Origin of the sequence: Allobacillus salarius, from assembly GCF_007559425.1 — a bacterium.
Taxonomy (GTDB): domain Bacteria; phylum Bacillota; class Bacilli; order Bacillales; family Alkalibacillaceae; genus Allobacillus; species Allobacillus salarius.
This window is the reverse complement of record NZ_VMHE01000011.1, coordinates 1-56,773: the sequence shown is the minus strand read 5'-3', so window position 1 is coordinate 56,773 and position 56,773 is coordinate 1. Positions and strand designations below refer to the sequence as shown.

The window sequence follows — 56,773 nt, the reverse complement described above, 5'->3', positions numbered from 1 at the left end:
CCAAAGTCGTTTTATCCATAGGTCCATTAGGCGAATACCATGTAACAACCCAGTTCATTGCCCCAAGAATAATATTCCTGACTATTTTTTCATCAACCTCGGTAAAAACCCCCTCCTTTACACCTTCTGCAATTAATTGCTTAATATAATTACCATACCTATCTCGTAACATAAGTATGGTTTCTAACTGTTTACCAGAGAAAAATTGTTCAGGATTTGTTCCCATAACAAAACCTGATTGTTCTGTGATCAGATACTCAATATGTACAACCATTACCTTTTTAAGTTTCTCATCATAAGGTAAATCTTCGCTTAATACTTCCTCGATATTTTCATTGCTTTGCTCCAACAATATTTTTTGGCTTTGGTAAACTAAATCTTGTTTATCCTTAAAATAATAGTATATTGAACCTTTAGTCATGAGCAGTTTGGAAGCAATCTCCTCCATCGTTGTCGAATGGTATCCTTTCTCACCAATAATCGCGATTGCTGACATAAGCAAATCTTTTTTTCGTTTCGCAACTTTCTTCTCACGTAATGACAAGATGATCACTTCCTTTTATTCGCATTTCTTTCTGGCAACTGTTGGAATCATATAAACGTCTCTGCTTTTTTTATGAGATAGCATTCAATGACAGTACAAATCGTCGACAATTTTGCTTTCCAACTCATATCTATTGATAAAATTCTTCTGAAGCATAAGCACTCGTTTTAACTTTATGGTTTATTTTTGAATATATGTTCAAAAAATTGATATAAAAAAACTTCTTGCTGATTATATTTTTTTATCGCGACATGAAAGCGATTACAATTTCTTATTAGAGATAATAACATTCACAAAAATTAATGTCAATGTTAAATTCTGAAAAATTATACTTTTCTGTTTTTGTCAGCTTATCTAAAAGTATTCTAATCCAAAAGATTACAAATTAAATTATATTTTTTTATAGAAGAACCTTCATTGTTTATTTCTTTTATAGGATATAGCTAAACTGAGCACCCACGCAAGCTTGTTATTTGAATCTGGAACTCTCCCTAAAGATGTACAAGATAGACTCGGACTGAGGATATTCAAACAACGTTTAACATTTATACTCATGTTTTTAAAAAAGATGAAGTCGCTAAAAACTTTGCCAAATATATGTCTAATTAACGACTAAATTATTTTTGTGAGTCAATGTGCGTCATTTGTGAGTCATTTTCACAAATACAGAAAAAACCTCTCTTCCATTTGAGAAGAAGAGAGGCTCTGATTCCTTGTATGACAAGGGTTTTAACGTTTTGAGAACTGCGGTGCACGACGAGCTTTCTTAAGACCGTATTTCTTACGTTCTTTCTCACGTGCGTCACGCGTTAGAAGTCCTTCTTTTTTCAAGACTTTACGGTATTCAGGATCTGCTTCAAGCAATGCACGAGCGATTCCGTGACGGATTGCTCCCGCTTGACCTGTGAATCCACCACCATTGACGTTTACTAATACATCGTAGTTACCTACGTTTTCAGTTGCTTCAAGTGGTTGGTTAATGATTAGACGTAATGTTTCATATGGGAAATATTCTTTAGAGTCGACATTGTTGACCGTTACTGTTCCGTTACCTGGAACAAGGCGAACACGAGCGACTGATCTTTTACGACGGCCAGTTCCGTAGTATTGTACTTGTGCCACGATTGATTAACCTCCTTTTTTTCAATTACCCGCGAAGTTCGTAAACTTCTGGCTGCTGTGCTTGATGCTTATGCTCTGCACCGCGATAAACGTTTAATTTTTTGATCATTTTACGTCCTAGCTTGTTTTTAGGAAGCATTCCTTTAACAGCTATTTCTAACATTTGTTCAGGGTATTTCGTACGCATTTCGTTTGCTGTACGTGATTTCAAACCACCTGGGTGATTTGAGTGACGGTAATAGATTTTATCGTCTAGTTTGTTACCAGTTAAATGAATCTTTTCAGCGTTAATGATAATGACGTGATCGCCAGTATCGACATGTGGCGTGTATGTTGGTTTGTGTTTTCCGCGAAGCAGGCTAGCTACTTCTGTAGAAAGACGACCTAATGTTTGTCCTTCTGCGTCTACCACATACCACTTACGCTCAACATTGTTTTCATTTGCCATGAAAGTTGTGCGCATGTGCTTTCCCTCCTATATTTCAATCCGTTTATTTTGCGTTTTTTTCATTTATCTCACACGAATAGTTTTCCGGGGCTATTGCGTGGTTATGATAAAATGCCATAGAACATATTATAATACTTTCACCAATATTGTCAAGCTTTTACCTTGTTTTTTGTGATTAATTAAGCCCGACTCGTTCAAAGATCATATCGACACTTTTCAAATGATAAGTTAGGTCAAAACAACTGGCTAATTCTTCTTGCGTTAAGGTTGATTGAATCTCTTCATTTGCTTTAACGAGTTCAGGGAATGACCGCTTCTCTTCCCATGCTTGCATTGCCAATGGCTGTACAAGATCGTACGCTTTTTCTCTGGAAAAACCTTGTTCGATCAACGTCAATAAGACACGTTGTGAGAAGATTAAACCATAAGTTCGTTGGATATTATCAATCATTTGGTCTTCATAAACGACTAGATTGTCCAAGATATTGGTGAACCGGTTAAGCATATAATCAAGCGCAATCGTCGTGTCTGGTAAAATAATGCGTTCTGCTGAAGAATGGGAAATATCCCGCTCATGCCATAGTGGAACGTTCTCAAACGCTGTAATGACATGACCACGGATGACTCGCGCCATTCCAGTCATATTTTCTGAACCTATTGGATTTCGTTTGTGCGGCATAGCTGAAGAACCTTTTTGCCCTTTAGAGAAAAATTCTTCCGCTTCACGCGTTTCACTCTTTTGAAGATGGCGGATTTCTACCGCCATTTTCTCAATCGACGTCGCAATTAATGCGATAGTTGATACATAATGCGCATGCCGGTCACGTTGTAGCGTCTGTGTAGATATCGGCGCCGGCGAAAGTCCAAGCTTTTCACAGACGTAGTGTTCCACATACGGATCGATATTGGCATATGTCCCGACAGCACCAGATAGCTTTCCAAATTCAATGCCTCTTGCCGCTTCTTCAAAACGTTCTAAGTTCCGCTTCATCTCTTCATACCAAAGTGCTAATTTCAATCCGAATGTCGTAGGTTCTGCATGAACACCGTGCGTTCTTCCCATCATGACGGTATGCTTGTGTTCAATCGCACGCTTTGCTAGCACGTCGATAATCCGATTTAAATCGTTACGCAAAATCTCGTTTGCTTGGCGGATGACATAAGACAACGCCGTATCGACGACATCCGTTGAAGTCAGCCCATAATGAACCCATTTTTTCTCGTCACCCAAAGATTCAGAAACGGCACGCGTAAACGCGACGACATCATGCTTCGTCTCGGCTTCAATTTCCTTAATCCGGTCTGTTTGAAAAGAAGCACGTTCGCGTATTTTTTTAGCATCTGATTCAGGAATGATACCAAGCTCAGCCCATGCCTCACAAGCTAAAATTTCCACCTCGAGCCAAGCTTGAAAACGATTCTCTTCTGTCCAAATACGGCCCATTTCTTCTCTTGTATAGCGTTCGATCATTGATGAAAACCTCCAATTTTCCTTAAAACTCATTTTGAGTAAAAATTACCGATTGTTTTTCTGTTTATGTTGTTTAAATGCAGCTTGTTTTGCATCTTAATTAAATTTCATCAAACTTGTATTTCGAAGCCAACCTGATAAAATTAATGTACACATAATGCAAACATAAGTAAAGGAGGGAACCTAGTATGTCAGAAAGTCAATTACAATTTATCGTTCAAGCCGTTAAAGAACTTTCCGAAGGGCAAAAAACGATACTAAACCGGTTCGATGAACTTGAAAAAAGCCATTACAATCTGGCCAACCGGTTTGACAAGCTCGAAAAAAGTCATTACAACCTTGCTAACCGATTTGAGCAGCTCGAAAAAAGTCATTACAACCTTGCTAACCGATTTGAGCAGCTCGAAAAAAGTCATTATAACCTTGCTAACCGGTTTGACAAGCTCGAAAAAAGTCATTATAACCTTGCTAACCGATTTGAGCAGCTCGAACAGAATCAGACTGAAACCAACGAACGTTTATCGCGAATTGAGGATCAAATGCGATTCGTGAAGTACAAAACGCTCAACCACGAAGAAGAGATTTTTTTCTTAAAGGAAAAGCATAATTAAACTCTAATAATTAACCTTCCACAAAAACAACCCTTGAGGCGGTGCAGTTTGGCCAAGCACACGACGATCGTTTGTTTCAAATGCTTCCTGAATGCACTGAAGGTTCTTCCGCTTGCTGCCAATATCGACTAATGTACCGACTATAATTCTCACCATATGAGTCAAAAAACCATCACCAGTCACTTCAACCACTACATGTTCATCCGATTCATGTAGTTCAATGTTATGGATTGTCCGTGTTTTGTCTCCTTTTACGTTCGTCTTGGAAGCTGAAAATGCTGTAAAGTCATGCGTACCTTGTATTTGTGATGCCGCTTCTCTCATCTCTTTAATGTCCAATCTCTGACGAACATGCCATTCATAATTTCTGTTGAACACATCGTAATCATCCGAAAAACGAATGATATAACGATACGTTTTGTCCAATGCATCTTTTCGAGCATGAAAATCTTGAGGCACTTTCTCAACTTTTTCAATTGATATGTCGTTTGGCAGTGTCGTTTGAAGTGCTCTTTGCCAGTTCGATTCGGTAAGGTCTAATGGGCTATCAAAGTGCATAACTTGTGCTCTCGCATGCACACCTGAATCCGTCCGACCCGATGCATAAATTCGAATGGCTTGTTGATGAATTTTCATTAAGCTTTTTTCAATTTCTTCCTGAACAGTTCGCGCATTTACTTGGACTTGGAATCCCGAAAACAAGGTTCCATCATAAGCTAATTGTACTTTCAATCGTTGCATAGTCTGACTCCTAACCATTGAAATAAAAGAATCCAATAACAATGATGATAAATAATAGAAAAACGATTAAATCAAGCGACGTAAATTTCAATTCCCGGAATTTCGTTCTTCCATAATCGCCTCTGTATCCTCTTGCTTCCATAGCCATCGCTAAATCTTCCGCTCGTTTAAAGGCACTAATAAAGAGCGGAATTAATAATGCAAAGATCGCTTTCAACCGATCGCGCCATCTCCCTGTTTGAAAATCAATACCTCTCGATGCCTGTGCTTTTGAAATTTTATCTGTTTCCTCAATTAATGTAGGAATGAACCGCAAAGAGATGGACATCATCAAGGCTAATTCATGAATGGGTAGCTTAAGGGATTTCAACGGCTTTAATAATGTTTCAACGGCATCGGTAATTGAAATCGGTGTCGTTGTTAACGTTAGCAGTGTCGTCATTAATATAAGCAAAAATAACCGAGATGAAATAATTGCCGCTTGGATAACGGCTTGGTCGTAAATTGCGTATCCGAAAACCGTGAATAATACCTCTCCCTGTCTTTGTATAAACAAGTGCAATATAAACGTCAATATGATGATAAACCAGATCGGACGCAAGCCTTTCACAATAAATAACGGGTGTACGCGTGACACGATTGCACCACATGCAGCAAATAGAAATAAGATCAAGTAGCTACTCAATGTCTCTGCAGAAAAAGTCACGAGGACATAAAAAAATACGATTATTAATTTGGTACGTGCATCTAATGCATGGACAGGTGATTCCTTTGGTACGTATTGACCAATGATAAAGGATTGATTCATCGGTTGCCTCCTGCGTGTAATGCTTGTGCTATATCCTTCCCTAATTCGCTAGGACTTTGATGATGATAGGTTATTGGTAAACCTAATGCTTGTTGTAATTGATTGATTAGCTGTAATTCTTCGGGTATGCCGAGTCCGATGTCTTGGAGACGTTCTTCTTCTTGGAAGACTTCTACCGGTTCGCCTTGCATCACTAGTTCTCCTTCACTTAACACAAACGCTTGATTCGCGTGACGGAGAACATCTTCCATGTGATGGGTCACTAGAATGATTGTCATTCTTTTTTTCTTATGTAGCGAGTCGATTAAACTCATGATTTGCTTTCTACCTCGTGGGTCGAGGCCGGCCGTCGGTTCATCCAAAATTAAGACGTTTGGATCCGTAATGAGTACTCCTGCGATGGCTACCCGACGCATTTGACCACCACTTAATTCAAATGGCGAGCGCTGGAGAACGTCTGTCGGTAATCCGACTTCTTCTAAAATAACTGGCAGCTTATGTTTCGCTTCCTCCATATCCATACCAAAGTTTTTAGGACCAAATAAAATATCTCTCTCAACTGTTTCCTCGAATAACTGATGCTCTGGGTATTGAAAAACTACACCGACTTTTCGACGTAACGATTTAATCGCATTGTTCTTCTTTGTTGTCAGCTCAAAATCGCCAATACGAACTGTCCCTGAAGTTGGGCGTAAAATTCCATTTAAGTGTTGCAACAATGTTGATTTGCCTGATCCTGTATGTCCGATGAAAGCAGCATAATCTCCATGTTTTATCCTCAAACTGATATTTTTTAACGCTTGGTGAGAAAATGGACTATTCGGTTGATAAGTAAAATCTACATTTTCGAAGACAATTTCCATAGCTGGTCCACCAATTCTTTCATATGTAATGGTTCTTTCTCCAGTTTAACTCCGTGCTTGTTCATACCTGAGTAAATGCTTGATATGAGCGGTATTTCCAATCCAATCTCAGAGAGTTCATCTCGGTATTGGAATACTTCTCTCGGTTTACCACTCATCCACTGCTTTCCTTCGTTCATGACAATGATTCGATCTGCATAGGCTGCTTCACTCAAGTCATGTGTTATATATACAATCGTCATCTTTTTTATTTTTCGAAGCCCTTTAATCGTTTCCAATAACTCTTTCTTTCCATTCGGGTCCAACATTGTCGATGCCTCATCAAAAATGATGACTTCTGGCATGATTGCTAGAATACCAGCGATGGCGACACGCTGCTTTTGCCCGCCAGATAGACGGTTCGGCGCTTGATCTTTGAAAGCATACATATCGACTTCTTTTAATGCGGAAGCGACTCGTTTGACCATCTCTTCACGGGGAAAACCTAAATTCTCCAAACCAAAAGCAACATCATCCATGACAGTCGTCCCAACAAATTGGTTCTCTGGATTCTGAAAGACCATACCGACTTTTTTACGGATATCCCAGTAAGTATCTTCAGACAATGGGAGTCCACTCACAGAAACGTTTCCTTCTGTAGGAAGAAGTAAGCCATTCATAAGCTTTGCCACTGTAGACTTCCCTGAACCATTATGACCAATCAATGCAATCCATTCATTTTGTTCAATAAACAAACTTAATTCATCTACTGCATTACCTCTATTTTTGTCATATGAATAGCTCACTTTGTTAAATTCAATCATCACTGTTGCTCCCTTGGAACCGTACTCTTTCACTAATGTTAGTTTATCATACCGACAAGTCGATTTGGTAATAGATCATGTACTAGCTATTCATTTAAAGGGAACTCTATCGTTTGGTAAACGTTTCGTATTGAGCGTTATTTCGTAATTGATGATAGAGTTAAATTTTGATGTCCTATCTTAGAATAGAACGTTCCTAATCGATGATAGAGTTGAAATTTGATGCGCTACCCTCGAATAGAGTGTTCATAATTAAAGTCAGGTTCAATTTTGTACAAAATAAAAAAGGGCTCAGTCCAAAGTTTCTGGTAACTGACCACCCTTTTTCCTTTAATCATTCAATTAGTCAACTAATTCAATAATCACCGTTTTCGCACCGTCACCTTTACGTTCACCTAGTTTTAGGATACGTGTGTAACCGCCTTGGCGGTCTTCAAATCGAGGTGCGATATCTGAAAACAATTTTTGTAAAGCAGATTGTGACTCTTCTTCGTCCGCTTTTGCATTGCGGATAACAGAAGCTGCTTGTCGACGAGCATGTAAGTCACCGCGTTTACCGAGTGTGATTAGTTTTTCGACAACAGAACGTAATGCTTTCGCTTTTGATTCTGTTGTTTCAATGCGTTCGTGCACAATTAGATCAGTAGCAAGGTTACGTAGCATTGCTTGACGTTGATCTGTTGGACGGCCTAATTTCGCTTTCGCCATTCTCAAAACCTCCTTTACCAGAAAGATTTATCGCTGTCTTGATTAATCGTCGTTACGTAGGCCTAGGTTTAAATCATTCAATTTGAATTTAACTTCATCCAATGATTTTCTTCCCAAGTTACGGACTTTCATCATATCTTCTTCGGATTTTTGTGTCAGTTCTTGAACCGTATTGATTCCTGCACGTTTCAGACAGTTGTATGAACGCACAGAGAGATCTAACTCTTCAATGGTCATTTCTAACACTTTTTCTTTTTGGTCTTCTTCTTTTTCTACCATGATTTCTGCTTTTTGAGCTTCATCAGTCATATTTACAAATACATTTAAGTGCTCTGTAAAGACTTTAGCTCCTAAGGAAATTGCTTCCTCAGGTCGAATACTACCATCAGTGCTTACATCCAGTGTTAGCTTATCGTAGTTTGCTACTTGACCAACTCGCGTGTTCTCTACTTGGTAGGTTACACCCTTAACTGGAGTAAAGATTGAATCTACTGGAATAACGCCGATCGGTTGATCATCACGTTTATTCGCATCAGCTTTACGGTAGCCACGGCCTTGCTCAGCAAAAATCTTCATGGATAAACTTCCGTTTCCTGTGATTGTTGCAATTTTAAGGTCTGGGTTCAGTATTTCTACGTCACTATCATGCTGAATATCACGAGCGAAGACTTCACCCTCGCCTTGAACATCAATTTCAAAAGTTTTCTCTTCTTCAGAGTAAATCTTTAACGATAACTCTTTCAAATTTAAAAGAATAGTCGTTACGTCTTCATAGACGTTTTCAATAGTTGAAAATTCATGAAGGACGTTTTCAATTTGGACAGACGTCACTGCAGCGCCAGGTAGTGAGGATAATAGAATACGACGAAGGGAGTTCCCTACCGTAGTTCCATAACCACGCTCTAACGGTTCAATGACGAACTTTCCGAATGTAGCATCATCACTAATTTCAATCGTTTCAACTTGCGGTTTTTCAATTTCGATCATTTACCCAAAACCCTCCTTCAAAACGTCGAAACACTTATGCGGAGTTCCCCACATTCTCTTTCATGATCAGGTATACTGCTTTATAAAAACAGCCTGATGTTCCGTGCCTGCTTATTTAAGCTATCATAACCCATTATAGACGGGCTGACAAAACTATATACGAATAAATTAAACACGACGACGTTTTGGTGGGCGGCAACCATTGTGTGGAACTGGTGTTACGTCCACAATTGCAGTGATTTCAAGACCAGCTGCTTGTAAAGAGCGGATTGCTGCTTCACGACCAGCACCAGGGCCTTTTACTGCAACTTCAATCGTTTTCATGCCGTTTTCTTGTGCTGATTTCGCCGCTACTTCTGCTGCCATTTGCGCTGCAAATGGCGTGGATTTACGGGAACCTTTGAAGCCTAGCGCTCCCGCACTGCTCCAAGCTACAGCATTTCCGGCTGAGTCTGTAATTGTCACAATAGTGTTATTGAATGTAGAGCGGATGTGCGCTGCGCCAGACTCTATATTCTTTTTCACGCGACGTTTTCTACGAGTTGTTTGCTGCTTTTTCGCCATAATGCTTCAAACCTCCTTCGATTACTTATTTTTTCTTGTTAGCAATTGTACGACGTGGGCCTTTTCGAGTACGAGCGTTGTTCTTAGTCTTTTGACCATGAACAGGCAATCCTCTACGATGGCGAATTCCACGGTAAGAACCGATCTCGATCAATCGCTTAATGTTAAGGGATGTTTCACGACGAAGATCCCCTTCAACTGTATAGTTCTCTACACCTTTACGGATGCTAGCTAATTCGTCTTCTGTTAGATCACGAACACGTGTATCTTCAGAAACACCAACATCTTTTAACACTTGTTGAGCTGTAGATTTACCTACACCATAAATATACGTTAGCGCGACAACGATACGTTTGTCACGAGGGACGTCAACTCCTGCAATACGAGCCATTAGTGGATGGCACCTCCTTTTCGATTATCCTTGTTTTTGTTTGTGTTTTGGATTATCACAAATCACCATAACTTTTCCTTTACGGCGGATAACTTTACACTTTTCACAAATAGGTTTAACAGATGCTCTTACTTTCATGTTCTTACCTCCTCTTAGATCGGAGTCTTCATTTATTTATAACGATAAGTGATTCGTCCTCTTGATAAATCATACGGTGACATTTCCACCGTTACTTTATCACCTGGCAAAATTCGAATATAGTGCATGCGAATCTTACCGGAGACATGGGCAAGGATTTCGTGTCCATTTTCCAACTCTACCTTAAACATAGCGTTAGGTAAAGTTTCCTGAACCGTTCCTTCCATTTCAATTACATCATCTTTAGCCATTGAGAGAATCTCCCTTCTTCCAATCTGCCAATAATTCATTAACAAATTTCGATATTGCGAAACGGAGCTTACCATTTGTCACCCGGTTAGTCTCTTTCAAGCTCTTTTCAACCTCTGGGGAGACATAATCAATCAGCTCCACATGGTGAAGATTTTTCTTTTTCGGTCGGTCAAATTTCCTTTTCTCGCCATCCGCCAATAATACGAATTTTTCATCTAATATGTCGATGATAATCGCATACTGGCTTAGTTCACGACCACGTTTAACCTGAACCAACTGGCCTATTCTAGGACTTCCCGATTCTCCATCGTTCAATCACAATCACCTTCACTTGATTTAAGCTTTTGTTAAGATTTCATAGCCATCCTCTGTCACTGCAATCGTATGCTCAAAATGTGCGCAGTTCTTCGAATCTTCCGTAACGACTGTCCAACCATCTTCCAGCGTGCGAACATAACGTTCTCCGAGGTTTACCATTGGTTCGATGGCCAGCACCATACCTTTTCTCAATCGTGGTCCTTTGTTTGGTGGACCGAAATTCGAAATATGTGGGTCTTCATGAAGGTCTTGGCCGATTCCATGGCCTCCATACTCCCGCACTATGGTGTAGCCGTACGGTTCGACATAGGATTGAATGGCATGTGAAATATCGGTCAGACGTTTTCCGGGAGCAATCACGCTTAATCCTTCAAACAAAGATGCTTCAGTGACCTCGAGGAGCTTTTGCGTTTCTTCGTCAATTTCTCCGACAGCATATGTCCAAGCCGAATCTCCATGATAACCTTTATATTCCGCGCCGATGTCCAATGTGACGATGTCACCATTTTTCAACTCGCGACCACTCGGAATACCATGTACGAGTTCTTCATTGACAGAAACACAGACACTCCCTTTAAAGCCATTATATCCTTTAAAAGATGGTAGTGCATCCATACTGCGTATAAACTTTTCAGCAATGTCATCTAGTTTTTTTGTTGTTACGCCAGGTTTAATACGTTTCTGAAGTTCCTGGTGTGTTAACCCAACAATTTTACCTGCTTGGCGCATCAATTCAATTTCACGTGGTGTCTTTAAAATGATCATTTAGGCCAAGCCTCCGATAGTTTCATCAATTTTATTGAATACTTCATCAATATCTTGATCACCATCTATAGCAACTAGATAACCTTTATCTTCATAGAAGTCCAACAAAGGCTGTGTTTGTTCAATGTTTACGTCTAAACGGTTTTTCACTGTTTCCGGTTGATCATCCTCGCGCTGAATGAGCTCAGTACCGTCATTATCACAAATGCCTTCCTGTTTAGGTGGATTGAATTCAACATGATATGTCGCTCCACAAGTCGGGCAAATACGACGTCCTGTCAATCGTTCAATTAACTTTTCAGTTGGAACTTGAACGTGCAATACATAGTCGAGCCTTGTATTTAACTCATTTAACAAGGTTTCGAGCGCTTCAGCTTGAGCTACTGTGCGAGGAAATCCATCTAATAGAAATCCTTTTTCACAGTCCGGTTTTGATAGACGTTCTTTGACAATTCCAATGGTTACTTCGTCAGGAACCAATCCACCTTTGTCCATGTACGTTTTTGCTTCATTTCCTAATGCTGTTCCTTCTTTGATCGCAGAACGGAACATATCTCCAGTTGAGATATGAGGGATTGCATACTTTTCTACGATTTTTTCTGCTTGAGTACCTTTTCCAGCACCTGGCAAGCCCATCAAAATTAGATTCATACCTTTCCCCTCGCTCTCACAATCTAACGAAACTTATTTTATAAAGCCTCGGTAGTGTCGTTTTACCAACTGGCTCTCCAGCTGCTTCATCGTGTTCAGTGCAACACCGACGACGATTAGTAAGCTTGTTCCGCCGATTTGTACGGCTGCTGGAAGGTTAGCAACACTGCCTAGAATGATCGGGAAGATAGAAACGACTGCCAAGAACAGTGCTCCAACAAAAGTTAAACGGTAAATGACTCGAGTCAAATACGTTTCGGTGTTTTTACCAGGTCGAATACCAGGTACATAACCACCTTGCTTTTGTAAGTTTTCAGCCATTTGCTCAGGGTTAACTTGAACAAATGTATAGAAATACGTAAAGGCAATGATCAATCCGACGTATATAACCATACCAATTGGTTGTGTGTAATCAAATATATATTGTACCGTTGAGGCAAATTCATTTCCTTCAAAAAATCCTGCTACGGTCTGAGGTGCAATGACAAATGAAATTGCAAAGATAATTGGAATAACGCCTGCTGCGTTTACTTTTAATGGTAAATGTGCAGAGTGTCCTCCAACAGGTGAACGATTAACCGTGCGTTTTGCATACTGTATTGGTATTTTACGCAACGCTTGTTGGATGAATATGACACCAACAATAATCGCAACGACAACTAGTAATATAATAGCCAAGATGGCAAGATTAATGAATAACTGGTCGCCTGCACCTGAAATAAATTGTTCATATAGCTGGTTAATTGCATTCGGGAATCCGGCAATAATACCAGCAAAAATGAGGATGGAAATTCCATTTCCTACCCCATACTCAGTGATCTGCTCTCCTAACCACATTAAGAAAGTCGTACCGCCAGTCAATACAATGGCTATGACAAAGTAAGTCATAATGCTTGGATCCTGAATAAGTGATCCGTTAGTCATCGCGTTGAAACCGACAGACATCCCTATTGCTTGAAGGAAAGCTAAACCGACTGTTCCGTAACGCGTAACTTGAGTCAGTTTCTTTCTGCCTTGCTCTCCCTGTTTACGCCATTCCGTAAATTTCGGTACGACGTCCATTTGAAGCAACTGCATAATAATCATCGCTGTAATGTAAGGGAAAACTCCCATTGCGAAGATTGAGAACTGACTTAACGCTCCCCCACCAAAGGTATCGATAAATCCAAAGGAGTTAACCTCATCCATCATCGTTAATGCATTTTTATCCGTAAAAGGAACAGGAATAAAAGTTCCTAAACGGAAAATAATGAGCACACCTAAGGTGAAAAGGATTTTGCTGCGAATGTCAGCTACGCGAAACATATTGATAAATGTGCTGAACATTAGATCACCTCAGTTTGACCGCCTGCAGCTTCGATTGCCTCTTTCGCCGAAGCAGAGAATTTATGCGCTTTAACAGTCAATTTTTTATCTAAGCTACCGTTGCCTAGAACTTTCACGCCTGCTTTCAACTTACTGACAATACCTTCTTCAAGTAGAAGTTCTGGAGTTACCTCTACACCTTCATCAAATCTATTTAATGTCTCTAAATTTACAATGACATATTCTTTACGGTGAATATTTGTAAAACCACGTTTTGGAAGACGTTGGAATAATGGTAGCTGTCCACCTTCAAATCCTGGACGAGTACCGCCTCCGGAACGAGCATTCTGACCTTTATGTCCACGGCCTGAAGTTTTTCCGTTTCCTGTTGCCATACCGCGACCTACACGGTTTCTTTTCTTACGGGATCCTTCAGTACTTTTTAGTTCATGAAGTTTCATTCGAGCACCTCCTCTTTGAAAAAATCTTGTTATTTTTCGTTCACTTGAACAAGATGGGATACTTTATTGATCATACCGCGAACAACTGGTGTATCCTCACGAACGACTGTTTGATGTCTTTTTCTCAGCCCAAGTGCTTCAACTGTTCTACGTTGGTCTTGTTTGCTTCCAATGACACTCCGTGTGAGGGTAATTTCTAATTGTTTAGCCATGTAAATCCCTCCTTATCCTTTCAGTTCTTCGGCTGACTTACCACGTAATTTACTTACTTGTTCTGCCGTTTTTAGTTCACTCAATCCTTGGATTGTTGCACGAACCATGTTAATAGGTGTATTTGAACCTAATGATTTAGAAAGGATATCTCCTACACCAGCAAGTTCCAATACAGCACGAACAGGTCCACCAGCAATAACCCCTGTACCTTCAGCGGCTGGTTTCAAAAGGACGTTTCCAGCGCCGAGCTGACCATGAATTTGGTGAGGAATAGTTGTGCCGATGATTGGTACACGTACCAAGTTCTTTTTACCATCCTCAATCGCTTTTTTAATCGCGTCAGGTACTTCTTGTGCTTTCCCTGTACCGAAGCCAACATGGCCATTTTTATCTCCAACGACAACGAGTGCTGTGAAACGGAAACGACGACCACCTTTCACAACTTTCGCTACACGGTTGATTGTTACTACACGTTCTTCAATATCAAGCTTGCTTGCGTCGATTTGTTTACTCAATTCATTTCCCTCCTTTTACGATCACGTTTAAAATTCCAACCCATTTTCACGAGCTGCATCCGCTAAAGCTTTTACGCGTCCGTGATAAAGGTAACCTCCACGGTCAAATACGACAGATTTTAGATTTGCATCAGTCGCACGTTTCGCGAGAAGTTCACCAACTTTTTGAGCTGCTTCAACATTACCTGTTGCATCCAATTTCAATTCCGGGTCGACAGTAGAGGCACTTGCTAAGGTTTTGCCTGCTGTATCATCGATCAATTGAGCATAAATGTGTTTATTTGAACGGTATACGTTTAAACGCGGACGCTCGGCAGTGCCGGTAAGGTCGCGGCGTAAACGATAATGACGTTTTTTACGAGTTGCATTCTTATCCTGCTTCGTAATCATTTAAGTCACTCCTTTCTGTCTCTTAACGGAAGTTATTTCGCAGTTTTACCTTCTTTTTGGCGTACATACTCGCCTTCATAACGAATACCTTTTCCTTTATAAGGTTCAGGTGTTCTGATTGCACGAATATTTGCTGCGGTTGCGCCGACTTTCTCTTTATTGATCCCTTTAACAACGATTTTCGTGTTCGTTGGGCATTCGATTTCAATGCCTTCCATTGGATCTACTTCAACTGGATGGGAATATCCAGCGTTAACGATTAGTTTGTTACCTTGCATTTGTGCACGGTAACCAACACCATTGATCTCAAGCGCTTTTTCAAAGCCTTTTGTTACACCTTCTACCATGTTCGCAATGATCGTACGTGTCGTACCATGCAATGAACGGTGTAGTTTACTTTCACTTGGACGCTCAACAACGAGTTGATTGTCTTCAATGTTGATTTTCATATCTTCATGAATTGTACGTGACAATTCACCTTTAGGTCCTTTTACATTAACTGTAAGTCCATCCACTTTAACTTCAACGCCTTCTGGCAAATCAAGTGGTTTTAAACCGATACGTGACATATATTCCACCTCCTGACTACACTTTCTATTACCAAACGTATGCTAGTACTTCGCCGCCGATAGCTTGCTGACGAGCTTCTTTATCTGTCAATACACCTTTTGAAGTTGAAACAACAGCGATGCCAAGTCCGTTTAATACGCGAGGCAGTTCGTCTGCTTTCACATAAACACGAAGTCCTGGTTTACTGATTTTCTTAATACCAGTGATTACACGCTCGTTGTCTTGGCCATATTTCAAGAATAGGCGCAATACACCTTGTTTACTGTCTTCAATATATTCATAATCACGAATGAAACCTTCTCGCTTCAAGATATCTACGATTTCTTTCTTCAAGTTGGAAGCTGGAACTTCCAGTTGATCATGGCGAGCCACGTTTGCATTTCGGATTCTAGTTAAAAGATCTGCAATTGGATCTGTCATTGCCATTAGATTTTACCTCCTTCCCTACAATGGGGTTTACCAGCTAGCTTTTTTGACGCCTGGGATTTGTCCTGCGTGAGCTAAGTCACGGAAACAAATTCGGCATAGCTTAAATTTACGGATTACTGAATGTGGACGTCCACAACGTTGGCAACGTGAATATTCACGAACGGAATATTTCTGTTTGCGTTTTTGTTTAGCAATCATTGATTTTTTCGCCACGATTTATCCTCCTTTTTACGTTCATGTTATTGTTTGAACGGCATTCCGAATTGCGTAAGAAGTTCACGGGCTTCTTCATCTGTCTCAGCAGTTGTCACAATTACGATATCCATTCCACGAACTTTATTTACTTTATCGTAATCAATTTCTGGGAAGATCAATTGCTCTTTGACACCAAGCGTATAGTTTCCACGTCCATCAAATGCTTTGTTGGAGATTCCGCGGAAGTCACGCACACGTGGCAAGGAAACAGCGATTAGCTTTTCGAGGAAATCGTACATGCGCTCTCCACGAAGTGTTACCTTGGCACCAATTGGCATTCCTTCACGTAGACGAAAACCTGCAATCGATTTTTTGGCACGTGTAACTACTGGTTTTTGACCTGATAGTGTTGCTAGTTCTTCAACTGCGTTATCAAGTGCTTTTGAATTTTGAACTGCATCACCGACACCCATGTTGATCACGATTTTCTCAACTTTCGGTGCTTGCATTACTGAACTGTAATTGAATTTTTCAACTAAGTTAGAAACGACTTCATCTTTGTATTTTCTTTTTAATTCATTCATTCTGTAGCCCTCCTTTCACTGCTAGACTATTTATCTAAAGCTTCGCCCGATTTCTTTGCGATTCGAACTTTTTTACCGTCTTTCACTTCATAACCGACACGTGTTGGTTGGCCACTTTTCGGATCGACTGGCATAACGTTCGAAACATGAATTGGTGCTTCGATTGTCAAAATTCCACCTTGTGGATTATCTTGAGAAGGCTGTGCGTGTTTTTTAACATAATTGACGCCCTCAACCAAAACACGTTCTTTCTTAGGAAACGCTTCTAAAATCGTTCCTTCTTTACCTTTATCTTTACCGGAAATAACGACTACTTTATCGCCTTTCTTTACATGCATGAATCGTGCACCTCCCTTGAAGGGTCTAATTTCTATTTTTTATAAAACTTCTGGAGCTAATGAAACGATCTTCATGAATTTGTTGTCACGAAGTTCACGAGCTACCGGTCCAAAAATACGTGTACCACGAGGACTCTTATCATCACGAACGATTACTGCTGCGTTTTCATCGAAACGGATATAAGAACCATCCTTACGGCGAACACCGCTTTTCGAACGAACGATTACTGCTCTTACTACTTCACCTTTTTTGACAACGCCCCCTGGTGTAGCGTTCTTAACGGAACATACGATGACGTCACCGATATTCGCTGTCTTACGCCCTGAACCACCAAGAACCTTGATCGCTTGAACTTCACGAGCTCCGGAGTTGTCAGCAACTTTTAAACGGCTTTCCTGTTGAATCATATCAATGAAACCTCCCTTCGGATTCAATCCGAGCGAACTATTATATAATTACAGCTTCTTCTGTAACTTCAATTAAGCGGAAACGTTTCGTTTTTGATAACGGACGAGTTTCCATAATACGCACAACGTCACCAGTTTTCGCTTGGTTGTTTTCGTCGTGAGTTTTGAATTTCTTTGAATACTTAACACGTTTTCCATATAGCGGATGGAATTTGTACGTTTCTACCAACACAGTGATTGTTTTATCTGTTTTGTCAGATACTACACGGCCAGTGTAAACTTTACGGTTATTGCGTTCACTCATTTGAGGTTGACCTCCTCTCAATTGTCAATTAATTAACGCCGATTTCTCTTTCACGAATTACTGTTTTCAAACGAGCAATGGATTTTTTGACTTCACGGATACGTACCGTGTTTTCAAGCTGTCCTGTCGCTAATTGAAAACGTAGGTTAAAGAGTTCTTCTTTTAAAGATTTTACTTTTTGTTCAATTTCGGCAGTGGTTAGTTCTCTGATTTCATTAGCTTTCATTGCTTTCACCACCAATTTCTTCACGTTTTACAAACTTAGTACGGATTGGAAGTTTGTGAGACGCAAGACGAAGTGCTTCACGAGCAACCTCTTCATCAACTCCGGCAATCTCAAATAAAATTCTTCCGGGCTTTACAACTGCTACCCAAGATTCAGGGGACCCTTTACCGGAACCCATACGTACTTCAAGGGGTTTTGCTGTTTTTGGTCTGTCCGGAAAGATTTTAATCCAAACTTTACCGCCACGTTTCATGTAACGAGTCATTGCAATACGGGCAGCCTCAATTTGTCGACTTGTGATCCATTCACCTTCAAGAGCTTGAAGGCCATATTCTCCAAATGCTACTTCAGTTCCACCTTTCGCACGACCTTTTAAGCTCACGCGATGTGGTTTACGGTATTTTACACGCTTTGGCATTAACATATTGCTAATCCCCCTTCCTTATTTTTCGTTTTTTGTTGGAAGGATCTCACCACGGTAAATCCACACTTTAACACCAAGTTTTCCATAAGTGGTATCAGCTTCTGCAGTTCCATAATCGATATCTGCACGAAGTGTGTGTAGTGGTACTGTTCCTTCACTGTAGTATTCAGCACGAGCAATGTCTGCTCCGCCTAGACGTCCGGAAACCATAGTTTTAATTCCTTTAGCGCCAGCACGCATTGCGCGTTGAATGGACTGCTTTTGAACACGACGGAATGAAACACGGTTTTCCAATTGACGTGCGATATTTTGAGCAACTAATGTTGCGTCTAAGTCAGGTTTCTTAACTTCTACAATGTTGATATGAACTTTCTTGTCTGTCATGTTGCTTAGCTTTGTACGTAAAGCATCAACTTCAGATCCACCTTTACCGATCACCATTCCTGGTTTAGATGTGTGGATTGAGATATTCACTCGATTTGCTGCTCTTTCGATTTCAACGTTTGATACGGATGAATCAGCTAAGCGTTCTTCAATATAATCACGGATCATGATATCTTCATGCAATAGGTCAGCGTAATCTTTCTCTGCGAACCATTTAGAGTCCCAATCACGGATGATTCCTACACGAAGACCATGAGGATTGATTTTGTTACCCACGAACTATCCCTCCTTCTGTTCTGTTACCACTACTGTAATGTGGCTGGTACGTTTATTAATTGCTGTAGCACGACCTTGTGCGCGCGGACGAAATCTCTTCAATGTAACACCTTCATTGACATATACTTCTGATACGATCAATGAATCAGTATCCATTTCATAGTTATGCTCTGCGTTTGCGACAGCAGAGTAAATAAGTTTTTCTACAATCGGTGAAGCAGCACGGTTCGTGTGCTTAAGAATTGCGATAGCTTCGCCTACTTGTTTTCCTCGAATTAAATCAACGACTAAACGAGCTTTACGAGGAGCAATACGGACTGTTTTAGCTACGGCTTTAGCTTGTTGCATCATGCAAACCTCCTCTCAACTAGCGTTTTGTTTTCTTATCGTCACCAGCATGACCTCTGTACGTACGTGTCGGTGCAAACTCACCTAGTTTGTGACCGACCATATCTTCCGTGACATATACTGGTACATGTTTGCGTCCATCATACACAGCAAAAGTGTGACCTACGAAATGTGGGAAAATGGTAGAACGACGAGACCATGTCTTGATCACTTGTTTTTTATCATTTTTATCTAGCTCTTCGACTTTTTTCATCAGATGATCATCTGCAAAAGGTCCTTTTTTCAAACTACGACCCATAAATAAACCTCCCTTCGTGACTAAGCAACTTGTTGCTTTTCATCGTTATTTCTTACGACGACGCACGATATATTTGTCTGAAGCTTTGTTACGTTTACGTGTTTTAAGTCCAAGTGTCGGTTTACCCCAAGGTGTAACTGGAGATGGCATACCGATAGGTGCACGACCTTCACCACCACCGTGTGGGTGATCGCTAGGGTTCATAACAGAACCACGTACAGTTGGTCGGATACCTTTCCAACGACTACGTCCAGCTTTACCAACACGAGTTAACTCATGTTCAATGTTTCCGACTTGGCCAACAGTAGCTCGGCAAGTACCTAAGATCATTCTTGTTTCTCCAGAAGATAAACGTACAAGTACGTACTTATCGTCTTCACGTCCAAGAATTTGAGCTTGTGCACCTGCAGAACGAACAAGCTGTCCGCCGCGGCCTGGTTTTAACTCAACGTTGTGAATTGTTGTACCTACTGGCATTTTGTTAAGTGGTAATGCATTACCTATTTTAATGTCAGCTGTTTCACCAGACATAATTTCTTGACCTACTTTAAGTCCTTTCGGTGCAAGAATATATCGTTTTTCACCATCTGCATAATGGATTAAAGCTATATTTGCTGAGCGGTTTGGATCATATTCGATCGTAGCAACGCGTCCTGGTATACCGTCTTTGTTACGACGGAAATCAATTACGCGGTACTGACGCTTATGTCCACCACCCTGATGACGAACCGTCATTCTCCCTTGGTTGTTACGTCCAGCTCTTTTCTTGAGTGGAGACAAGAGACTTTTTTCAGGTGTAGAAGTCGTAATTTCATCATTTGTTAATGTACTCATGTTACGACGACCGTTACTTGTCGGTTTATATCTTTTAATCGCCATCATATTTCCCTCCTTTTGAATTCGATTTAAGGTTTAGGCACCTTCAAAGAAATCTAGATCTTTACTGTCCTCAGACAATGTAACGACGGCTTTTTTCGTATTCGGACGATAACCACCGTGACGACCCATTCTTCTGAATTTACCTTTTTTATTCGCTGTGTTTACTTTTACAACATCGACATCAAAGATTAATTCTACGGCATCTTTAATTTCTGTTTTGTTCGCTTTTGTAGAAACTTCAAAAGTGTACTTTTTATCAGCCATTAAATCCGCAGAGTGCTCTGTAATTATCGGGCGCTTAATAATATCTCGTGGGTCTTTCATTATGCAAGCACCTCCCCTGCTTTTTCAGCTGCTTCTTTCGTAATAAGAAGCGTGTCATGCTTCAATACATCAAGAACGTTCAATTGAGTTACTGTTAGAACTTCTACGCCTTGAAGATTGTTAGCTGAACGCACAACGTTTTCATCTTGCTCTGTTGTAACGATCAACGCTTTCCCATTGATATTTAAATTACCTAAAAGATTAATAACGTCTTTTGTTTTTGGTGTTTCTAGCTTTAAATCTTCCAATACGTAAATGCTTTCTTCATTTACTTTTGTAGCTAAAGCTGAACGAATTGCCAAACGACGTACTTTCTTCGGTAATTTTGTACTATAGCTTCTTGGAGTCGGACCAAATACAGTTCCGCCGCCAACCCATTGTGGGGAACGAATGGAACCTTGACGTGCACGGCCAGTTCCTTTTTGGCGCCACGGTTTGCGGCCTCCTCCTCTTACTTCTGAACGGTTCTTAACTTTATGCGTGCCCTGACGCATAGAAGCTCTCTGCATAATAACAGCATCGTGAAGAACAGTTTTGTTCGGCTCAATACCAAATACGTTTTCAGCAAGTTCTACGCTTCCTACTTCTGATCCCGCTTGGTTATATAGTGCTACTTTAGGCATGACATTTCCTCCCTTCATTCGTTATTTGTTACGCCTGATCTGCACCAGTAATTTGTACGTAAGATTTTTTAGGACCTGGAACATTTCCTTTAACAAGGATTAAGTTGTTTTCAGCGTCCACTTTCACAATCTCCAAGTTTTGAATAGTTACTGTTTCTTTACCCATTTGACCTGGAAGCTTTTTGCCTTTGAATACACGCATTGGGTCAATAACACCCATCGCACCTGGTCCACGGTGATAGTGAGAACCGTGTGTCATAGGTCCACGTGATTGATTGTGACGTTTGATAGAACCCTGGAAACCTTTACCTTTGGAAGTACCAGTTACGTTCACTTTTTCTCCTGCTTCGAATACATCCACACTTAGATCTTGACCTACTTCATACTCGTCAAGATTTACGTTACGGATTTCGCGAACGAAGCGCTTAGGGTTCGTGCTCGCTTTCTCAGCATGACCTTTTTCAGCTTTGTTCGAACGACTTTCCTTTTTGTCTGTGAAACCGACTTGGATCGCATTGTAGCCATCATTTTCTTCGGTTTTCTTTTGAAGTACGACATTACCTTCAGCTTGAATGACAGTAACAGGGATTAATTCGCCGTTATCTGCGAAAAGCTGTGTCATGCCGACTTTACGTCCTAAGATTCCTTTCGCCATCCGTTACACCTCCTAAAAATTTATAATTTAATTTCGATATCAACGCCAGATGGTAAATCTAAACGCATTAATGAATCCACTGTTTGTGGTGTTGGGCTCAAAATGTCGATTAACCGTTTATGTGTGCGCATCTCAAATTGCTCACGAGAATCTTTGTACTTGTGTACAGCACGCAAAACAGTGTAAACAGCACGCTCTGTTGGTAGTGGTACTGGACCTGATACGTTAGCACCTGAACGTTTTGCTGTCTCAACGATTTTCTCAGCTGATTGATCTAAAACTCTGTGATCATAAGCCTTTAAACGAATACGTATTTTTTCATTTGCCATTACTTTCCCTCCTTTTTCGCCTATATTAAAACAGACATACTCTGCGAAAATTTCCTCAACACCCGCCATGGCAAAGGGGCCGGGTGTTTCAGCAACCTTTCGCTTCATCGCCTTGGTTTTCTGCAACATTACTAATTATAAAGAATTTCAGCTTTCAATGCAAGGAAAAACTAGAATTCTTTCTGTTGCAAATACCTTTGCTATTATACAGAGATATTTCGCTGATTTCAAGGGGTTTGTGGATGATTTTTTTGGTAGTGGAATTAAGAGATTACTGATAGGTTTTCGATTATATATATTGGATTTTTTAGGTTTGGAAAATACGCATTTCATTCTAAAGAAATTTCTTTGTTTATTATGTTGTTGCTTGGCGACTTTCGTGATCACTTTTTGTTTCGTTCGGAGATTTTGGAGGTTTCTATAAGACTTTTTAACTTATTTTCCGGATCGTTTGGGTGGATAAAGTACTCCTATTCGACTTTTTGGCTCTTTTTCTTGTGCGCTCGGGGGTATAGAACGCCTCTATTCGACTCTTTGGCTCTTTCTCTTGATCGTTCGGGGGTATAGAACGCTTCTATTCGACTCTTTAGCTCTTTTTCTTGTGCGTTCAGGGGTATAGAACGCCTCTATTCGACTCTTTGGCTCTTTCTCTTGATCGTTCGGGGGAATAGAGCGCCACATGAAAACACTGTATCAAAAAACACCGCCTACCCATAAACTGGATAAGCGGTGTTTGTAATTTTGTACAATAATTATTTTTGGATAGACGCTACAACGCCTGCGCCTACTGTACGTCCACCTTCACGGATTGAAAATTTAGTACCTTCTTCAATCGCGATTGGGGAGATTAGTTCAACGTCCATTTCAACGTTGTCACCAGGCATTACCATTTCAACGCCTTCTGGCAATTGGATAACACCAGTCACGTCAGTTGTACGGAAGTAGAACTGTGGACGGTAGTTAGTGAAGAATGGTGTATGACGACCACCTTCATCTTTTGATAGTACATAAACTTCAGCTTTGAAGTTTGTGTGTGGAGTGATTGAACCAGGCTTAGCTAGTACTTGACCACGGTTGATTTCTTCACGGGATACACCACGTAGAAGAGCACCGATGTTGTCTCCAGCTTCAGCATAGTCTAGAAGCTTACGGAACATTTCAACTCCAGTGATTGTTGTTTTAGAAGCTTCTTCGGCAAGACCGATAATTTCAACTTCGTCACCAACAGAGATTTGTCCACGCTCAACACGGCCAGTTGCAACTGTACCACGGCCTGTGATTGAGAATACGTCCTCAACAGGCATCATGAATGGCTTGTCAGTGTCACGCTCTGGGTTTGGAATGTAGTCATCTACTTTTTCCATAAGGTCAAGGATTGCTTTTTCGTGCTCTTCGTCACCTTCTAGTGCTTTAAGAGCAGAACCTTGTGCAACTGGAATGTCGTCGCCAGGGAAGTCGTAGTCGCTTAGTAGGTCACGAACTTCCATTTCAACTAGTTCTAGTAGCTCTTCGTCGTCAACTTGGTCAGTTTTGTTCAAGAATACAACGAATGCTGGCACGCCAACTTGGCGAGAAAGCAAGATGTGCTCACGAGTTTGTGGCATTGGGCCATCAGCTGCAGAAACAACTAGGATCGCACCATCCATTTGAGCAGCACCAGTGATCATGTTTTTAACGTAGTCTGCGTGTCCTGGGCAGTCAACGTGTGCATAGTGACGGTTTGCAGTTTCATACTCAACGTGAGAAGTAGCGATTGTGATTCCACGCTCTTTCTCCTCTGGAGCACCATCGATTTGATCATAAGCCATTGCAGAACCTTCACCGTAATGCTTGTGAAGTACAGTAGTGATTGCTGCAGTTAAAGTAGTTTTTCCGTGGTCAACGTGTCCAAGAGTACCAATGTTAACATGGGGCTTGGAGCGGTCGAATTTTTCTTTAGCCATTTATATTTCCTCCTTAAATGAAATAAAAGTTTTTTTATATTGTCATGTTGTCTTTTGGCATTATACCAAAAGACAACAACTTACAATACTTTTATAAGTGATTTATTGATAAAAATCAATTATTGTCCACTATTTTTCTTAATGATCTCTTCAGAAATCGATTTTGGAACTTCTTCATAGTGATCGAAGTACATAGTGAACGTTCCACGTCCTTGCGTGTTAGAACGAAGTGACGTTGCGTAACCGAACATTTCAGCAAGTGGGACGAATGCGTTAACGACAGATGCGTTTCCGCGGCTACCCATTCCTTCAACACGGCCACGACGAGAAGTAATATCACCCATGATGTCTCCCATGTATTCTTCAGGAACAACGATTTCTACTTTCATCATTGGTTCCAATAGAACTGGGTTACATTTGTTTTTAGCTTCTTTAAGAGCCATTGATGCTGCTACTTTAAAGGCAGTCTCGTTAGAGTCAACATCGTGGTAAGAACCGTCATATAGTGTCGCCTTGATATCGATTAATGGGTATCCGGCAAGAACACCATTTTCCAATGACTCTTTAATTCCTGCTTCAACAGCTGGGATGTATTCACGTGGAACAACCCCACCAACAATATTGTTAACGAATTCGAAGCCAGCTCCTTCTTCGTTTGGTTCGAATTTAATCCAAACGTGACCGAACTGTCCACGACCACCCGACTGACGTACGAATTTACCTTCAGCGTTTGCAGAGGCACGGAACGTTTCACGGTAAGCAACTTGTGGAGCTCCCACTTGTGCATCTACTTTGAATTCACGTTTCAAACGATCAACGATGATATCAAGGTGAAGTTCACCCATACCGTGAATGATTGTTTGACCCGTTTCTTCGTTTGTTTCCGTTTTGAACGTTGGATCTTCTTCAGCAAGTTTCGCTAAAGCAGTACCCATTTTATCTTGGTCAGCTTTTGATTTTGGTTCAATCGCGACACCGATAACTGGGTCAGGGAAGTCCATTGATTCTAGAATAACTTGACTCTTCTCGGCACATAGTGTTTCACCTGTACCAGTGTCTTTCAGTCCAACACCCGCAGCAATGTCTCCTGCATAAACAGTGTCTACTTCTTCTCTGTGGTTTGCGTGCATCTGTAGGATACGTCCAACACGTTCACGTTTATCTTTGATTGTGTTTTGGACATATGAACCACTAGATAACGTACCTGAGTAGACACGGAAGAATGTCAACTTACCAACATAAGGGTCAGTCATAACTTTAAATGCCAATGCTGAGAATGGCTCGTTATCATCAGATTTACGCTCAACTGTTTCCTCAGTTTTCTTATCGAAACCTTGGATTGGAGGTACATCTAATGGTGATGGCAAGTAGTCTACTACACCATCTAGTAGAAGCTGAACACCTTTGTTTTTAAATGCTGAACCACAGAATACTGGGTAGAAATCAACATCTACAGTTGCTTGACGAATTCCTGCTTTCAATTCTTCTTTGGAAATTTCTTCACCTTCCAAATACTTATCCATTAGGTTTTCATCAAGTTCTGACACAGCTTCAACTAAGCGATCACGATATTCTTGTGCTTGCTCTTTGTACTCGTCAGGAATTTCTGTATCTGATGCTTTCGTTCCTAGGTCATCTTCATAGATGTAAGCTTTCATTTCAACCAAATCGATAATTCCTTCGAATTGGTCTTCAGCACCGATTGGTAGCTGGACTGGGTGAGCATTTGCCCCCAATCTTTCTTTCAATGTGCCTACGGAATAAAGGAAGTCAGCCCCCACTTTATCCATTTTGTTAATAAATACAATACGCGGTACGCCGTATGTTGTTGCTTGGCGCCACACTGTCTCTGTTTGCGGCTCAACTCCAGACTGTGCGTCTAACAATGCTACAGCACCGTCAAGAACACGTAGGGAACGTTCAACTTCTACTGTAAAGTCAACGTGTCCTGGAGTATCAATGATATTGATACGATGGTCATTCCACTGAGCTGTTGTCGCAGCAGAGGTAATCGTGATTCCACGCTCCTGCTCCTGATCCATCCAGTCCATTTGAGATGCACCTTCGTGAGTTTCTCCGAGTTTATGAATTCTACCAGTATAGAAAAGAATCCTTTCAGTACAAGTAGTTTTACCGGCATCAATGTGAGCCATGATTCCGATATTACGATATTTGTCTAAGGAGAACTCTCTTGGCATAATCATTTCTCCTTTCTGCATAACTGCTATGTTTTTTTATTAAATGATTTTTACCAGCGATAGTGTGCGAAAGCTTTGTTGGCTTCAGCCATTTTATGCATTTCTTCACGACGTTTCACTGCTGCACCTGTATTGTTGGCTGCATCCATGATTTCATTCGCAAGACGCTCTTCCATCGTTTTCTCCCCGCGGAGTCTTGAATAGTTTACGATGAAACGTAAACCTAGCGCTTGACGACGTTCTGGACGAACCTCCATTGGTACTTGGTAGTTAGACCCACCAACACGTCTAGCACGAACTTCAAGAACAGGCATAACGTTTTTCATTGCTTCTTCAAATACGTCCATTGGGTTTTGACCAGTACGTTCACCAACAAGATCAAACGCATTATAAAGAATTTTTTGGGCAACACCTTTTTTACCGTCAACCATAATTTGGTTGATTAGACGTGTTACTAGTTTTGATTCGTGAATCGGATCTGGCAACACATCTCTTTTTGGTACGGCTCCTTTACGTGGCATAGCTACTCCTCCTTTCCTCATCGTTTATAGTTGTTACTTATTTTTTAGCTTTTTTCGCACCGTATTTAGAACGGCTCTGTTTACGTCCTTCAACACCGGCAGTGTCTAATGCACCACGTACGATGTGGTAACGTACCCCTGGCAAGTCTTTTACACGGCCACCGCGAATTAATACGACACTGTGCTCTTGCAAGTTGTGCCCAATTCCAGGAATGTAAGCTGTAACTTCAATCTGGTTAGACAAACGAACACGTGCATATTTACGAAGTGCTGAGTTTGGCTTTTTAGGAGTCATAGTAGCAACACGTGTACAAACTCCGCGTTTTTGTGGAGCATTGTTATTCGTAAATTTTTTCTTGAACGAGTTGAAACCTTTATTAAGTGCTGGAGAGTCAGAACCTTTTGTTTTGGATTGACGTCCTTTACGCACCAATTGGTTAATAGTTGGCATGTTGTTTCCTCCCTTCTTGTCTCGTTTTGTAATCCCACACATCCAGGTGGTTCATCTTTAAGCAAAAAACAAAACTTAACACGAACAGGTCGTGCAAAGTTTATTTTTTGATTGCCACTGTAGCTGCGCCTACTTCAATACCACTTGCTTTCCCCAATTGTTTCATCGATTCGACAAATACAACGGGTACGTTCATTTGGTCAGCAGTAAGCAGTATGTGATCCGTCACACGTCGTTCAGCATTTTCTGCAACTACGACTTCTAGTACTTCGCCATCTTTCATGGCTTTTTGTACTTGTTTCGCTCCAATGACTAAATTATTTTTAGCTTCTGCTACTTTTTCATAAGACATTCTCGTAATCCTCCAAAGTAACAACTTTAGTATGAAGCACCTTGAATATATTATCATTGTCTAAAAATGTTGTCAATGATAACATCAATCTTTTTCAAGGTGCTCCAAACCTTATATTTCTTGTGTTTGTTCTTCTAAGTTTTCTTCTTCTGTTTCTTGGAAAGCTTCATCTTTTTCAGCTTCTAAGCGTCGATATCTTTGTAACCCCGTACCTGCTGGGACAAGTTTACCGATGATGACGTTCTCTTTCAATCCGAGCAATTCATCGTACTTACCTTTTATCGCTGCATCTGTCAGGATACGAGTAGTCTCCTGGAAGGATGCCGCAGACAAGAAGGAGTCTGTTTCAAGTGATGCTTTCGTAATACCAAGAATGACCGGTTTGGCTGTCGCTGGTTGTTTACCTTCCAACAACACTTCTTGGTTAGCTTCTCTAAACTGATTGACTTCCATGAGTGAACCAGGAAGCAATTCTGTATCTCCGGCGTCGTTCACACGGACTTTACGAAGCATTTGACGGACCATGACTTCAATGTGTTTGTCACTGATCTCAACACCTTGCATACGGTATACTTTTTGTACTTCTTTAAGCAAGTATTCCTGTACGCCTTGTGTTCCTTGAACAACAATCAATTCTTTCGGATCGATTGAACCTTCCGTCAACGCCTCGCCTGATTCGACGACGTCTCCAACTTCTACTTTTATACGTGCATTGTACGGTGTCGTGTACGTCTTCGTTTCCACATCACTTTGTACAATGACTTCTTTTTTATCTTTTTCACTATTAATATCCGTAACGGTACCGTTGATTTCTGTGATAACTGCTTTACCTTTCGGATTACGTGCTTCAAAGACTTCTTGAATACGCGGCAAACCTTGGGTAATATCATCACCTGCAACCCCACCTGTGTGGAAGGTACGCATTGTTAACTGAGTACCTGGCTCACCGATCGATTGAGCTGCAATAATACCAACTGCTTCACCAACATCTACTTGGTCGCCTGTCGCCATATTACGTCCGTAACACTTATTACAAGCACCATGTTGCGTGTTACATGTGAATACAGAACGGATCGTTACTGATTCAATGCCCGCTTCTAAAATTTCAGCGGAAATATCTTCAGTAATTAACTCATTACGCTGAACGATGACATCGCCTGTTTCTGGATGTTTCACAGCTCTGAACGCTGTTCTTCCAACTAAGCGATCACTTAAAGGAACGATGACCTCGTTTCCTTCCTGTATAGTGGAAACCGTCATGCCACGGTCAGTACCGCAATCCTCTTCACGGATGATGACATCTTGTGCAACATCTACCAAACGACGTGTTAAGTAACCAGAGTCTGCCGTTTTCAGCGCCGTATCTGCAAGACCTTTACGTGCACCGTGCGTGGAAATAAAGTATTCCAAGACAGTTAGTCCTTCACGGAAGCTCGATTTAATTGGTAGTTCGATAATTCGTCCAGATGGGTTAGCCATCAAGCCACGCATACCTGCAAGCTGCGTAAAGTTAGATGGGTTACCACGCGCACCCGAGTCACTCATCATGAAGATTGGGTTCAACGGTTCCAATGACTTCATCAGTTTTTCTTGAATGACGTCTTTGGCATCTGTCCAAATTTGAATGACACGGTCATAACGTTCGCTGTCCGTGATAAGTCCTCGCTTAAACTGCTTCTGAACGTTATCTACTTTTTCTTGTGCTTCATCCAAGATCTCATTTTTATCTGCCAGTACAACGATATCGGAAACACCAATGGTAATCCCGGCTTTCGTTGAGTACTTAAAGCCTAAGTCCTTCAAACGGTCAAGCATCTTAGACGTCTCTGAAAGTTTATAAAACTTAAAGACTTCCGCAATGATATCTCCGAGAATACCTTTTTTGAATGGTAAATTCAGCTCGCGTTCTTTCAACGCTTCCTTCACATTGACGTCTCGATCGATAAAGTGATGATCTTCAAGTCCATCATGTAGATTCGATTTGGACGGTTCGTTCATGTAAGGGAACGTTGGCGGCAAGATATCATTGAAAATTATCTTTCCGACAGTTGTTAGCAATAACTTTTTGTTTTGCTCTTCTGTAAACTTCGGATTTTTCAATGATCCCGCATCGATTGCAATCCGGCTGTGTAAATGTACATAGCCGTTATCGTAAGCGAGTCTTGCTTCATCTGCATTACCGAATACAAAACCTTCACCAAGTGCGTTTTCTCTCTCAAGCGTCAAGTAGTAGTTTCCTAATACCATGTCTTGAGAAGGTGTAACGACTGGTTTTCCGTCTTTCGGATTCAAAATGTTGTGTGCCGCAAGCATAAGAATTCTTGCTTCTGCTTGTGCCTCTGGTGAAAGTGGTACGTGAACAGCCATTTGGTCTCCGTCAAAGTCAGCGTTATATGCTGTACAAACGAGCGGGTGCAAACGGATGGCACGGCCATCTACCAATTTAGGCTGGAATGCTTGAATCCCTAAACGGTGCAGTGTTGGTGCACGGTTTAATAAGACAGGGTGTTCTTTAATGACATCTTCCAACACGCCCCAGATTTCTGGACGTAATCGTTCAATGTTTCGTTTGGCTGACTTGATGTTGTGTGCTAAGCCGCGCTTAACGAGTTCACGCATAACAAATGGCTTGAATAATTCAATAGCCATTTCTTTCGGCAATCCACACTCATACATCTTCAAGTTCGGTCCAACGACGATTACTGAACGTCCGGAATAGTCAACACGTTTACCTAATAAGTTTTGACGGAAACGCCCTTGTTTACCTTTCAGCATATGTGAAAGAGATTTTAGCGGACGGTTTCCTGGTCCAGTAACTGGACGACCACGACGACCGTTGTCGACGAGTGCGTCTACAGATTCTTGGAGCATCCGTTTTTCGTTTTGAACGATAATGGATGGTGCACCAAGATCTAACAATCTTTTCAATCGGTTGTTCCGGTTAATAACCCGGCGGTATAAGTCGTTCAAGTCAGACGTTGCGAATCGACCACCATCCAACTGAACCATTGGACGTAGTTCTGGAGGGATGATTGGCAGTACATCTAAAATCATCCAAGACGGATCGTTTCCAGAATTACGGAAAGATTCAAGAACCTCTAAACGCTTGATGGCTCTCGTACGTCTCTGACCTTGAGCTGTTTTCAACTCTTCTTTTAATTCGTGAACTTCCTTCTCCAAATCGATATCTTGAAGAAGTTTACGGATTGCTTCCGCACCCATTTGTGCCTTGAAGACATTACCGTACTTATCATAATAAGTTCGGTATTCTCTCTCTGAAAGCAACTGTTTCTTTTCGAGAGGTGTGTCACCTGGCTCTGTAACGACGTAGGAAGCAAAGTAAATAATTTCTTCCAACGCACGTGGTGAGAGGTCTAACACTAGTCCCATACGACTCGGGATCCCTTTAAAATACCAAATATGAGAGACAGGGGCAGCTAATTCAATATGCCCCATACGCTCTCTTCGTACTTTTGATTTCGTTACTTCAACGCCACAGCGATCACAAACGACACCTTTATAACGAACACGTTTGTATTTACCACAGTGACATTCCCAATCTTTTGTCGGTCCAAAAATTCGCTCACAGAAAAGACCGTCCTTTTCAGGCTTCAACGTACGATAGTTAATTGTTTCTGGCTTTTTCACTTCACCGTAAGACCAAGAACGAATCTTATTCGGTGAGGCTAAACCAATTTTCATAAACTCAAACTTATTGACATCTATCAAGGAGCCTACCTCCCTTATTTTATCCTGCGATAGGTGGTTTTATCTTCTGGCTTTATTCATCTGATGTTTCTTTGTTCTCTATATCGACATTCAGCTGTTCGCCAGCTTGCTCATCATCTTCTAAATCTCTCATGTCGATTTCGTTCTGTTCATCTGTCAGCATCTTAACGTCCATCCCAAGACTTTGAAGCTCTTTGATCAAGACGCGGAACGATTCTGGTACACCTGGCTCTGGCAGATTTTCACCTTTGACGATCGCTTCGTATGTTTGTACACGTCCAACGACGTCATCCGATTTAACGGTTAAGATTTCCTGTAGTGTATATGCGGCACCATATGCTTCCAATGCCCAAACTTCCATCTCACCGAAACGCTGTCCACCGAATTGAGCTTTACCACCAAGTGGCTGCTGTGTAACCAATGAGTATGGTCCAGTGGAACGAGCGTGCAATTTATCATCTACCATGTGTTCAAGCTTGATCAAGTACATGACACCTACGGATACGCGGTTATCAAATGCTTCGCCAGAACGACCATCATAGAGAACTGTTTTACCATCTCTAGCAAGGCCGGCTTCTGTCATCGTTTCCCATACATCTTCTTCGTTCGCTCCGTCGAATACCGGTGTCGCAACATGAATGCCCATTTCTCTAGCAGCCATTCCTAAATGGAGCTCAAGAACCTGACCGATATTCATACGAGATGGAACGCCAAGCGGGTTCAACATAACGTCTACCGGGGTACCGTCTGGCATAAATGGCATGTCTTCTTCAGGTAGAATTTTTGAGATAACACCTTTATTACCGTGTCTACCAGCCATTTTATCCCCTTCTGAAATCTTACGCTTCTGAACGATATACACACGAACGAGTTTGTTCACACCAGGAGAAAGCTCATCACCGTCTTCTCGGTTAAATACTTTCACATCGTGAACGATTCCGCCACCGCCATTTGGCACACGTAGCGACGTGTCACGAACTTCTCGAGCTTTTTCTCCGAAGATTGCATGTAATAAGCGTTCTTCTGCAGATAGTTCAGTCATACCTTTAGGAGTTACTTTTCCGACAAGAATATCGCCATCCACGACTTCTGCACCAACGCGGATAATTCCGTCTTCATCCAAGTTTTTCAGCGCTTCATCTCCAACGTTCGGAATATCACGAGTGATTTCCTCCGGTCCGAGCTTAGTATCTCTCGCTTCTGATTCAAACTCTTCGATGTGGATTGAAGTAAATACGTCATCCTTGACGAAGCGTTCACTCATGATGACCGCATCCTCGTAGTTATATCCATCCCAAGTCATAAATGCAACGAGAGCATTTCGACCAAGTGCCAATTCACCATTATCCATCGATGGACCGTCAGCAAGGATTTCTCCTTTTACGACGCGGTCGCCTTTTGAGACGATCGGCTTTTGGTTGTAGCACGTTCCTTGGTTCGAACGGATGAACTTCTGTAAGCGATAATGATCTAAATCGCCTTCTACTTCTTTTCCGTCTACTTCAGAAATGCGACGAACGTAAATTTCTTTCGCATCTACTCTTTCAACAATCCCATCATGCTTGCTGATGACTGCAGCACCGGAGTCTTTTCCTGATACGTATTCCATGCCTGTTCCTACTAAAGGAGCTTCGGCTCGCAACAATGGTACAGCCTGACGCTGCATGTTCGCACCCATCAATGCACGGTTTGAGTCATCGTTTTCCAAGAATGGAATACATGCTGTCGCAGCTGATACAACTTGTTTTGGAGAAACGTCCATATAGTCAATCTGATCACGATCGACGACAATGTTTTCACCACGGAAACGAGCGATGACTTCTTCGTTTTGGAATGTGCCATCATCATTCAATGGTGCGTTCGCCTGTGCGACAATATAGTTATCTTCTTCGTCTGCTGTTAGATAGTCAGTTTCAGTAGTAACTACACCTGTTTCGTGATCAACTCTACGATATGGTGTTTCAATAAAGCCGAATGGATTAACACGCGCAAAGGAAGATAATGAGTTAATCAACCCAATATTTGGACCTTCTGGCGTTTCAATCGGACACATACGACCATAGTGAGAGTAGTGAACGTCACGCACTTCGAAACCAGCACGTTCGCGCGTCAAACCACCAGGTCCTAACGCTGAAAGACGTCGTTTATGCGTCAATTCAGCCAATGGATTCGTTTGATACATAAACTGTGATAGCTGAGAGCTTCCGAAGAACTCTTTAATAGATGCAATGACCGGTCGGATGTTGATCAGTTGCTGCGGTGTAATCGATTCACTATCTTGGATGGACATTCTTTCTCGAACGACACGTTCCATTCTTGACAGACCGATTCGGAACTGATTCTGAAGCAATTCACCAACAGAGCGCAAACGACGGTTACCTAAGTGGTCAATGTCGTCTGTGTTTCCGACTTCATGCAAAATGTTAAAGAAATAGTTAATGGAAGCTAAAATATCTTCGTACGTAATATGCTTAATGTCTTGGCTGACATTTCCATTACTCACAACATTTAATGTTCTTTCGCCCTCTGGGTCTGTCGGATCGAAAATTTTAATGGATTGAACTTTAACTGGTTCATCTAACACGCCATCTTGCGGCTCTAGAATCTTTTCGCCAGCTGCGTCTTCTTCCTTCTCAAAGTAAGGAATCAATTTATCCAGTAAACGACGGTTCAATTTGTCACCTTTTCGGGCGAGCACTTCACCAGTCTCTTCATCTGCAATCGTCTCTGCCAACACTTGGTTGAATAAACGATTTTTAATATGAAGCTTTTTATTCATTTTATAACGTCCTACCCGTGCTAGGTCATAGCGTTTCGGGTCAAAAAAGCGTGAGAACAATAAACTACGTGCGTTTTCAGCCGTTGGCGGTTCTCCAGGACGTAATCTTTCATAGATTTCAATAAGCGCTTTATCGCTATCTTCAGTATTGTCTTTATCTAACGTATTACGTAAATACTCATTATCACCGATTAGGTCGATAATTTCTTCGTCTGAGCTGAATCCGAGTGCACGCAATAAAACCGTGATCGGCAATTTACGGGTTCTGTCGATTCGTACATGAACAACGTTTTTCGCGTCCGTTTCCATTTCCAACCATGCACCACGGCTAGGAATGACGGTTGATGTGTAACCTTTACGACCGTTTTTATCAATTTTGTCATTGAAATAAACGCTCGGTGAACGCACAAGCTGGGATACAATAACACGCTCTGCGCCATTGATGATGAATGTTCCGTTTTCTGTCATTAACGGAAAATCACCCATAAAGACTTCTTGTTCTTTCACTTCCCCAGACTCTTTGTTCAAAAGACGAACTTTTACCCGCAACGGGGCGTTATATGTCACATCTCTCTCTTTCGCTTCATCCAATGGATATTTAGGCTCGCCTAAACTATAATCCACAAATTCCAAAGATAAATTACCGGTGAAATCTTCAATCGGTGAAATATCTTTGAACATCTCTTTCAAACCTTCTTCCAAGAACCATTCATAAGAAGCGGTTTGAATTTCAATTAAGTTAGGAAGCTCTTGAACTTCACTAATTCGCGCGTAACTTCTACGCTGGCGGTGTCGACCATATTGGACTAGTTGACCTAACAACTGCTTCACCCCTCAACTACCAGATTTAAAAGAAAGAGCTCTCTCATCCTAACTGATGAACCTCCACATTCATCGGAGAGGACTTTTCAGAAAGAGCTTAAGTAAAATAAAAATGGTCCGACAAGAATGCATGCCGAACTTGCTTGCTTTAAAAGGCTTAATGCAAGCATCTATTTGAACATTCCTAAGAATGTCAAGTTATAAAGTTATAAGTTAATAGAAGAAGTTTCATGTACCATTAAGACCTCAATTCATGTTTAATGAACGGTACCATTATCGGTTTATCTGAAGAATATTATACATCAGAACAGTAGAATCGTAACTTCATCTGTTTTTACCATCCAGATCTGCCGACAAGTATTTTTTCAAAAAACACTTGACAAAAAAATAAATCTATTGGCATTTTTTAATGTTATCACACCGTATGATAGCTAGTCAAACTTTTGGGCACGCAAAATATAGTACCCTTTATCTTTGCTGACTGTATCCACTTGTGAAAATAATGATTCTAGCTTTTTCTTTAATGAAGGTGCGCCTTGCTTTTTCTGTACAACAACCCATAGTTCGCCACCAGGTTTTAATACATCAAAGCTTTCTTCCATTATTTGATGAACCACTTTCTTTCCAGCACGAAATGGTGGATTCGTAATGACCGAAGCAAATTGTTCATCTTTAACAGCAGATAATGCATCACTGAAACGAACCTTCGCATTTTCCAAATCGTTCAATTCAATATTCTCTTGTGCTAAGCGGATCGCACGCTCATTGACATCAACCATTACAACAGATCGTCCCGGAAACTGTTTTGCTAACGTAATTCCGATCGGACCATATCCACAACCGACATCTAAAAATTCACCCATAACCTTCGGCTGCTTAAATTGTGCCAATAACGCTTTTGTGCCATAATCAACTTGTTTTTTGGAAAATACACCATCATCTGTTTGGAAAGTAAATGTGAACGTGTTTAATATTGCGTTGAAAAAAGTAGGATTGCTTTCACTTGTGGGGTGACGCTCATAATAGTGCTCGCTCATTTAACCGACCACCTTCATTGAAAATTCATCTAGGAATAACTTTATTTGAATTTGTTCAATCCATGAAAAATCAAGCTCGCTGAACTGGTTCAGCGAGCTTATTGGAGTTTGTTGACTATTTAAGTTCGATTTTCGCGCCAACTTCTTCAAGTTTAGCTTTCATTTCTTCAGCTTCTTCTTTAGCTACGCCTTCTTTAATAGCGCCTGGTGCGTTGTCAACAAGTTCTTTCGCATCTTTCAAGCCAAGGCCTGTGATTTCACGAACTGCTTTAACAACTTTAATCTTAGAAGCACCTGCATCTTCAAGTACAACGTCGAAATCAGATTTTTCTTCAGCAGCTTCTTCTCCGCCACCGCCAGCAACTGCAACTGGTGCAGCAGCTGTAACACCGAATTCTTCCTCAATAGCTTTTACTAGATCGTTCAATTCTAGAACGGACATTTCTTTAATCGCATCAATGATTTGATCTTTAGACATGTTAAATCCTCCTTAGTATTTTTAGTTAACGTCTATACGATTAGGCGCTTATATTTAGGCACCTTCTTCTTCTTTTTGCTCTGCAATCGCTTTTGTTGCGTATGCAAAGTTTCTGACTGGAGCTTGTAGTACGCTTAAAAGCATAGATAGAAGCCCTTCGTGAGATGGTAGTTCGGAAAGTTCTTTGATTTGATCGAGTGTCGCAACGTTTCCTTCAACAATGCCACCTTTGATTTCCAAAGCTTCATGCTCTTTCGCAAATCCACCTAACACTTTAGCTGGTGCAACTGCATCGTCTTCAGAGAAAGCGATGGCTGTCGGTCCAACTAAAACTTCGTGTAGTTCTTCAAAGCCTGCTTTTTCAGTTGCACGGCGTGTCATTGTGTTTTTGTAAACTTTATATTCAACGCCCGCTTCTCTTAATTGTTTACGAAGTTCAGTGACTTCTTCAACATTCAATCCACGATAATCAACTAATACAGCTGTTTTTGCATTTGAAAACTTCTCAGCGATTTCTTCCACGTGCTGTTTCTTTTGCTCGATAATTGAGCTCATCGTTCCACCTCCTAATTGAAAATTGATTCCTCATACCGTGAGCGTGTCAATCACTTTTATCCATTAAAAAAGCTCCCATGTAGACATGGGAGCATGATTGTTTACACATTTACGACTCAATCCACGTTTGATAGATTGAATGCAAAAATCACACACCTCGGCAGGATTTGTTTAAGCAATTGAAATTGCTCCTGCTGTCTACGGTATAATTCATTCATTTATTTAATTGACAAGACATAGTATATATGCCGTTTATCAAAAAGTCAATGATTTCTTGATTAATTGGTGAAACTTGATACGTCTACGCGTACACCAGGTCCCATCGTTGATGAGATGGCAGCATTACGCATATATTTACCTTTTGAAGCTTGAGGCTTTGCTTTCACTAGTGTTTCAGTGATTGCAGCAAAGTTCTCTACCAATTTGTCGTCTTCGAAAGAGACTTTTCCGATTGGAACGTGAACGTTACCTGCTTTATCAACGCGGTATTCAACTTTACCTGCTTTGATTTCCTGAACAGCTTTTTCAACTTCGAAAGTAACTGTACCAGTTTTCGGGTTAGGCATTAAACCTTTTGGTCCAAGTACACGACCAAGCTTACCGACTTCAGCCATCATGTCTGGTGTAGCAACGATCACATCAAAATCAAACCAACCTTCATTGATTTTGCTGATGTATTCCTGATCGCCTACGTAGTCAGCGCCTGCCGCTTCAGCCTCTTTAGCTTTGTCTCCTTTTGCAAAGACAAGAACACGACGTGTTTTACCAGTACCGTGTGGCAATACCATTGCGCCACGGATTTGTTGGTCAGCTTTCTTAGGGTCAACACCCAAACGGAAAGCAGCTTCAACAGTTTCATCGAACTTAGCTGTAGATGCTTTTTTCACAAGCTCAATAGCTTCTTTAGAATCATAGCTTTTTGAACGATCAACTAATTTTAGTGCTTCGCTATATTTTTTACCTTTTTTAGCCATTATATTTTCCTCCTCATTGTGGTTTTAACGGTTAAACCTCCCACTTACGAAAACTTACCGGAGTAAATCTTCGGGTAAAGACATTCGTCTCTACTGGACTTTTGTTAACCTGTAATAAAGGTTGCGAAAGTAATCATCCGCAACCTTTCATAGCATTGACATTAGTCTTCAATCGTAACACCCATGCTGCGGGCAGTACCTTCTACCATACGTACTGCAGCATCCACATCAGCAGCGTTTAAATCCTGCATTTTTGTTTCAGCAATTTCACGTACTTGATCGCGTTTAACTGTTGCGACCTTGTTACGGTTTGGTTCACCAGAGCCGGATTCAATACCTGCTGCTTTCTTAAGAAGCACAGCAGCCGGTGGAGTTTTTGTTATGAAAGTAAATGAACGATCTTCAAAAACAGAAATTTCAACCGGGATAATCATGCCAGCTTCATCTTGTGTTTGCGCGTTAAATTCCTTACAGAATCCCATGATATTAATACCAGCTTGACCCAATGCAGGACCGACTGGCGGTGCAGGGTTTGCTTTACCTGCTGGAATTTGAAGTTTAATAACGTTAACTACTTTTTTAGCCACGAGACACACCTCCTTAAAGTCCGTGATGTGGTAATTGGGGCTTGCCCCTCCCACTCATTTTTATCATTAGCCTATAAGGCCATGAGAAACATAAAAATCTTAGCATTTTTCAACTATGAATGCAAGTGGTTTGTTATAATTTTTCAATCTGATTAAAGTCTAGTTCGACAGGGGTTTCTCTACCAAACATGTTGACGTGGACTTTGACCTTCAGTTTATCCGTATCGATATTCTCGATTGTACCAGTGAAATTTGCGAAAGGGCCTTCTGTCACGCGGACCGTCTCTTTTAATTCAAAATCAATTTCAGGCGCTTGATCTTTGACACCCATTCGTTTTAAAATCCGTTCCGATTCTTCTGGCAATAATGGTGTCGGCTTTTGCCCAGCTCCTGTTGATCCCACGAACCCTGTGACGCCAGGTGTATTTCTGACGACAAACCACGAATCATCCGTCATGATCATCTCTGTCAAAACATATCCCGGGAACACTTTCTTCAAAGCTGTCTTTCTTTTGCCATTTTTAACTTCCGTCTCTTCCTCTTCAGGAACAATCACTCTAAAAATCTTATCTTCCATGCCCATTGATTCGATTCTTTTTTCCAAGTTTAATTTAACTTTGTTTTCATAACCAGAATACGTATGAACCACATACCAGTTTTTCTCCATAATTACAGGCTTATGCCTTCCCTCCTATTCGATGACCCTATCGATTTCCAAACATCTCAATCTATTGCAACATGAGAAACCAAAGAGATCCGAGTAGCTTCTGCTTTCTCATCTTCCAACAGTCTGAACTCTCATCTCAATGCCTTACTTGTTGTTTGAATGATACGTTGTTAAGCAAAAAAATGTATAATAAAAAACCCGGCAAGCGGGTTTTATGTCATTAGCTATTATAGCACAACACTCTGTCATTAAACCATTGAATTAAAAGAGTTCTAAAATTTGAGATAAAACTAAATCAGTTACGGTGAAAAAGACACCAAAGAAAATAACAGTTACCAATACGATCACAGTATATCGAGTTAGCTCATTTCCTTTAGGCCACGATACTTTACGCATTTCTCGATTGACATCTTTTAAGAACTTGACCATTTACATCCCCCTTACCTTGCTGCACACTATTTCGTCTCTCGATGTAACGTATGACTACCACACGTTTTACAAAACTTTTTTATTTCAATCCGTTCACTAGAATTTGTATTTTTGTCTGTTGTATAATTACGCGACTGGCAAACTGAACATGCCAGTGCTACTTTTTTTCTCATAAAGTTAACCTCAATCTGATTTCATTCATACCCAATAAACTTACCACGAGGGTAAGAGTGTGTCAAATTATGTTTAAAGCGTTACTTCGCTCACTTGCAAGTAACGTTCCAACTTTCTTTTCACCCTCTGGAGAGCATTGTCAATCGATTTAACGTGACGATTTAATTTTAGTGAAATCTCTTGATACGAGCATCCGTCTAAATAAAGGTTTAGAACTTCTTGCTCGAGCTCACTTAACACTTCACGCATTTTGATTTCCATATCACCATTTTTCTCACGGTTGATCAATAGCTTCTCCGGATCACCTAGTTCATCTTCCGCAATAATATCAATTAATGTACGGTCAGAATCTTCGTCATAAATAGGTTTGTCTAACGAAACATAGGAATTCAACGGAATATGCTTCTGCCGAGTGGCTGTTTTGATTGCCGTAATAATTTGGCGTGTTACACAAAGCTCTGCAAACATCTTAAACGATGAAAGCTTGTCCGGTCGGTAATCACGGATTGCTTTATATAAACCGATCATCCCTTCTTGAATGATATCTTCTCGATCTGCACCAATTAGAAAATATGTACGAGCTTTCCCGCGGACAAAGCCTTTATACTTCAGAATCAATTGATTCAAGGCTTGCCCATCCCCCTGCTGAACGAGTTCCACGAGGCGTTCGTCTTCCGATTCCATCATGTCCTGTTTCATTTTTAACTCTGTCTTAGTGATCACGTTAGCTCCTCCTGAATGATAACAGATATAAGTATACAACATTATTATACAGGATTTGTGAATTTTCAGTCAACTATTGTTTTGTATTATTTTCTTCCTCTTCTCATTTTTTCAAATTTCGAGCGAAGGTCTTGGTCAAGTAAGATCTTATGTTTGGGAGCTAACTTCTGGTTATTCGCTAGGTCGATTTGGATGTCTTTTTCCATACGCTGAATCTCCAAAAACAGCTCCCGAGCCGACTTTCGTAACGCTCCTTGTGAAAAAACAGTCCATTGTTCTTGAAAGTCAGATGTTGCTACATACACTTTCGTTTTGACGTTTTTTACTTCTTTGATCAATTTTTCAATCGCTTCATCAGCTGTTTCATTTTCTTTCGTATAAATCAATTGAACTTTTTTGAATGTTTCGCGGCTCTCTGGCCCTTTAACATTATAAGCATCGAATACGACAATGATCCGATAATCCATATAAGCTTGAAATTCCGCTAACAACTCAACTAACTTCGCCCGTGCCTCTTCTAAGCTTTTTTCTTTTAACTCCTTCAGCACGGGCCAATCACCAATCATGTTGTAGCCATCAACAATGAGTACAATCATGGATCATTCACCTAACGGATTCCGTTTTCGGTATACTTCATACATGAGCAAGCTCGCCGAAACAGAAGCATTTAGTGATGTAACATGACCAACCATCGGCAATTTAATATGCCAATCACACTTTTTCGCGACCAAGCGGCTGATTCCTTTTCCTTCACTGCCAATCACAAGAGCTAGCGGCATATCATACGTTCCTTGTCGATAATCTTCGGAAGCTGAAGCGTCGGTTCCAACTACCCAAATGTTTTCCTCTTTCAATCGCTCGATTGTTTGTGCCATATTCGTCACTCGGGCGACAGGAACGTATTCAATCGCACCGGTAGATGCTTTCGCTACCGTTTGTGTCAGTTGCACTGAACGTCTTTTTGGAATAATGATTCCATGCACACCAATTGCATCGGCTGTACGCATAATGGATCCTAAGTTATGTGGATCCTCCAACTCATCTAACAGGACGAAAAAAGGAGTCTCGTTTTTATCTTCTGGAATACGAAGCAAATCTTCGAGATCTATATATTCATATGCAGCAACAGAAGCAGCGACACCTTGGTGATGTTCACCTAATTGGTCAAGTTTATTTCTCGGCACTTTTTGCACATGAATATTCGCTTGCTTCGCTGCCTGTATGAGCTCACCTTGAGCAGCAGGCTTCATCGTCTCCAGAACAAGCATTTTGTTCATGGCACGTCCCGATTTCAATGTTTCTAGTACGGCATTTCTTCCTACAATCCATTCTTCACTCACGTTTCGCTCTCCTTTCTTCTGCGTCCATAATCGCCATCGATATCAATTGTTCCAGTCGATCTGTCTCTTGATTTAAATATAAATAGCCGAGTAATGCTTCAAAAGCGGTACTTAGTCGATATGTCTGTACATCCGTACTCTTCGGTTTGTTCGACTTTGCGTTTCTCCCTCTGCGCACGATCGCTTCTTCTTTCTCCGTTAGAAATCCGTCATCAAGCCAGCTTTTCACCGTAGATGCTTGTGCTGTTGCCGCAACAATTGATATAGCGGATTGGTGAAGCTTTTGCGGCTTCACCTCTCCTTTTTCAATTAAATACGCCCTAACGTAAACTTCATAGATGGCATCACCCATATAAGCAAGTGCCAAGCTTTTCATTTGAAATGGTTCAGTCATACATTCACTTCCGCTTCCATCGAGTTCCTTGTGGCGTATCCTCTAATACAATGCCTTTTTCATCCAATAAATCGCGAATTTCGTCCGCACGACCGAAATTCCGGTCCTTCCTTGCTTGAACACGTTCTTCTATTAATTGTTCAATCTCTTCATCAAGTAGCTCCTCTGTCTCTAACTTCAGTCCGAGTACTCCAGTAATTTCTTCAAACAGCTCGATGAAAACATCGATAACTGTTGTATCTGTCTGTTTGTTTTCCAAATAACGGTTGGCGTCTTTTGCCAATTCAAACAGAACTGAAATCGCATTGGCAGTATTGAAGTCATCTTTCATTTCTTCAATGAAGCTTGAACGATGTGCGTCAATGGAATCCATCCACTGTGCATGGTTATCTGTTAAGTTTACACTTGTTTCTTTTCGATATAACAAATTTTGATAAGCCGTTTGGATTCGATCAAAGCTATTACGCGTATTTTCAATGACCGACTGGCTGAAGTTAATCGGATTGCGGTAATGAACACTTAGCATGAAAAATCGAATGATGTTTGGATCAAACTGCTCAATGATATCTTTCACCAAAATAAAGTTACCTAGTGATTTAGACATTTTTTCATTTTCTATTTGAATATAACCATTATGAATCCAATAGTTTGCGAACGTTTTGTCATTATTCGCTTCAGACTGTGCAATCTCATTTTCATGGTGTGGGAAAGTTAAGTCTTGACCACCCGCATGGATATCGATTGTTTCACCTAAATATTTTTTCGCCATAGCTGAACATTCGATATGCCACCCCGGTCGTCCTTCTCCCCAAGGACTTTCCCAAGAGATTTCGCCATCTTTCGCTTTTTTCCATAAAGCAAAATCAAGCGGATCGTCTTTCTTCTCTCCAACTTGTATTCTCGCTCCAGAGCGAAGTTCGTCTATCGATTGATGAGATAACTTCCCATATTCTTCAAACTTTCTTGTCCGATAGTATACATCTCCATCCACTTCATAAGCAAAGCCTTTTTCAATTAATCCTTCAATGAAAGCAATGATCTCTTCCATGGATTCGGTAACTCTCGGATGGTGAACCGCTTCTTGAACGTGTAATTTAGAAACATCCTCTTTATACGCTTTGATAAAGCGTTCGGCGATGTCCGGAACTTCCTCACCTAGTTCTTTAGCTGCTTTGATTAATTTATCGTCGACATCTGTAAAGTTTAATACGTATTCCACTTCGTATCCGACATACTCCAAGAAACGACGAACCGTATCAAAGACGATTGCTGGGCGGGCATTTCCGATATGAATATAGTTGTAAACGGTCGGCCCACACACATACATCTTTACTTTACCTTCTTCTATCGGTTGAAATTCCTCTTTTTTCCGCGTTAACGAATTGTATAACTTAATCGTCATCCACAGACACTCCTTTCAGCTTAGCCAGTTCTTTCTCCAATTCTTTGATCCTGCCTTCTAAACGGTTGCAATGCTCTTGGACCGGATCCGGCATTTTATGGTGATCTAAATTTTTACTTACTTTCACACCATTTTGGACAACGACACGTCCAGGTATGCCAACAACGGTTGAATGCTTCGGCACGTCTTTCAATACAACGGACCCTGCTCCAATTTTTGAATGTTCTTCAATCGTGATGGAGCCTAATACTTTCGCGCCGGTTGCAACAAGCACATTATCCTTAAGTGTTGGATGCCTTTTTCCTTTCTCTTTACCTGTTCCACCAAGTGTTACTCCTTGATACAACGTTACATTATCACCAATTTCACACGTTTCACCGATGACGACCGCCATTCCATGGTCGATAAAAAAGCGGCGTCCGATTTTTGCTCCTGGGTGAATTTCAATTCCAGTGAAAAAACGACTGACTTGTGAAATGACACGAGCGATAAATTTCATATTCCGTTTATGAAAGCCATGTGCAAAGCGATGTGCCCAAACGGCATGCACGCCAGAATACGTCAATAAGACTTCAAACGTATTTCTTGCTGCAGGGTCTTGGTCAAAGACGACTTTCACATCATCTTTCAATAAACTGAAAAATTTTCTCATATCCATCCTCCTCCCTTTGTTGCTTATATCCTCTTGAACAAAAATGATGTTCTCTGGTAGATGGCGGCTTTCTAAAAATTGCATTTCGAGTTATAAAGCTACTTAACACAAAAAGCCTCTGTCTATCATTCAATAGACAGAGGCGTATATTTAACGCGGTTCCACTCTGCTTCAAGGCGTGTAACACCTATCGCTCAGACGGATAACGATCGCTACTCGCTTTTTCTTACTGAATTTCAGAAAAAGAACTCCGAGGGGCATTTCACCGATTGTCCGGAAAGCTGTTCTCACCTTTACAGCTCTCTCTGTGATCCTTTCAGTCGGCTACTTTTCCTCATCTACGTTTTTATTCCTTGATATATTGTTATTATATACAAAAAACCATTGTTGTTACGAATTATTTAACTCATCAATTAACTGACCTAATCGATGAATGACCGTTTCTTTTCCAAGTAAGTGGATTGCCTGTGGTAATTCAGGTCCGTTTGTCTCAGCTGTCGTTGCAACGCGGATTGGCATGAATAACTTCTTGCCTTTGTTTCCAGTATCTTTTTGAGTTGCTTTAATTGCCGCTTTAATATCGTCCGCTTCAAAAGATTCTAATCCTTCTAGCTGCGTTTTGAAGTTGGCAAGCATTTCAGGAACGTGTTCTTGATTGAGAACATCCATCGCTTCACCTGAATACTCCGCTTCTTTCTTGAAGAACAATTCGGTCAACTCTACAATTTCAGCACCGTAGCTTAGCTGTTCTTTGTATAACGCAATCAATTCATGAACCCACTTTTCTGTCTCTTCATCAGCATTTTCTTCGATTTTACCTGCTTTTAATAAGTGTGGTTTTGCTAATTGAATGACTCGCTCCAAAGAGCTTGACTTAATATATTGGTTGTTCATCCACTTTAATTTCGCACTATCAAAAACAGCCGGTGATGTTGATAATCGCTCAGGGTCGAACATTTCAATAAATTCTTCTTTTGTAAAGATTTCTTCTTCTCCAACTGGGGACCAACCAAGCAAGGAAATGAAGTTAAACAAAGCTTCAGGCAAATAACCTAACTCTTCGTACTGTTCAATGAACTGAATAATACTTTCATCACGTTTACTGAGTTTCTTTCTTTCTTCATTGACGATCAACGTCATATGCGCATAAGTAGGCACTTCCCAATCAAATGCACGATAGATCATCATTTGTTTTGGTGTATTTGAAATATGGTCTTCACCACGAAGGACATGCGTAATTTTCATTAGATGGTCATCAACTGCTACCGCAAAGTTGTACGTCGGTGTGCCATCTTTTTTCAAAATAACCCAATCACCAAAGTCAGCTGATTCAAACGTTATTTTCCCTTTCACGATATCGAAAAAGGTATAAGTTTCTTGACTTGGAACGCGCAAACGAATGCTAGGCTTACGACCTTCCTGTTCGTATTTCTCTTGTTCTTCTTGAGTCAGATTGCGGTGTGCACCAGAGTACATTGGGACTTGGCCCTTCGCCCGCTGTTCTTCTCTTTCTTGCTCTAATTCGTCTTCCGTCATATAGCATTTATAAGCTAGATCACGTTCCAATAACTCATCAACATATTTTCGGTAAATGTCCAATCGCTCCATTTGGCGATACGGGCCATAGTCGCCTTCACGATCGATACTTTCATCCCAATCGATTCCTAGCCATTTCAAATAATTAAGCTGACTAAGCTCTCCACCTTCAACGTTTCTCTTCTGGTCGGTATCTTCAATACGGATGATGAATTTACCGCCTGTATGTCTAGCGTATAAATAGTTAAACAAAGCTGTTCGAGCATTTCCAATATGCAAATGTCCAGTCGGACTTGGTGCATAGCGTACACGTACTTCTTGTGCTGACATGGTGATATTCCCTCCATCAATAAAAATTACTGTTTATTTTTGTTGCAAAAGAATCACAGCTTGTGCAGCGATCCCTTCTTTTCTACCGATAAAGCTTAACTGTTCAGTCGTTGTCGCTTTTACATTAATTTGATCCGTTTCCGCTTGCAGTAATTCGGCTACTACTTTGCGGATATCGTCTATATAAGGAGCCATTTTCGGTGCTTGCGCAATGACCGTACAATCAATATTGACTAATGTGAATCCTTTTTGTTCTACAAGTGCCCAAACATGACGAAGCAATTCTTTTGAATCTGCATCTTTATAGGCTGGGTCTGTGTCAGGGAAATGCTTCCCGATGTCCCCTTCCCCAATTGCTCCAAGGGCAGCATCTGCTATTGTGTGTAATAAAACATCCGCATCCGAGTGCCCGATTAACCCTTGATCATGCGGTATTTCAACGCCTCCGATAATGCAAGGGCGATTCGGTGCAAACTGATGTACATCAAAACCTTGTCCAATCCGAAACAATTATAGCTCCTCCTCTTGTTTAGAATGCCTATTTATTTGTAGCATATTTTCAGCTCTTTGTATATCCTCCGGTGTTGTCAGCTTCATATTCCGGTAACTGCCTTCCACCACTTCAACTGCTTGGTCCATTAACTCAACCAATTGCACATCATCTGTCGCCTGGATACCTTCGTTGTGTGCCCATTCATGAGCGCGCTGAATTAAGTCATATCGAAATGCTTGCGGCGTTTGAGCGGCGTATAACTCGCTTCGTTTCAACGTTTTCACACGACCGCCTTCAACTTGCTTAATCGTATCCGTAACGGGAACAGCGAGAAACGCAGCACCTGTCCTCTCTGTTGCTTTATGTAATCGGTGTAGCTCTTCCTGGCTCACAAATGGCCTAGCACCATCGTGAATCATCGTTAGCTTAGATGGGTCGGCCGCTTCCAGCCCTAACCGCACACTGTCTTGACGCTCTTTTCCACCTGTTACAAACTGCCTTACTTTCGAAAAATTCTTTTCTGCTACAATCGATTCAATCATTGCTCGATCGTTTGGCTGTATAACTAAATAGATTGCCTCACACCAATCATCTTGTTCAAAAACATCTATTGTATGCGCAAGTAACGGTTCCGAACCGATAGTAATAAATTGCTTATTCACATTTGCTTTCATTCTCTTTCCTTGACCAGCCGCCAATATAATGACCTGATATGATTCCATAGGATCCTCCTGCATTTTGGTTGAACACAAATTCAACAACGAATTTCAACATATCTTTCTTAATAAAAGGTTGGCTTTCATCGCTTCAACTGAAGCTTAGAGCCAACCTTTTCGTACACTGTTTTATTATTGGGCCTGCTCAAAAGCTTTCGGCTTGGCAAAGATCATTCTACCAGCAGAAGTTTGCAAGACGCTGGTAACAATAACTTTAATTGTTTTTCCGATGAAATTCTTACCTTCCTCGATGACAATCATTGTCCCGTCATCCAAGTAAGCTACACCTTGATCATCTTCTTTTCCTGCCTTAATCACATGTACTTGCATTTTTTCTCCTGGTAGCACAATCGGCTTCACAGCATTTGCAAGGTCATTAATATTCAACACACTCACGTTTTGAAACTCCGAAACCTTATTTAAATTATAATCATTCGTCACTAAAATACCATCCAGAAGCTTAGTCAGTTTCACAAGCTTACTATCTACTTCTTGGATGTCATCAAAGTCACCCTCATAAAATTGCACATCCACCGGTAGCTCTTTTTGCAGCCGGTTTAAAATATCCAATCCTCTGCGGCCTCGATTACGTTTCAATAAGTCAGATGAATCCGCGATATGCTGCAATTCTTCCAAAACAAAACGTGGAATCATAATGGTGCCTTCTAGAAATTTCGTTTCACAAATATCAGCTATTCGTCCATCAATAATGACACTTGTATCAAGAATTTTCGGCTTGATTTGTTGATTATTCGCTTTTTCTTGAGTGGTCTTCTCTTTTTCTTCTGGTCCTTTTTTAGATAAAAGACCCGCAAATTCATTTCGACGCTTAAACCCAACTTGAAAACCTAAATAGGCTAAGATAATGGACAAGAAAACGGGCAGTACCCCAGAAATAATGGGAATGCCTAGCCCTTGGACGAAGGTGTTGATCAAAAATGCAATCAACAATCCGACGACGAGCCCGATACTTCCAAACAATAAATCGGCCACTGGTACCCCGACTAACTTCTCTTCGATAAAAACTAAAAATCCAACGATATAATCCGCTATAAATAAACTAATAAAAAAGAATATGAGTGCACCTAAAAATAAACCAAAATACGGAACGAGCCAGCTCGGCATATAGTTTGCGACCTGGTTAATATCGGGGACATATAAAAAACCAATCATTCCACCGGCCACCAATATAAATAATTGGACAACCTTCTTTAGCATCTCAGCACCTCCTTTGTGCATCATTAAAAAAGTATTTTTGGGTGGTTCAAATTATACCACCCGCTTATTTGATAGTCAAAAGATACAAACAGAACAGTATATCATCGTTAAAGTTATATGTCAATTTGGTTACAATGATTTAACAGATTTATTCTAGAGCTATCCGTAAAGCATCATGGACTGAATCGACACCTACTAAATCAATGCCATCTGGTTTCGTAATACCACTCAAATTCCGATTTGGTAGGATCACCCGTTTAAAGCCTAATTTCTGCGCTTCTTTGATTCGCTGCTCAATCCGTGAAACGCGTCGGATTTCACCTGTAAGTCCTACTTCTCCGATAAATACATCGTCTTTTTGTGTCGGCTGGTCTCTAAAGCTTGAAGCAATACACACAGCGACAGCGAGGTCAATGGCTGGCTCATCTAACTTTACGCCGCCCGCTACTTTCACATAAGCATCTTGGTTTTGCAGGAGAAGGCCTGCTCGCTTTTCTAAAACGGCCATCAATAAAGGCACACGGTTATGGTCTAATCCAGTCGCCATTCTTCTAGCATTCCCAAATTGCGTCGGGGAAATAAGTGCTTGGATTTCTACGAGCATCGGTCTTGTCCCTTCCATCGAGGCAACAATCGTCGATCCGGCAATTCCTTGTGATCGCTCTTCTAAGAAAATCTCAGAAGGATTACTAACTTCGACCAACCCTTCTTCTTTCATTTCAAAAATACCCATTTCATGCGTGCTACCGAAACGATTTTTTACACTGCGCAAAATACGGAAAGCATGATGACGCTCACCTTCAAAATAAAGAACCGTATCCACCATATGTTCAAGCAGACGAGGACCAGCAATTGCTCCCTCTTTCGTCACGTGGCCTACAATAAAAATGGGTATGCCTTTGGTTTTGGCGACTTTCATTAAGGCTGAGGTACATTCTCGAACTTGCGAAACAGATCCTGCTGCGGAAGTGACAGTATCTAAATAGATTGTTTGAATCGAGTCAATGACGACAAAATCAGGATTCATTTCATTGATGGAGTCGATGACATACTCCAAATTTGTTTCTGAAAGAATGTACAATGAATCGTTATTAATATTTAGCCGACTCGCGCGAAGTTTCGTTTGTTTCTCTGATTCCTCCCCAGAAATATAAAGAGCTGCATGTTTTGCGGCTGCTAATTGGGATGATAGCTGTAATAATAACGTAGACTTCCCAATACCGGGGTCTCCACCAATTAACACAAGCGAACCTGGTACAACTCCCCCGCCGAGAACCCGATTCATTTCTTCCATATCAATTCGTATACGTTTCTCATCTTGCATGGACACTTCACTAATTGTCGTAGGCTTTCGTCTCGTTCTACTTTCCTGTTGTCCGAATGTATGTCGTTCTTTCGTCGTTTGTAACTTTTCTTCAACAAAGGTATTCCATTGATGACAGGCCGGACACTTTCCCATCCATTTTGGGGATTCATATCCACATTCCTGACACATGAAAACTGTTTTTTTCTTTGCCATTTTCAGGCTCCTTTTCTATCGATCTTTCGAGTTAGTTGCTCACTCATTTTATAGTTCTATTGTACAAGAAAAAAACAGCCAGCGGGTACATTTCCTACTGGCTGTTTGAATAAATTAGCAACTATTTTACGTCTTCAAAAGCTTTTTTCGCAGAGACATAGAAATCACCGTTATCATCTACATCGATTTCAACCGACTCACCTTTTTCCAAGTCACCTTTCAGTAACTCTTCAGAAAGGAAGTCTTCGACGTTTTTCTGAAGGGAACGGCGGAGAGGGCGAGCCCCGTATTCTAAGTCCATTCCTTCGTCAGCGATTTTGTTAATCGCCTTTTCTGAAAGTGTAAAGTGGATTTCATTTTCTTCTAAACGATCCTGAAGCTGTTTCACCATCAATTTAACAATTTGACGGATATGCTTCTCTTCAAGTGAATGGAAGACGATCGTGTCGTCGATCCGGTTTAAAAACTCTGGGCGGAATGCTTTCTTCAATTCTTCCAACACTTTATCTTTCATACTCTTATAATCTCGTTTATCATCACTTAAGCTGAAGCCAACGGATTTTTCCCGACGTAATTCATGTGCGCCGACGTTGGATGTCATAATTAAAATCGTATTTCTGAAATCAACTGTTCTTCCTTTTGAGTCAGTTAAGCGACCGTCTTCAAGTACTTGTAGCAAAATATTGAACACTTCTGGGTGAGCTTTTTCAATCTCATCCAACAGAATAACGGAATATGGTTTTTGACGGACTTTTTCTGTTAACTGGCCGCCTTCATCGTAACCTACATATCCTGGAGGCGAACCGACAAGTCGAGATGTCGCGTGCTTTTCCATATACTCGGACATATCAATTCGAATCATCGCATCTTCTTCTCCGAACATCGTTGATGCCAATGCGCGAGCAAGTTCTGTCTTACCGACACCAGTTGGTCCTAAGAAAATGAATGAACCAATTGGACGTTTCGGATCTTTTAGTCCAGCACGAGCTCTTCGAATTGCTTTCGAGATGGATTGAACCGCCTCTTCCTGTCCAATTACTCGGTTATGCAAGTTTTCCTCTAAGTTCAATAGACGTCCTTTTTCGTCTTTTTCCATCCGTGAAACTGGAACACCAGTCCATGTGGAGACGACATGAGCAATATCATCTAATGTCACTTCGGAACTCTCTTGCCCTTGTTTTTCTTTCCATTCATTTTTCGTTTTCTCAACTTCATCTTTCAGCTTTTGTTCTTTGTCTCGTAAAGAAGCTGCCGTTTCAAACTCTTGGCTTTGAACAGCTGCATCTTTCTCCTTCTTCACTTCATCCAGCTTTTCCTCCAACTCTTTCAAGTTTGGTGGAACGGTATAGTTACGAAGTCTGACACGAGATGCCGCTTCATCAATTAAATCAATGGCCTTATCCGGTAGGAACCGGTCCGTGATATAACGATCTGATAAGCGCACTGCACTTTCGATCGCATCATCTGAAATTGTCACACGGTGGTGTGCTTCATAACGATCACGAAGTCCTTGTAAGATTTTAATCGATTCTTCTGTCGTTGGTTCAGACACTTGAATTGGCTGGAAACGACGTTCTAACGCAGCATCCTTCTCGATATACTTACGGTATTCATCCAATGTCGTAGCACCGATACACTGCAGTTCACCACGAGCTAACGCTGGTTTAAGAATGTTGGATGCGTCAATCGCACCTTCTGCTCCACCAGCACCAATTAATGTGTGCAATTCATCAATGAATAAAATGATATTTTTCGCTTGGCGAATTTCTTCAATGACTTTTTTCAAACGGTCTTCGAATTCACCACGGTATTTCGTACCCGCAACAACGGTACCCATATCTAATGTCATCACTCGTTTATCGCGAAGAATTTCAGGGACTTCATTATTTACAATTTGCTGCGCTAATCCTTCTGCGATCGCCGTTTTACCAACACCTGGCTCACCAATTAATACAGGGTTATTTTTTCGGCGGCGGCTAAGCACTTGAATCACTCGCTCGATTTCCTCACTTCGTCCAATAACTGGATCTACATTTCCTTCTCGAGCAGTAGCTGTTAAATCAGAAGCTAATGAATCGAGTGTTGGTGTTTGTGCATTTGAGTTTTGTTTTTGCTTCCGCTGATGTGGGTTACCTGATGTCGAGTCATTACTGCCAAGTAGTTGCAATACTTGCTGGCGTGCCTTATTTAAGCTGACACCTAAGTTATTGAATACGCGAGCTGCTACTCCTTCACCTTCACGGATTAATCCTAAAAGAATGTGCTCTGTTCCGACATAGGAATGATTCAACTTTCTTGCTTCATCCATGGAAAGTTCAATTACTTTTTTAGCACGTGGCGTATAATGAATCGTTTGATTCTTCGCCTCTCCCTTTCCAATTAACTGTTCAACTTCTTGTTGTATTTTTTCACTATCGATATCAAGCGATTTCAATGCCTTAGCAGCAATGCCTTCGCCTTCTTTAATCAATCCCAACAAAATATGTTCCGTTCCAATGTTGTTGTGGCCTAATCGTAAGGCTTCTTCTTGTGAAAGTGCCAATACTTTTTGTGCTCTTTCTGTAAATTTACCAAACATCATATTTAAATGACCTCCTTTTATTTCTCTTCTTCCAACGTTAGTCGTTCTCGAATCAATTTAGCGCGAAATACATCCCGTTCACTCGGTGAGAGTCCTTTCTTTGCATAATGCTGTAAGAAACCGGGCTGTGTTAATACCATTAATTCATTCAAGATTGTTTTAGAAATACCTTTAATCCATCCTAAATCAATTGCTAAACGAATATCTGACAAGCATTTCGACGCTTCCTTCGATTGAATGATTCGGCTATTGGATAAAATTCCGTACGAGCGAAACAGTTTATCTTCTAACTGTATACCCGATTGCTGAACAATCCATTCTCTGGACTTACGTTCGCTATCAATTAATTCTCTTACTACACTTGTTAAATCTTGAATGATTTCTTCCTCAGACTTTCCTAAGGTCACTTGATTGGATACTTGATAAAGGTTGCCTAATGCCTCGCTACCTTCTCCATAGATCCCACGCACAACTAACCCTAGCTTGTTGATCTCAGGAACAATCTGATTCATCTGATTTGTCATTGTCAATGCCGGAAGATGCATCATAACGGATGCTCTTAACCCTGTACCGACATTTGTCGGGCAACTCGTTAAATAGCCTTTCCCTTCATCAAAAGCATATCCAATTTTACTCTCGATCCAATCATCGATTTCAAATGCAGTATCTACTGCTTTTTTCAGTTGCAATCCTGGATAATAGATTTGCAATCGTAAATGATCTTCTTCATTGACCATTATTGAAACTTGTTCGTTTTTTGAAATGAGAACAGCCCCACTGCGTTCATTCTCAGCTAAATTCGGACTAATCAAGTGCTTCTCAATTAAAACCCTTTTTTCTACCGGATCAAGGTCTGAAATCTTAGCAAGTTGAAAATCTTTAAATCCATTGAACGTTTGGCCATTAAACTCTTCTTCCATGTACTCTAATACCTTTTCTAATGGTTCTTCTTTACCACTAGTAGGAAAAGGAACTTTATCCAAGTTTCTTGCTAAACGAATGCGACTGCTTAAAACGATATCGTTATCCTCTCCACCGTCATTTAACCAAGGGCTGATGGCATCGTCTATAAAGTCCTGCAATGACATTATGCTTCACCACCTTTTCGTTCCTCTTCTAACTCTTGCTTTAATTGATTGATTTGATCCCTTATTGTTGCTGCTTCTTCAAAGGCTTCCGTTTGAATTGCTTCTTGCAATTTTGCTCGCAAATTTTCAACCTCACGCTGCTTGTGTAAATTTCCACCGATTCTTTTCGGGATCTTTCCAACATGTTCAGTATTCCCACTATGAACTCGCTTTAGAAGGGGTGTCAAGTAGGAAGAGAACGACTCGTAACAATGGCTACAGCCAAACTTTCCTTTTCTGCGGAATTCTCCATAGGTCATCCCGCAATAGTCACATTGCGTTGTCGTCTCCGGTTTGATGCTTTGACTTTTATTGAATGCCGAATCGAGTGGAACCATACTTGTCAAGAACTGATGCATAGAAAGGTGCTGGTTGGAAAAATCCATATAGCCTTCTTTCTCTGCACACTTTTCACATAAATGGACCTCATCTTTTTTTCCATTGATCACTTGAGTATAATGCACACTAGCGGTGTTCTCATGACATCTTTGACATTCCACATGAATCCCTCCTATCGATCGTGAACCTTCAATGTCATAATTAACTCGCGAAACAATTTTGATCGAATAATATCTCGATTGGGTAACGGAATAGATAATACATCCCGATGTAAAAGTTTATTCATTAAATGGGACTCTCTTTCGGTTAATAGTCGCTCTTCATATAACCGGTCTAATAAGTCCATACTTGCCTGTTGTGATAACGGATTATCCGTGATTGAGAGCATCTCATCCAGTAATGCTTGCTTTGATTTAGGGCTTAATCGTATGATACGAATATAGCCCCCGCCTCCACGCTTACTCTCGACAATATATCCCTTTTCGGCAGTAAAGCGTGTTTTGATGACGTAATTGATTTGCGAAGGAACACACTCAAAGCGATCTGCTATCTCACTTCTTTTTATTTCAACAATATCTTCACCACTCAACTGAAGCACTCTCTTTAAATATGCTTCAATGACATCAGATATATTCTTCAACGTGCGAACCCTCCTTTTCACTATAATTCCCTTTAACCTACTTAAATAAAAGTCAATTGTATGAACTTTGACTTTGACTATCTTTGACTATAAGTTTATTATACTTATTTTTATGTTCGATGCAAAATATTTTGCTTCATTTTATAAAAAAGATGATTCTTATTTCGAACCATCTTCTCGTTGTTATAATTTTGGCTTATGGACATACGTTACATACTGAATGCGACTAATTTCATCTAGTAATTCATGTCGGTTAAATAATTGATCCTTCTCAAGCTCAATATATATATTACGCTGATCGACACTCTCTGTTTCAATTTCAATTCTCTTAATGTATAAGTCATACGTTTCAAATACATCCAAGATATCACCGACATTCGCTCTGTTATCAACCATGAGGTGTATGTGATATCTTCCTTTGTCTTTCGAAAACAGTTTTTCGAATGAATTTAAAAATACTAAGCTAAGCAAAACAACAATCGTCGTTAAAATGGCCAACGGGTACAAACCTGCACCAACGACCAATCCAATACCTGCTACAGTCCAAATCGATGCTGCAGTTGTTAAACCACGAATTGTCATGCCGTGAACCATAATCGTACCTGCACCTAAAAAACCAATTCCACTGATGACATACGAAGGTATTCTCGCAGGGTCAAATCGAATGTTATCATATTGAGAAATGTATTGATCGAACCCGTACAATGACAAAAGCATCATCATACAAGCTCCCACTCCAACTAATATATGTGTACGAAAGCCTGCCTGGTGTTTTTTTAACTCCCTTTCAAAACCGATCAAACCACAAAGTACGGTAGCTAATGTTATACGCAGAAGCATATCTGAGAAGTTTTCCCCAAAAAGTTGATTCATCGATTCAATCATTCTCTCTCTCCTCACTTATTTATACTGTAAGTTCTGCTATAGCATGATGTTCCATAACAATGTCAGTCAAAGCTAAGTGCTATGTAGGATTTACTCATGCAAATACTTCACTATACCCTAAAAACGTTGTGAAATATCCAATATGACGAAGTAAAATCCTTATTTTAAAAAATCGATAAGAAAGAACTCATAACACCTTGTTTACCACTGATATTCGTATGGCGATAAAACTATGGTTATGCAAAGAAAAATCAAATATACTTTTTAATGTGCAAAAAAAGCCAAGAAGATTTCTTCTTGGCTTTGACCGCCCGGCAACGTCCTACTCTTGCAGGGGAAAAACCCCAACTACCATCGGCGCTAGAGAGCTTAACTTCTGTGTTCGGAATGGGAACAGGTGTGACCTCTCTGCTATCGTCACCGGACAAGTATGATTTTTTATAAGGCATATACCTTCAAAACTAGATAAGAAGCAATACATCATCAAGTAAGTTAAGTCCTCGACCGATTAGTATCCGT

At 40.8% G+C, this 56,773-nt stretch carries 71 protein-coding genes, 1 rRNA gene and 2 other annotated features (1 of these 74 cut by a window edge); of the genes, 1 reads left to right on the top strand and 71 read right to left on the bottom strand.

What is annotated here, in order from left to right; genetic code table 11:
• From FPQ13_RS07800 to purB, 4 genes are all read right to left on the bottom strand, one after another.
• Window positions 1-544: the 5' portion of a TetR/AcrR family transcriptional regulator gene (locus tag FPQ13_RS07800; protein ID WP_144088783.1), read on the bottom strand. It extends 44 nt beyond the left edge of the window; the window shows 544 of its 588 coding nt (coding positions 1-544); its start codon is at window positions 542-544; the stop codon falls past the left edge of the window.
• Between the two features lie 729 nt (window positions 545-1,273).
• Complete coding sequence (gene rpsI, locus FPQ13_RS07795; RefSeq protein WP_144088782.1) at window positions 1,274-1,666, bottom strand: 30S ribosomal protein S9; 393 nt, start codon at window positions 1,664-1,666, stop codon at window positions 1,274-1,276.
• 25 nt (window positions 1,667-1,691) lie between these two features.
• Window positions 1,692-2,129, bottom strand: a complete 438-nt coding sequence (gene rplM, locus FPQ13_RS07790; protein WP_144088781.1) for a 50S ribosomal protein L13 — start codon at window positions 2,127-2,129, stop codon at window positions 1,692-1,694.
• Between the two features lie 160 nt (window positions 2,130-2,289).
• Window positions 2,290-3,585, bottom strand: a complete 1,296-nt coding sequence (purB, locus tag FPQ13_RS07785; protein ID WP_144088780.1) for an adenylosuccinate lyase — start codon at window positions 3,583-3,585, stop codon at window positions 2,290-2,292.
• A gap of 188 nt (window positions 3,586-3,773) precedes the next feature.
• Between purB and FPQ13_RS07780 the strand changes: the two genes are divergently transcribed.
• Window positions 3,774-4,196, top strand: coding sequence for a hypothetical protein (locus FPQ13_RS07780; protein ID WP_144088779.1), 423 nt, complete (start codon window positions 3,774-3,776; stop codon window positions 4,194-4,196).
• A gap of 3 nt (window positions 4,197-4,199) precedes the next feature.
• Here FPQ13_RS07780 and truA read toward each other — a convergent pair whose 3' ends face one another.
• The 67 genes from truA to rrf form a co-directional block, all read right to left on the bottom strand.
• On the bottom strand, window positions 4,200-4,937 hold the full coding sequence (truA, locus tag FPQ13_RS07775) for a tRNA pseudouridine(38-40) synthase TruA (RefSeq protein WP_186279596.1): 738 nt from the start codon (window positions 4,935-4,937) through the stop codon (window positions 4,200-4,202).
• 10 nt (window positions 4,938-4,947) lie between these two features.
• Window positions 4,948-5,745 carry an energy-coupling factor transporter transmembrane component T family protein gene (locus tag FPQ13_RS07770; protein WP_144088777.1) on the bottom strand — a complete coding sequence of 266 codons (798 nt, stop codon included), beginning with the start codon at window positions 5,743-5,745 and terminating at the stop codon, window positions 4,948-4,950.
• The gene (locus FPQ13_RS07765; RefSeq protein ID WP_144088776.1) at window positions 5,742-6,608 is read right to left on the bottom strand and encodes an energy-coupling factor transporter ATPase; all 867 of its coding nucleotides are present in this window, start codon (window positions 6,606-6,608) and stop codon (window positions 5,742-5,744) included. Before FPQ13_RS07765 ends, FPQ13_RS07770 begins: the two co-directional genes overlap by 4 nt.
• Window positions 6,584-7,411 carry an energy-coupling factor transporter ATPase gene (locus tag FPQ13_RS07760; RefSeq protein ID WP_144088775.1) on the bottom strand — a complete coding sequence of 276 codons (828 nt, stop codon included), beginning with the start codon at window positions 7,409-7,411 and terminating at the stop codon, window positions 6,584-6,586. Before FPQ13_RS07760 ends, FPQ13_RS07765 begins: the two co-directional genes overlap by 25 nt.
• Window positions 7,412-7,753: 342 nt before the next feature.
• The gene (rplQ, locus tag FPQ13_RS07755; protein ID WP_144088774.1) at window positions 7,754-8,119 is read right to left on the bottom strand and encodes a 50S ribosomal protein L17; all 366 of its coding nucleotides are present in this window, start codon (window positions 8,117-8,119) and stop codon (window positions 7,754-7,756) included.
• Between the two features lie 42 nt (window positions 8,120-8,161).
• Window positions 8,162-9,106, bottom strand: coding sequence for a DNA-directed RNA polymerase subunit alpha (locus FPQ13_RS07750; RefSeq protein WP_144088773.1), 945 nt, complete (start codon window positions 9,104-9,106; stop codon window positions 8,162-8,164).
• Window positions 9,107-9,274: 168 nt separating this feature from the next.
• Entirely contained in the window at window positions 9,275-9,670 is a 396-nt protein-coding gene (gene rpsK / locus FPQ13_RS07745) for a 30S ribosomal protein S11 (protein WP_144088772.1), read from the bottom strand.
• Between the two features lie 25 nt (window positions 9,671-9,695).
• Window positions 9,696-10,061: a 30S ribosomal protein S13 gene (gene rpsM / locus FPQ13_RS07740; protein ID WP_144088771.1), complete on the bottom strand. Its 366-nt coding sequence runs from the start codon at window positions 10,059-10,061 to the stop codon at window positions 9,696-9,698.
• A 24-nt stretch (window positions 10,062-10,085) separates the two neighbouring features.
• Entirely contained in the window at window positions 10,086-10,199 is a 114-nt protein-coding gene (rpmJ, locus tag FPQ13_RS07735) for a 50S ribosomal protein L36 (protein ID WP_144088770.1), read from the bottom strand.
• 32 nt (window positions 10,200-10,231) lie between these two features.
• Window positions 10,232-10,450: a translation initiation factor IF-1 gene (infA, locus tag FPQ13_RS07730; RefSeq protein WP_144088769.1), complete on the bottom strand. Its 219-nt coding sequence runs from the start codon at window positions 10,448-10,450 to the stop codon at window positions 10,232-10,234.
• The gene (locus tag FPQ13_RS07725; RefSeq protein WP_144088768.1) at window positions 10,443-10,766 is read right to left on the bottom strand and encodes a KOW domain-containing RNA-binding protein; all 324 of its coding nucleotides are present in this window, start codon (window positions 10,764-10,766) and stop codon (window positions 10,443-10,445) included. The genes infA and FPQ13_RS07725 overlap by 8 nt, the downstream gene beginning before the upstream one ends.
• A gap of 21 nt (window positions 10,767-10,787) precedes the next feature.
• On the bottom strand, window positions 10,788-11,534 hold the full coding sequence (gene map, locus FPQ13_RS07720) for a type I methionyl aminopeptidase (RefSeq protein WP_144088767.1): 747 nt from the start codon (window positions 11,532-11,534) through the stop codon (window positions 10,788-10,790).
• Entirely contained in the window at window positions 11,535-12,185 is a 651-nt protein-coding gene (locus FPQ13_RS07715) for an adenylate kinase (RefSeq protein ID WP_144088766.1), read from the bottom strand. It lies immediately after the preceding gene.
• A gap of 33 nt (window positions 12,186-12,218) precedes the next feature.
• Window positions 12,219-13,511, bottom strand: coding sequence for a preprotein translocase subunit SecY (gene secY / locus FPQ13_RS07710; protein WP_144088765.1), 1,293 nt, complete (start codon window positions 13,509-13,511; stop codon window positions 12,219-12,221).
• On the bottom strand, window positions 13,511-13,951 hold the full coding sequence (rplO, locus tag FPQ13_RS07705) for a 50S ribosomal protein L15 (protein ID WP_144088764.1): 441 nt from the start codon (window positions 13,949-13,951) through the stop codon (window positions 13,511-13,513). The genes secY and rplO overlap by 1 nt, the downstream gene beginning before the upstream one ends.
• A gap of 29 nt (window positions 13,952-13,980) precedes the next feature.
• On the bottom strand, window positions 13,981-14,163 hold the full coding sequence (gene rpmD, locus FPQ13_RS07700; protein ID WP_144088763.1) for a 50S ribosomal protein L30: 183 nt from the start codon (window positions 14,161-14,163) through the stop codon (window positions 13,981-13,983).
• 12 nt (window positions 14,164-14,175) lie between these two features.
• A complete protein-coding gene (rpsE, locus tag FPQ13_RS07695) occupies window positions 14,176-14,679 on the bottom strand; it encodes a 30S ribosomal protein S5 (protein ID WP_144088762.1) in 504 nt (167 codons plus the stop codon).
• A gap of 27 nt (window positions 14,680-14,706) precedes the next feature.
• Window positions 14,707-15,069, bottom strand: coding sequence for a 50S ribosomal protein L18 (gene rplR / locus FPQ13_RS07690; protein ID WP_144088761.1), 363 nt, complete (start codon window positions 15,067-15,069; stop codon window positions 14,707-14,709).
• 32 nt (window positions 15,070-15,101) lie between these two features.
• A complete protein-coding gene (rplF, locus tag FPQ13_RS07685) occupies window positions 15,102-15,638 on the bottom strand; it encodes a 50S ribosomal protein L6 (RefSeq protein ID WP_144088760.1) in 537 nt (178 codons plus the stop codon).
• 28 nt (window positions 15,639-15,666) lie between these two features.
• Window positions 15,667-16,065 (bottom strand): 30S ribosomal protein S8, encoded by a 399-nt coding sequence (rpsH, locus tag FPQ13_RS07680; protein WP_144088759.1) that lies wholly within the window; start codon window positions 16,063-16,065, stop codon window positions 15,667-15,669.
• 30 nt (window positions 16,066-16,095) lie between these two features.
• On the bottom strand, window positions 16,096-16,281 hold the full coding sequence (locus FPQ13_RS07675; protein ID WP_144088758.1) for a type Z 30S ribosomal protein S14: 186 nt from the start codon (window positions 16,279-16,281) through the stop codon (window positions 16,096-16,098).
• A gap of 26 nt (window positions 16,282-16,307) precedes the next feature.
• The gene (gene rplE / locus FPQ13_RS07670) at window positions 16,308-16,847 is read right to left on the bottom strand and encodes a 50S ribosomal protein L5 (RefSeq protein ID WP_144088757.1); all 540 of its coding nucleotides are present in this window, start codon (window positions 16,845-16,847) and stop codon (window positions 16,308-16,310) included.
• 26 nt (window positions 16,848-16,873) lie between these two features.
• Entirely contained in the window at window positions 16,874-17,185 is a 312-nt protein-coding gene (gene rplX / locus FPQ13_RS07665) for a 50S ribosomal protein L24 (RefSeq protein ID WP_144088756.1), read from the bottom strand.
• A gap of 39 nt (window positions 17,186-17,224) precedes the next feature.
• A complete protein-coding gene (rplN, locus tag FPQ13_RS07660) occupies window positions 17,225-17,593 on the bottom strand; it encodes a 50S ribosomal protein L14 (protein WP_144088755.1) in 369 nt (122 codons plus the stop codon).
• A 40-nt stretch (window positions 17,594-17,633) separates the two neighbouring features.
• Window positions 17,634-17,897: a 30S ribosomal protein S17 gene (gene rpsQ / locus FPQ13_RS07655; protein ID WP_144088754.1), complete on the bottom strand. Its 264-nt coding sequence runs from the start codon at window positions 17,895-17,897 to the stop codon at window positions 17,634-17,636.
• Between the two features lie 28 nt (window positions 17,898-17,925).
• Window positions 17,926-18,123: a 50S ribosomal protein L29 gene (rpmC, locus tag FPQ13_RS07650; RefSeq protein ID WP_144088753.1), complete on the bottom strand. Its 198-nt coding sequence runs from the start codon at window positions 18,121-18,123 to the stop codon at window positions 17,926-17,928.
• Entirely contained in the window at window positions 18,113-18,547 is a 435-nt protein-coding gene (rplP, locus tag FPQ13_RS07645; RefSeq protein WP_144088752.1) for a 50S ribosomal protein L16, read from the bottom strand. The genes rpmC and rplP overlap by 11 nt, the downstream gene beginning before the upstream one ends.
• A gap of 18 nt (window positions 18,548-18,565) precedes the next feature.
• Window positions 18,566-19,207: a 30S ribosomal protein S3 gene (rpsC, locus tag FPQ13_RS07640; RefSeq protein ID WP_144088751.1), complete on the bottom strand. Its 642-nt coding sequence runs from the start codon at window positions 19,205-19,207 to the stop codon at window positions 18,566-18,568.
• 3 nt (window positions 19,208-19,210) lie between these two features.
• Entirely contained in the window at window positions 19,211-19,555 is a 345-nt protein-coding gene (gene rplV / locus FPQ13_RS07635; RefSeq protein ID WP_144088750.1) for a 50S ribosomal protein L22, read from the bottom strand.
• Window positions 19,556-19,574: 19 nt separating this feature from the next.
• Window positions 19,575-19,853, bottom strand: coding sequence for a 30S ribosomal protein S19 (gene rpsS / locus FPQ13_RS07630; RefSeq protein ID WP_144088749.1), 279 nt, complete (start codon window positions 19,851-19,853; stop codon window positions 19,575-19,577).
• 45 nt (window positions 19,854-19,898) lie between these two features.
• Window positions 19,899-20,732 (bottom strand): 50S ribosomal protein L2, encoded by an 834-nt coding sequence (rplB, locus tag FPQ13_RS07625; RefSeq protein WP_144088748.1) that lies wholly within the window; start codon window positions 20,730-20,732, stop codon window positions 19,899-19,901.
• A 33-nt stretch (window positions 20,733-20,765) separates the two neighbouring features.
• Entirely contained in the window at window positions 20,766-21,056 is a 291-nt protein-coding gene (rplW, locus tag FPQ13_RS07620) for a 50S ribosomal protein L23 (RefSeq protein ID WP_144088747.1), read from the bottom strand.
• Entirely contained in the window at window positions 21,056-21,679 is a 624-nt protein-coding gene (gene rplD / locus FPQ13_RS07615; RefSeq protein WP_144088746.1) for a 50S ribosomal protein L4, read from the bottom strand. The genes rplW and rplD overlap by 1 nt, the downstream gene beginning before the upstream one ends.
• Before the next feature lie 28 nt (window positions 21,680-21,707).
• Window positions 21,708-22,334: a 50S ribosomal protein L3 gene (gene rplC, locus FPQ13_RS07610; protein ID WP_144088745.1), complete on the bottom strand. Its 627-nt coding sequence runs from the start codon at window positions 22,332-22,334 to the stop codon at window positions 21,708-21,710.
• A gap of 20 nt (window positions 22,335-22,354) precedes the next feature.
• On the bottom strand, window positions 22,355-22,663 hold the full coding sequence (gene rpsJ, locus FPQ13_RS07605; RefSeq protein WP_144088744.1) for a 30S ribosomal protein S10: 309 nt from the start codon (window positions 22,661-22,663) through the stop codon (window positions 22,355-22,357).
• 752 nt (window positions 22,664-23,415) lie between these two features.
• A complete protein-coding gene (tuf, locus tag FPQ13_RS07600) occupies window positions 23,416-24,606 on the bottom strand; it encodes an elongation factor Tu (protein WP_144088743.1) in 1,191 nt (396 codons plus the stop codon).
• Window positions 24,607-24,725: 119 nt separating this feature from the next.
• Window positions 24,726-26,804: an elongation factor G gene (gene fusA, locus FPQ13_RS07595; protein ID WP_144088742.1), complete on the bottom strand. Its 2,079-nt coding sequence runs from the start codon at window positions 26,802-26,804 to the stop codon at window positions 24,726-24,728.
• A gap of 50 nt (window positions 26,805-26,854) precedes the next feature.
• Window positions 26,855-27,325, bottom strand: coding sequence for a 30S ribosomal protein S7 (gene rpsG, locus FPQ13_RS07590; RefSeq protein WP_144088741.1), 471 nt, complete (start codon window positions 27,323-27,325; stop codon window positions 26,855-26,857).
• A 37-nt stretch (window positions 27,326-27,362) separates the two neighbouring features.
• On the bottom strand, window positions 27,363-27,776 hold the full coding sequence (gene rpsL / locus FPQ13_RS07585) for a 30S ribosomal protein S12 (protein ID WP_144088740.1): 414 nt from the start codon (window positions 27,774-27,776) through the stop codon (window positions 27,363-27,365).
• 100 nt (window positions 27,777-27,876) lie between these two features.
• Complete coding sequence (locus tag FPQ13_RS07580) at window positions 27,877-28,128, bottom strand: ribosomal L7Ae/L30e/S12e/Gadd45 family protein (protein ID WP_144088739.1); 252 nt, start codon at window positions 28,126-28,128, stop codon at window positions 27,877-27,879.
• A gap of 111 nt (window positions 28,129-28,239) precedes the next feature.
• Window positions 28,240-31,857: a DNA-directed RNA polymerase subunit beta' gene (rpoC, locus tag FPQ13_RS07575; protein WP_144088738.1), complete on the bottom strand. Its 3,618-nt coding sequence runs from the start codon at window positions 31,855-31,857 to the stop codon at window positions 28,240-28,242.
• A gap of 52 nt (window positions 31,858-31,909) precedes the next feature.
• The gene (rpoB, locus tag FPQ13_RS07570; protein WP_144088737.1) at window positions 31,910-35,458 is read right to left on the bottom strand and encodes a DNA-directed RNA polymerase subunit beta; all 3,549 of its coding nucleotides are present in this window, start codon (window positions 35,456-35,458) and stop codon (window positions 31,910-31,912) included.
• 431 nt (window positions 35,459-35,889) lie between these two features.
• On the bottom strand, window positions 35,890-36,495 hold the full coding sequence (locus FPQ13_RS07565; RefSeq protein WP_144088736.1) for a class I SAM-dependent methyltransferase: 606 nt from the start codon (window positions 36,493-36,495) through the stop codon (window positions 35,890-35,892).
• A 115-nt stretch (window positions 36,496-36,610) separates the two neighbouring features.
• A complete protein-coding gene (gene rplL, locus FPQ13_RS07560) occupies window positions 36,611-36,973 on the bottom strand; it encodes a 50S ribosomal protein L7/L12 (RefSeq protein ID WP_144088735.1) in 363 nt (120 codons plus the stop codon).
• A 54-nt stretch (window positions 36,974-37,027) separates the two neighbouring features.
• Window positions 37,028-37,528 (bottom strand): 50S ribosomal protein L10, encoded by a 501-nt coding sequence (gene rplJ / locus FPQ13_RS07555; RefSeq protein ID WP_144088734.1) that lies wholly within the window; start codon window positions 37,526-37,528, stop codon window positions 37,028-37,030.
• Window positions 37,529-37,584: 56 nt separating this feature from the next.
• Window positions 37,585-37,750, bottom strand: a sequence feature (ribosomal protein L10 leader region).
• A 56-nt stretch (window positions 37,751-37,806) separates the two neighbouring features.
• Entirely contained in the window at window positions 37,807-38,502 is a 696-nt protein-coding gene (rplA, locus tag FPQ13_RS07550) for a 50S ribosomal protein L1 (RefSeq protein WP_144088733.1), read from the bottom strand.
• A 161-nt stretch (window positions 38,503-38,663) separates the two neighbouring features.
• On the bottom strand, window positions 38,664-39,089 hold the full coding sequence (gene rplK / locus FPQ13_RS07545) for a 50S ribosomal protein L11 (protein WP_144088732.1): 426 nt from the start codon (window positions 39,087-39,089) through the stop codon (window positions 38,664-38,666).
• Between the two features lie 133 nt (window positions 39,090-39,222).
• Window positions 39,223-39,756 carry a transcription termination/antitermination protein NusG gene (nusG, locus tag FPQ13_RS07540; RefSeq protein WP_144088731.1) on the bottom strand — a complete coding sequence of 178 codons (534 nt, stop codon included), beginning with the start codon at window positions 39,754-39,756 and terminating at the stop codon, window positions 39,223-39,225.
• A 261-nt stretch (window positions 39,757-40,017) separates the two neighbouring features.
• Window positions 40,018-40,185, bottom strand: coding sequence for a preprotein translocase subunit SecE (gene secE, locus FPQ13_RS07535; RefSeq protein ID WP_144088730.1), 168 nt, complete (start codon window positions 40,183-40,185; stop codon window positions 40,018-40,020).
• Window positions 40,186-40,211: 26 nt separating this feature from the next.
• On the bottom strand, window positions 40,212-40,358 hold the full coding sequence (gene rpmG, locus FPQ13_RS07530) for a 50S ribosomal protein L33 (RefSeq protein WP_144088729.1): 147 nt from the start codon (window positions 40,356-40,358) through the stop codon (window positions 40,212-40,214).
• A 73-nt stretch (window positions 40,359-40,431) separates the two neighbouring features.
• Window positions 40,432-41,124: an RNA polymerase sporulation sigma factor SigH gene (gene sigH / locus FPQ13_RS07525; protein WP_377863130.1), complete on the bottom strand. Its 693-nt coding sequence runs from the start codon at window positions 41,122-41,124 to the stop codon at window positions 40,432-40,434.
• 44 nt (window positions 41,125-41,168) lie between these two features.
• Window positions 41,169-41,678, bottom strand: a complete 510-nt coding sequence (locus tag FPQ13_RS07520; protein ID WP_144088728.1) for an NYN domain-containing protein — start codon at window positions 41,676-41,678, stop codon at window positions 41,169-41,171.
• A 3-nt stretch (window positions 41,679-41,681) separates the two neighbouring features.
• The gene (gene rlmB / locus FPQ13_RS07515; protein ID WP_144088727.1) at window positions 41,682-42,422 is read right to left on the bottom strand and encodes a 23S rRNA (guanosine(2251)-2'-O)-methyltransferase RlmB; all 741 of its coding nucleotides are present in this window, start codon (window positions 42,420-42,422) and stop codon (window positions 41,682-41,684) included.
• The gene (locus tag FPQ13_RS07510; protein WP_144088726.1) at window positions 42,415-42,816 is read right to left on the bottom strand and encodes a Mini-ribonuclease 3; all 402 of its coding nucleotides are present in this window, start codon (window positions 42,814-42,816) and stop codon (window positions 42,415-42,417) included. The genes rlmB and FPQ13_RS07510 overlap by 8 nt, the downstream gene beginning before the upstream one ends.
• A gap of 4 nt (window positions 42,817-42,820) precedes the next feature.
• The gene (cysS, locus tag FPQ13_RS07505) at window positions 42,821-44,218 is read right to left on the bottom strand and encodes a cysteine--tRNA ligase (RefSeq protein WP_144088725.1); all 1,398 of its coding nucleotides are present in this window, start codon (window positions 44,216-44,218) and stop codon (window positions 42,821-42,823) included.
• Window positions 44,208-44,870 (bottom strand): serine O-acetyltransferase, encoded by a 663-nt coding sequence (gene cysE / locus FPQ13_RS07500; protein WP_144088724.1) that lies wholly within the window; start codon window positions 44,868-44,870, stop codon window positions 44,208-44,210. Before cysE ends, cysS begins: the two co-directional genes overlap by 11 nt.
• Before the next feature lie 135 nt (window positions 44,871-45,005).
• Window positions 45,006-45,220 (bottom strand) — a binding site (T-box leader).
• Window positions 45,221-45,260: 40 nt separating this feature from the next.
• Window positions 45,261-46,736, bottom strand: coding sequence for a glutamate--tRNA ligase (gltX, locus tag FPQ13_RS07495; protein ID WP_144088723.1), 1,476 nt, complete (start codon window positions 46,734-46,736; stop codon window positions 45,261-45,263).
• Window positions 46,737-46,769: 33 nt separating this feature from the next.
• Window positions 46,770-47,246, bottom strand: a complete 477-nt coding sequence (gene ispF, locus FPQ13_RS07490) for a 2-C-methyl-D-erythritol 2,4-cyclodiphosphate synthase (protein WP_144088722.1) — start codon at window positions 47,244-47,246, stop codon at window positions 46,770-46,772.
• Window positions 47,247-47,951 (bottom strand): 2-C-methyl-D-erythritol 4-phosphate cytidylyltransferase, encoded by a 705-nt coding sequence (gene ispD, locus FPQ13_RS07485; protein WP_144088721.1) that lies wholly within the window; start codon window positions 47,949-47,951, stop codon window positions 47,247-47,249.
• Window positions 47,952-48,077: 126 nt separating this feature from the next.
• A complete protein-coding gene (locus tag FPQ13_RS07480) occupies window positions 48,078-49,163 on the bottom strand; it encodes a PIN/TRAM domain-containing protein (RefSeq protein ID WP_144088720.1) in 1,086 nt (361 codons plus the stop codon).
• A 148-nt stretch (window positions 49,164-49,311) separates the two neighbouring features.
• Complete coding sequence (gene radA, locus FPQ13_RS07475) at window positions 49,312-50,682, bottom strand: DNA repair protein RadA (RefSeq protein ID WP_144088719.1); 1,371 nt, start codon at window positions 50,680-50,682, stop codon at window positions 49,312-49,314.
• Window positions 50,683-50,803: 121 nt separating this feature from the next.
• Window positions 50,804-53,263 (bottom strand): ATP-dependent Clp protease ATP-binding subunit, encoded by a 2,460-nt coding sequence (locus tag FPQ13_RS07470; RefSeq protein WP_144088718.1) that lies wholly within the window; start codon window positions 53,261-53,263, stop codon window positions 50,804-50,806.
• Window positions 53,264-53,280: 17 nt separating this feature from the next.
• Window positions 53,281-54,351 (bottom strand): protein-arginine kinase McsB, encoded by a 1,071-nt coding sequence (gene mcsB / locus FPQ13_RS07465; RefSeq protein ID WP_144088717.1) that lies wholly within the window; start codon window positions 54,349-54,351, stop codon window positions 53,281-53,283.
• A complete protein-coding gene (gene mcsA, locus FPQ13_RS07460; protein ID WP_144088716.1) occupies window positions 54,351-54,890 on the bottom strand; it encodes a protein-arginine kinase activator protein McsA in 540 nt (179 codons plus the stop codon). Before mcsA ends, mcsB begins: the two co-directional genes overlap by 1 nt.
• A gap of 11 nt (window positions 54,891-54,901) precedes the next feature.
• Window positions 54,902-55,369: a CtsR family transcriptional regulator gene (locus FPQ13_RS07455; RefSeq protein ID WP_144088715.1), complete on the bottom strand. Its 468-nt coding sequence runs from the start codon at window positions 55,367-55,369 to the stop codon at window positions 54,902-54,904.
• Between the two features lie 183 nt (window positions 55,370-55,552).
• Window positions 55,553-56,254, bottom strand: coding sequence for an MgtC/SapB family protein (locus tag FPQ13_RS07450; RefSeq protein WP_186279595.1), 702 nt, complete (start codon window positions 56,252-56,254; stop codon window positions 55,553-55,555).
• Between the two features lie 309 nt (window positions 56,255-56,563).
• Window positions 56,564-56,679, bottom strand: a 5S ribosomal RNA gene (rrf, locus tag FPQ13_RS07445).
• Between the last annotated feature and the right edge of the window lie 94 nt (window positions 56,680-56,773).

Coding starts and splice junctions, on each gene's coding strand:
- rplM (WP_144088781.1), bottom strand. CDS start 2,129: ATGCGCACAACTTTCATGGCAAATGAAAACAATGTTGAGCGTAAGTGG.
- purB (WP_144088780.1), bottom strand. CDS start 3,585: ATGATCGAACGCTATACAAGAGAAGAAATGGGCCGTATTTGGACAGAA.
- FPQ13_RS07780 (WP_144088779.1), top strand. CDS start 3,774: ATGTCAGAAAGTCAATTACAATTTATCGTTCAAGCCGTTAAAGAACTT.
- truA (WP_186279596.1), bottom strand. CDS start 4,937: ATGCAACGATTGAAAGTACAATTAGCTTATGATGGAACCTTGTTTTCG.
- FPQ13_RS07770 (WP_144088777.1), bottom strand. CDS start 5,745: ATGAATCAATCCTTTATCATTGGTCAATACGTACCAAAGGAATCACCT.
- FPQ13_RS07765 (WP_144088776.1), bottom strand. CDS start 6,608: ATGGAAATTGTCTTCGAAAATGTAGATTTTACTTATCAACCGAATAGT.
- FPQ13_RS07760 (WP_144088775.1), bottom strand. CDS start 7,411: ATGATTGAATTTAACAAAGTGAGCTATTCATATGACAAAAATAGAGGT.
- rplQ (WP_144088774.1), bottom strand. CDS start 8,119: ATGGCGAAAGCGAAATTAGGCCGTCCAACAGATCAACGTCAAGCAATG.
- FPQ13_RS07750 (WP_144088773.1), bottom strand. CDS start 9,106: ATGATCGAAATTGAAAAACCGCAAGTTGAAACGATTGAAATTAGTGAT.
- rpsK (WP_144088772.1), bottom strand. CDS start 9,670: ATGGCGAAAAAGCAGCAAACAACTCGTAGAAAACGTCGCGTGAAAAAG.
- rpsM (WP_144088771.1), bottom strand. CDS start 10,061: ATGGCTCGTATTGCAGGAGTTGACGTCCCTCGTGACAAACGTATCGTT.
- rpmJ (WP_144088770.1), bottom strand. CDS start 10,199: ATGAAAGTAAGAGCATCTGTTAAACCTATTTGTGAAAAGTGTAAAGTT.
- infA (WP_144088769.1), bottom strand. CDS start 10,450: ATGGCTAAAGATGATGTAATTGAAATGGAAGGAACGGTTCAGGAAACT.
- map (WP_144088767.1), bottom strand. CDS start 11,534: ATGATCATTTTAAAGACACCACGTGAAATTGAATTGATGCGCCAAGCA.
- FPQ13_RS07715 (WP_144088766.1), bottom strand. CDS start 12,185: ATGAATCTAATTTTGATGGGCTTGCCAGGTGCTGGAAAAGGTACTCAA.
- secY (WP_144088765.1), bottom strand. CDS start 13,511: ATGTTCAGCACATTTATCAATATGTTTCGCGTAGCTGACATTCGCAGC.
- rplO (WP_144088764.1), bottom strand. CDS start 13,951: ATGAAACTTCATGAACTAAAAAGTACTGAAGGATCCCGTAAGAAAAGA.
- rpmD (WP_144088763.1), bottom strand. CDS start 14,163: ATGGCTAAACAATTAGAAATTACCCTCACACGGAGTGTCATTGGAAGC.
- rplR (WP_144088761.1), bottom strand. CDS start 15,069: ATGATTACGAAGCAGGATAAGAATGCAACTCGTAAAAAACGTCATTAT.
- rplF (WP_144088760.1), bottom strand. CDS start 15,638: ATGTCACGTATCGGTTTAAAACCACTTGATTTGCCAGAAGGCGTTGAA.
- rpsH (WP_144088759.1), bottom strand. CDS start 16,065: ATGGCAATGACAGATCCAATTGCAGATCTTTTAACTAGAATCCGAAAT.
- rplE (WP_144088757.1), bottom strand. CDS start 16,847: ATGAATGAATTAAAAAGAAAATACAAAGATGAAGTCGTTTCTAACTTA.
- rplX (WP_144088756.1), bottom strand. CDS start 17,185: ATGCATGTAAAGAAAGGCGATAAAGTAGTCGTTATTTCCGGTAAAGAT.
- rplN (WP_144088755.1), bottom strand. CDS start 17,593: ATGATTCAACAGGAAAGCCGTTTAAAAGTTGCTGACAACTCCGGAGCT.
- rpsQ (WP_144088754.1), bottom strand. CDS start 17,897: ATGAGTGAACGCAATAACCGTAAAGTTTACACTGGCCGTGTAGTATCT.
- rpmC (WP_144088753.1), bottom strand. CDS start 18,123: ATGAAAGCTAATGAAATCAGAGAACTAACCACTGCCGAAATTGAACAA.
- rplP (WP_144088752.1), bottom strand. CDS start 18,547: ATGTTAATGCCAAAGCGTGTAAAATACCGTAAACCACATCGCGTGAGC.
- rplV (WP_144088750.1), bottom strand. CDS start 19,555: ATGCAACAAGCTAAAGCCGTAGCTAAAACAGTCCGTATTGCTCCTCGT.
- rpsS (WP_144088749.1), bottom strand. CDS start 19,853: ATGGGTCGTAGTTTGAAAAAAGGACCTTTTGCAGATGATCATCTGATG.
- rplB (WP_144088748.1), bottom strand. CDS start 20,732: ATGGCGATTAAAAGATATAAACCGACAAGTAACGGTCGTCGTAACATG.
- rplW (WP_144088747.1), bottom strand. CDS start 21,056: ATGAAAGACCCACGAGATATTATTAAGCGCCCGATAATTACAGAGCAC.
- rplD (WP_144088746.1), bottom strand. CDS start 21,679: ATGCCTAAAGTAGCACTATATAACCAAGCGGGATCAGAAGTAGGAAGC.
- rplC (WP_144088745.1), bottom strand. CDS start 22,334: ATGGCGAAAGGAATCTTAGGACGTAAAGTCGGCATGACACAGCTTTTC.
- rpsJ (WP_144088744.1), bottom strand. CDS start 22,663: ATGGCAAATGAAAAAATACGTATTCGTTTAAAGGCTTATGATCACAGA.
- tuf (WP_144088743.1), bottom strand. CDS start 24,606: ATGGCTAAAGAAAAATTCGACCGCTCCAAGCCCCATGTTAACATTGGT.
- fusA (WP_144088742.1), bottom strand. CDS start 26,804: ATGCCAAGAGAGTTCTCCTTAGACAAATATCGTAATATCGGAATCATG.
- rpsG (WP_144088741.1), bottom strand. CDS start 27,325: ATGCCACGTAAAGGAGCCGTACCAAAAAGAGATGTGTTGCCAGATCCG.
- rpsL (WP_144088740.1), bottom strand. CDS start 27,776: ATGCCAACTATTAACCAATTGGTGCGTAAAGGACGTCAATCCAAAACA.
- FPQ13_RS07580 (WP_144088739.1), bottom strand. CDS start 28,128: ATGTCTTATGAAAAAGTAGCAGAAGCTAAAAATAATTTAGTCATTGGA.
- FPQ13_RS07565 (WP_144088736.1), bottom strand. CDS start 36,495: ATGAGCGAGCACTATTATGAGCGTCACCCCACAAGTGAAAGCAATCCT.
- rplL (WP_144088735.1), bottom strand. CDS start 36,973: ATGTCTAAAGATCAAATCATTGATGCGATTAAAGAAATGTCCGTTCTA.
- rplJ (WP_144088734.1), bottom strand. CDS start 37,528: ATGAGCTCAATTATCGAGCAAAAGAAACAGCACGTGGAAGAAATCGCT.
- rplA (WP_144088733.1), bottom strand. CDS start 38,502: ATGGCTAAAAAAGGTAAAAAATATAGCGAAGCACTAAAATTAGTTGAT.
- nusG (WP_144088731.1), bottom strand. CDS start 39,756: ATGGAGAAAAACTGGTATGTGGTTCATACGTATTCTGGTTATGAAAAC.
- secE (WP_144088730.1), bottom strand. CDS start 40,185: ATGGTCAAGTTCTTAAAAGATGTCAATCGAGAAATGCGTAAAGTATCG.
- rpmG (WP_144088729.1), bottom strand. CDS start 40,358: ATGAGAAAAAAAGTAGCACTGGCATGTTCAGTTTGCCAGTCGCGTAAT.
- sigH (WP_377863130.1), bottom strand. CDS start 41,124: ATGTTGTATACTTATATCTGTTATCATTCAGGAGGAGCTAACGTGATC.
- FPQ13_RS07520 (WP_144088728.1), bottom strand. CDS start 41,678: ATGATTGTACTCATTGTTGATGGCTACAACATGATTGGTGATTGGCCC.
- FPQ13_RS07510 (WP_144088726.1), bottom strand. CDS start 42,816: ATGACTGAACCATTTCAAATGAAAAGCTTGGCACTTGCTTATATGGGT.
- cysS (WP_144088725.1), bottom strand. CDS start 44,218: ATGACGATTAAGTTATACAATTCGTTAACGCGGAAAAAAGAGGAATTT.
- cysE (WP_144088724.1), bottom strand. CDS start 44,870: ATGAGAAAATTTTTCAGTTTATTGAAAGATGATGTGAAAGTCGTCTTT.
- gltX (WP_144088723.1), bottom strand. CDS start 46,736: ATGTCAGCACAAGAAGTACGTGTACGCTATGCACCAAGTCCGACTGGA.
- ispD (WP_144088721.1), bottom strand. CDS start 47,951: ATGGAATCATATCAGGTCATTATATTGGCGGCTGGTCAAGGAAAGAGA.
- FPQ13_RS07480 (WP_144088720.1), bottom strand. CDS start 49,163: ATGCTAAAGAAGGTTGTCCAATTATTTATATTGGTGGCCGGTGGAATG.
- radA (WP_144088719.1), bottom strand. CDS start 50,682: ATGGCAAAGAAAAAAACAGTTTTCATGTGTCAGGAATGTGGATATGAA.
- FPQ13_RS07470 (WP_144088718.1), bottom strand. CDS start 53,263: ATGATGTTTGGTAAATTTACAGAAAGAGCACAAAAAGTATTGGCACTT.
- mcsB (WP_144088717.1), bottom strand. CDS start 54,351: ATGTCATTGCAGGACTTTATAGACGATGCCATCAGCCCTTGGTTAAAT.
- FPQ13_RS07450 (WP_186279595.1), bottom strand. CDS start 56,254: ATGATTGAATCGATGAATCAACTTTTTGGGGAAAACTTCTCAGATATG.